The 57,671-nt window shown below is 32.0% G+C and carries 58 protein-coding genes and 1 other RNA gene (2 of these 59 cut by a window edge); 41 read left to right on the forward strand and 18 right to left on the reverse strand.

What is annotated here, in order from left to right:
- A protein-coding gene (locus Q0050_RS03335) for a fibronectin type III domain-containing protein (protein ID WP_298392590.1) crosses the window boundary here: on the forward strand, positions 1-2,979 show its final stretch. 4,923 nt of this gene lie to the left of the window's left edge; only the last 2,979 of its 7,902 coding nucleotides appear in the window; the start codon falls outside the window, past its left edge; its stop codon occupies positions 2,977-2,979.
- Positions 2,980-3,028: 49 nt separating this feature from the next.
- Here Q0050_RS03335 and Q0050_RS03340 read toward each other — a convergent pair whose 3' ends face one another.
- Positions 3,029-3,376 carry a DUF1801 domain-containing protein gene (locus Q0050_RS03340; protein WP_298392591.1) on the reverse strand — a complete coding sequence of 116 codons (348 nt, stop codon included), beginning with the start codon at positions 3,374-3,376 and terminating at the stop codon, positions 3,029-3,031.
- On the reverse strand, positions 3,377-4,747 hold the full coding sequence (locus tag Q0050_RS03345; RefSeq protein WP_298392592.1) for a M28 family peptidase: 1,371 nt from the start codon (positions 4,745-4,747) through the stop codon (positions 3,377-3,379).
- A gap of 88 nt (positions 4,748-4,835) precedes the next feature.
- On the opposite strand from Q0050_RS03345, the gene Q0050_RS03350 reads away from it, so the two are divergent.
- The 8 genes from Q0050_RS03350 to creD are packed head-to-tail and all read left to right on the forward strand — an operon-like array spanning position 4,836 to position 9,604.
- Positions 4,836-5,459 carry a hypothetical protein gene (locus tag Q0050_RS03350; RefSeq protein WP_298392593.1) on the forward strand — a complete coding sequence of 208 codons (624 nt, stop codon included), beginning with the start codon at positions 4,836-4,838 and terminating at the stop codon, positions 5,457-5,459.
- Positions 5,460-5,462: 3 nt separating this feature from the next.
- Complete coding sequence (locus tag Q0050_RS03355) at positions 5,463-5,996, forward strand: hypothetical protein (RefSeq protein WP_298392594.1); 534 nt, start codon at positions 5,463-5,465, stop codon at positions 5,994-5,996.
- A gap of 9 nt (positions 5,997-6,005) precedes the next feature.
- Entirely contained in the window at positions 6,006-6,302 is a 297-nt protein-coding gene (locus Q0050_RS03360) for a transcriptional regulator (protein WP_298392595.1), read from the forward strand.
- A gap of 53 nt (positions 6,303-6,355) precedes the next feature.
- Positions 6,356-6,721 carry a DUF2809 domain-containing protein gene (locus tag Q0050_RS03365; protein ID WP_298392596.1) on the forward strand — a complete coding sequence of 122 codons (366 nt, stop codon included), beginning with the start codon at positions 6,356-6,358 and terminating at the stop codon, positions 6,719-6,721.
- Positions 6,718-7,485, forward strand: a complete 768-nt coding sequence (locus Q0050_RS03370) for an oxygenase MpaB family protein (RefSeq protein ID WP_298392597.1) — start codon at positions 6,718-6,720, stop codon at positions 7,483-7,485. Before Q0050_RS03365 ends, Q0050_RS03370 begins: the two co-directional genes overlap by 4 nt.
- A gap of 19 nt (positions 7,486-7,504) precedes the next feature.
- Positions 7,505-7,960, forward strand: a complete 456-nt coding sequence (locus tag Q0050_RS03375; RefSeq protein ID WP_298392598.1) for a Coq4 family protein — start codon at positions 7,505-7,507, stop codon at positions 7,958-7,960.
- Position 7,961: 1 nt separating this feature from the next.
- Complete coding sequence (locus tag Q0050_RS03380) at positions 7,962-8,270, forward strand: hypothetical protein (RefSeq protein ID WP_298392599.1); 309 nt, start codon at positions 7,962-7,964, stop codon at positions 8,268-8,270.
- A gap of 41 nt (positions 8,271-8,311) precedes the next feature.
- The gene (creD, locus tag Q0050_RS03385) at positions 8,312-9,604 is read left to right on the forward strand and encodes a cell envelope integrity protein CreD (RefSeq protein WP_298392600.1); all 1,293 of its coding nucleotides are present in this window, start codon (positions 8,312-8,314) and stop codon (positions 9,602-9,604) included.
- A 242-nt stretch (positions 9,605-9,846) separates the two neighbouring features.
- Here the strand turns inward: creD and Q0050_RS03390 are convergent, their stop codons facing one another.
- The 3 genes from Q0050_RS03390 to Q0050_RS03400 form a co-directional block, all read right to left on the reverse strand.
- Complete coding sequence (locus Q0050_RS03390; RefSeq protein ID WP_298392601.1) at positions 9,847-11,625, reverse strand: MFS transporter; 1,779 nt, start codon at positions 11,623-11,625, stop codon at positions 9,847-9,849.
- 26 nt (positions 11,626-11,651) lie between these two features.
- Entirely contained in the window at positions 11,652-13,751 is a 2,100-nt protein-coding gene (locus Q0050_RS03395; protein WP_298392602.1) for a glycoside hydrolase family 97 protein, read from the reverse strand.
- A 128-nt stretch (positions 13,752-13,879) separates the two neighbouring features.
- Complete coding sequence (locus tag Q0050_RS03400; protein ID WP_298392603.1) at positions 13,880-15,082, reverse strand: NAD(P)-dependent oxidoreductase; 1,203 nt, start codon at positions 15,080-15,082, stop codon at positions 13,880-13,882.
- A 165-nt stretch (positions 15,083-15,247) separates the two neighbouring features.
- Between Q0050_RS03400 and Q0050_RS03405 the strand changes: the two genes are divergently transcribed.
- The 3 genes from Q0050_RS03405 (at position 15,248) to Q0050_RS03415 (ending at position 17,500) form a co-directional block, all read left to right on the forward strand.
- Entirely contained in the window at positions 15,248-16,489 is a 1,242-nt protein-coding gene (locus Q0050_RS03405) for a serine hydrolase (RefSeq protein WP_298392604.1), read from the forward strand.
- A 66-nt stretch (positions 16,490-16,555) separates the two neighbouring features.
- Positions 16,556-16,954, forward strand: a transfer-messenger RNA (tmRNA) gene (gene ssrA / locus Q0050_RS03410).
- 114 nt (positions 16,955-17,068) lie between these two features.
- Positions 17,069-17,500, forward strand: coding sequence for a hypothetical protein (locus Q0050_RS03415; protein WP_298392605.1), 432 nt, complete (start codon positions 17,069-17,071; stop codon positions 17,498-17,500).
- On the opposite strand, the gene Q0050_RS03420 is transcribed toward Q0050_RS03415, so the two are convergent.
- Entirely contained in the window at positions 17,501-17,821 is a 321-nt protein-coding gene (locus Q0050_RS03420; protein WP_298392606.1) for a rhodanese-like domain-containing protein, read from the reverse strand.
- 133 nt (positions 17,822-17,954) lie between these two features.
- On the opposite strand from Q0050_RS03420, the gene Q0050_RS03425 reads away from it, so the two are divergent.
- From Q0050_RS03425 to Q0050_RS03465, 9 genes are all read left to right on the forward strand, one after another.
- Positions 17,955-18,413: a MarR family transcriptional regulator gene (locus Q0050_RS03425; protein WP_298392607.1), complete on the forward strand. Its 459-nt coding sequence runs from the start codon at positions 17,955-17,957 to the stop codon at positions 18,411-18,413.
- A gap of 8 nt (positions 18,414-18,421) precedes the next feature.
- On the forward strand, positions 18,422-19,054 hold the full coding sequence (locus Q0050_RS03430) for an NAD(P)H-dependent oxidoreductase (RefSeq protein ID WP_298392608.1): 633 nt from the start codon (positions 18,422-18,424) through the stop codon (positions 19,052-19,054).
- Between the two features lie 30 nt (positions 19,055-19,084).
- Positions 19,085-19,648, forward strand: coding sequence for a YceI family protein (locus Q0050_RS03435; protein WP_298392609.1), 564 nt, complete (start codon positions 19,085-19,087; stop codon positions 19,646-19,648).
- A gap of 75 nt (positions 19,649-19,723) precedes the next feature.
- The gene (locus Q0050_RS03440) at positions 19,724-20,293 is read left to right on the forward strand and encodes an aminodeoxychorismate/anthranilate synthase component II (protein ID WP_298392610.1); all 570 of its coding nucleotides are present in this window, start codon (positions 19,724-19,726) and stop codon (positions 20,291-20,293) included.
- A 221-nt stretch (positions 20,294-20,514) separates the two neighbouring features.
- The gene (locus Q0050_RS03445; RefSeq protein ID WP_298392611.1) at positions 20,515-21,144 is read left to right on the forward strand and encodes a TetR/AcrR family transcriptional regulator; all 630 of its coding nucleotides are present in this window, start codon (positions 20,515-20,517) and stop codon (positions 21,142-21,144) included.
- Positions 21,131-22,432, forward strand: coding sequence for a TolC family protein (locus Q0050_RS03450; RefSeq protein WP_298392612.1), 1,302 nt, complete (start codon positions 21,131-21,133; stop codon positions 22,430-22,432). The genes Q0050_RS03445 and Q0050_RS03450 overlap by 14 nt, the downstream gene beginning before the upstream one ends.
- A 7-nt stretch (positions 22,433-22,439) precedes the next feature.
- A complete protein-coding gene (locus Q0050_RS03455) occupies positions 22,440-23,519 on the forward strand; it encodes an HlyD family secretion protein (RefSeq protein ID WP_298392613.1) in 1,080 nt (359 codons plus the stop codon).
- A 60-nt stretch (positions 23,520-23,579) separates the two neighbouring features.
- Positions 23,580-25,157, forward strand: a complete 1,578-nt coding sequence (locus tag Q0050_RS03460; RefSeq protein WP_298392614.1) for a DHA2 family efflux MFS transporter permease subunit — start codon at positions 23,580-23,582, stop codon at positions 25,155-25,157.
- Positions 25,158-25,321: 164 nt separating this feature from the next.
- Positions 25,322-25,669, forward strand: a complete 348-nt coding sequence (locus tag Q0050_RS03465; protein ID WP_298392615.1) for a hypothetical protein — start codon at positions 25,322-25,324, stop codon at positions 25,667-25,669.
- Here the strand turns inward: Q0050_RS03465 and yaaA are convergent, their stop codons facing one another.
- Entirely contained in the window at positions 25,670-26,431 is a 762-nt protein-coding gene (yaaA, locus tag Q0050_RS03470) for a peroxide stress protein YaaA (RefSeq protein ID WP_298392616.1), read from the reverse strand.
- Between the two features lie 155 nt (positions 26,432-26,586).
- Here yaaA and Q0050_RS03475 point away from each other — a divergent pair, with 155 nt between their 5' ends.
- The 15 genes from Q0050_RS03475 to Q0050_RS03545 all read left to right on the forward strand — a co-directional run bounded on the left by Q0050_RS03475 (position 26,587) and on the right by Q0050_RS03545 (position 42,446).
- Entirely contained in the window at positions 26,587-27,342 is a 756-nt protein-coding gene (locus Q0050_RS03475; protein WP_298392617.1) for a DUF2695 domain-containing protein, read from the forward strand.
- The gene (locus tag Q0050_RS03480; protein WP_298392618.1) at positions 27,342-27,731 is read left to right on the forward strand and encodes a VOC family protein; all 390 of its coding nucleotides are present in this window, start codon (positions 27,342-27,344) and stop codon (positions 27,729-27,731) included. Before Q0050_RS03475 ends, Q0050_RS03480 begins: the two co-directional genes overlap by 1 nt.
- Positions 27,732-27,764: 33 nt before the next feature.
- The gene (locus Q0050_RS03485) at positions 27,765-28,718 is read left to right on the forward strand and encodes a lipid A deacylase LpxR family protein (RefSeq protein ID WP_298392619.1); all 954 of its coding nucleotides are present in this window, start codon (positions 27,765-27,767) and stop codon (positions 28,716-28,718) included.
- A gap of 101 nt (positions 28,719-28,819) precedes the next feature.
- Positions 28,820-29,365 carry a hypothetical protein gene (locus Q0050_RS03490; RefSeq protein WP_298392620.1) on the forward strand — a complete coding sequence of 182 codons (546 nt, stop codon included), beginning with the start codon at positions 28,820-28,822 and terminating at the stop codon, positions 29,363-29,365.
- Between the two features lie 60 nt (positions 29,366-29,425).
- Complete coding sequence (locus Q0050_RS03495; RefSeq protein WP_298392621.1) at positions 29,426-30,484, forward strand: nucleoid-associated protein; 1,059 nt, start codon at positions 29,426-29,428, stop codon at positions 30,482-30,484.
- Between the two features lie 570 nt (positions 30,485-31,054).
- On the forward strand, positions 31,055-32,464 hold the full coding sequence (locus Q0050_RS03500; protein ID WP_298392622.1) for a hypothetical protein: 1,410 nt from the start codon (positions 31,055-31,057) through the stop codon (positions 32,462-32,464).
- Between the two features lie 75 nt (positions 32,465-32,539).
- Positions 32,540-34,297 carry a WG repeat-containing protein gene (locus tag Q0050_RS03505; RefSeq protein ID WP_298392623.1) on the forward strand — a complete coding sequence of 586 codons (1,758 nt, stop codon included), beginning with the start codon at positions 32,540-32,542 and terminating at the stop codon, positions 34,295-34,297.
- A gap of 159 nt (positions 34,298-34,456) precedes the next feature.
- Positions 34,457-34,900, forward strand: a complete 444-nt coding sequence (locus Q0050_RS03510) for a hypothetical protein (RefSeq protein ID WP_298392624.1) — start codon at positions 34,457-34,459, stop codon at positions 34,898-34,900.
- Positions 34,851-36,032 (forward strand): hypothetical protein, encoded by a 1,182-nt coding sequence (locus Q0050_RS03515; RefSeq protein WP_298392625.1) that lies wholly within the window; start codon positions 34,851-34,853, stop codon positions 36,030-36,032. Before Q0050_RS03510 ends, Q0050_RS03515 begins: the two co-directional genes overlap by 50 nt.
- Before the next feature lie 2 nt (positions 36,033-36,034).
- Complete coding sequence (locus Q0050_RS03520) at positions 36,035-36,625, forward strand: DUF6705 family protein (protein ID WP_367277150.1); 591 nt, start codon at positions 36,035-36,037, stop codon at positions 36,623-36,625.
- A gap of 90 nt (positions 36,626-36,715) precedes the next feature.
- On the forward strand, positions 36,716-38,059 hold the full coding sequence (locus tag Q0050_RS03525) for a DEAD/DEAH box helicase (protein ID WP_298392670.1): 1,344 nt from the start codon (positions 36,716-36,718) through the stop codon (positions 38,057-38,059).
- A 146-nt stretch (positions 38,060-38,205) separates the two neighbouring features.
- Positions 38,206-40,134: a BatA domain-containing protein gene (locus Q0050_RS03530; protein WP_298392627.1), complete on the forward strand. Its 1,929-nt coding sequence runs from the start codon at positions 38,206-38,208 to the stop codon at positions 40,132-40,134.
- An 81-nt stretch (positions 40,135-40,215) separates the two neighbouring features.
- Positions 40,216-41,469, forward strand: a complete 1,254-nt coding sequence (locus Q0050_RS03535) for a dihydroorotase family protein (RefSeq protein WP_298392628.1) — start codon at positions 40,216-40,218, stop codon at positions 41,467-41,469.
- The gene (locus Q0050_RS03540) at positions 41,469-41,795 is read left to right on the forward strand and encodes a hypothetical protein (RefSeq protein ID WP_298392629.1); all 327 of its coding nucleotides are present in this window, start codon (positions 41,469-41,471) and stop codon (positions 41,793-41,795) included. Before Q0050_RS03535 ends, Q0050_RS03540 begins: the two co-directional genes overlap by 1 nt.
- 9 nt (positions 41,796-41,804) lie before the next feature.
- Positions 41,805-42,446, forward strand: a complete 642-nt coding sequence (locus Q0050_RS03545; protein ID WP_298392630.1) for a dienelactone hydrolase family protein — start codon at positions 41,805-41,807, stop codon at positions 42,444-42,446.
- A 43-nt stretch (positions 42,447-42,489) separates the two neighbouring features.
- Here the strand turns inward: Q0050_RS03545 and Q0050_RS03550 are convergent, their stop codons facing one another.
- The 3 genes from Q0050_RS03550 to Q0050_RS03560 all read right to left on the reverse strand — a co-directional run bounded on the left by Q0050_RS03550 (position 42,490) and on the right by Q0050_RS03560 (position 44,341).
- A complete protein-coding gene (locus Q0050_RS03550; protein WP_298392631.1) occupies positions 42,490-42,978 on the reverse strand; it encodes a hypothetical protein in 489 nt (162 codons plus the stop codon).
- A gap of 12 nt (positions 42,979-42,990) precedes the next feature.
- Positions 42,991-43,401: a hypothetical protein gene (locus Q0050_RS03555; RefSeq protein WP_298392632.1), complete on the reverse strand. Its 411-nt coding sequence runs from the start codon at positions 43,399-43,401 to the stop codon at positions 42,991-42,993.
- Between the two features lie 175 nt (positions 43,402-43,576).
- Complete coding sequence (locus Q0050_RS03560; protein ID WP_298392633.1) at positions 43,577-44,341, reverse strand: MBL fold metallo-hydrolase; 765 nt, start codon at positions 44,339-44,341, stop codon at positions 43,577-43,579.
- A 124-nt stretch (positions 44,342-44,465) separates the two neighbouring features.
- Here Q0050_RS03560 and Q0050_RS03565 point away from each other — a divergent pair, with 124 nt between their 5' ends.
- From Q0050_RS03565 to Q0050_RS03580, 4 genes are all read left to right on the forward strand, one after another.
- On the forward strand, positions 44,466-45,929 hold the full coding sequence (locus Q0050_RS03565; protein ID WP_298392634.1) for a TonB-dependent receptor: 1,464 nt from the start codon (positions 44,466-44,468) through the stop codon (positions 45,927-45,929).
- Positions 45,930-46,145: 216 nt separating this feature from the next.
- Positions 46,146-47,480, forward strand: coding sequence for a hypothetical protein (locus Q0050_RS03570; protein ID WP_298392635.1), 1,335 nt, complete (start codon positions 46,146-46,148; stop codon positions 47,478-47,480).
- Positions 47,481-47,644: 164 nt separating this feature from the next.
- Positions 47,645-48,199, forward strand: coding sequence for a DUF2975 domain-containing protein (locus Q0050_RS03575; RefSeq protein ID WP_298392636.1), 555 nt, complete (start codon positions 47,645-47,647; stop codon positions 48,197-48,199).
- 3 nt (positions 48,200-48,202) lie between these two features.
- Entirely contained in the window at positions 48,203-48,406 is a 204-nt protein-coding gene (locus Q0050_RS03580) for a helix-turn-helix transcriptional regulator (protein ID WP_298392637.1), read from the forward strand.
- A gap of 32 nt (positions 48,407-48,438) precedes the next feature.
- On the opposite strand, the gene bcp is transcribed toward Q0050_RS03580, so the two are convergent.
- Complete coding sequence (gene bcp, locus Q0050_RS03585; RefSeq protein WP_298392638.1) at positions 48,439-48,891, reverse strand: thioredoxin-dependent thiol peroxidase; 453 nt, start codon at positions 48,889-48,891, stop codon at positions 48,439-48,441.
- 70 nt (positions 48,892-48,961) lie between these two features.
- Between bcp and nth the strand changes: the two genes are divergently transcribed.
- Complete coding sequence (gene nth, locus Q0050_RS03590) at positions 48,962-49,630, forward strand: endonuclease III (protein ID WP_298392639.1); 669 nt, start codon at positions 48,962-48,964, stop codon at positions 49,628-49,630.
- A gap of 16 nt (positions 49,631-49,646) precedes the next feature.
- Here nth and Q0050_RS03595 read toward each other — a convergent pair whose 3' ends face one another.
- From Q0050_RS03595 to Q0050_RS03625, 7 genes are all read right to left on the reverse strand, one after another.
- A complete protein-coding gene (locus tag Q0050_RS03595; RefSeq protein WP_298392640.1) occupies positions 49,647-49,790 on the reverse strand; it encodes a hypothetical protein in 144 nt (47 codons plus the stop codon).
- Between the two features lie 50 nt (positions 49,791-49,840).
- The gene (locus tag Q0050_RS03600; protein WP_298392641.1) at positions 49,841-50,425 is read right to left on the reverse strand and encodes a sigma-70 family RNA polymerase sigma factor; all 585 of its coding nucleotides are present in this window, start codon (positions 50,423-50,425) and stop codon (positions 49,841-49,843) included.
- Between the two features lie 248 nt (positions 50,426-50,673).
- On the reverse strand, positions 50,674-52,368 hold the full coding sequence (locus Q0050_RS03605; RefSeq protein WP_298392642.1) for a family 16 glycosylhydrolase: 1,695 nt from the start codon (positions 52,366-52,368) through the stop codon (positions 50,674-50,676).
- 10 nt (positions 52,369-52,378) lie between these two features.
- On the reverse strand, positions 52,379-53,311 hold the full coding sequence (locus Q0050_RS03610) for a glycosyl hydrolase family 17 protein (protein ID WP_298392643.1): 933 nt from the start codon (positions 53,309-53,311) through the stop codon (positions 52,379-52,381).
- Between the two features lie 10 nt (positions 53,312-53,321).
- Complete coding sequence (locus Q0050_RS03615) at positions 53,322-55,664, reverse strand: MFS transporter (protein WP_298392644.1); 2,343 nt, start codon at positions 55,662-55,664, stop codon at positions 53,322-53,324.
- Between the two features lie 12 nt (positions 55,665-55,676).
- A complete protein-coding gene (locus Q0050_RS03620; RefSeq protein ID WP_298392645.1) occupies positions 55,677-57,170 on the reverse strand; it encodes a glycoside hydrolase family 30 protein in 1,494 nt (497 codons plus the stop codon).
- Between the two features lie 3 nt (positions 57,171-57,173).
- A protein-coding gene (locus Q0050_RS03625) for a glycosyl hydrolase family 17 (RefSeq protein WP_298392646.1) crosses the window boundary here: on the reverse strand, positions 57,174-57,671 show its 3' portion. 783 nt of this gene lie beyond the right edge of the window; the window shows 498 of its 1,281 coding nt (coding positions 784-1,281); its start codon lies off the right edge, out of view — the gene reads right to left on this strand; it ends in the stop codon at positions 57,174-57,176.

Genomic DNA, 57,671 nt, shown 5'->3' on the forward strand with positions numbered 1-57,671 from the left:
GCAATGAACAATACAGCTACCACGACTTACACATTCACTCCAACTTCTGGATTATGTGCTACTACAACAACTATGACAATCGGTGTGGGTTCAACGACACCTACTTTTACACAAGTACCACCAATTTGTCAAGGTGCTGCATTAGCTGATTTACCAACAACTTCTAACAATGGAGTTGTCGGAACTTGGTCGCCAGCAATGAATAATAATGTTACAACAACTTATACATTTACTCCAAATGCTGGGATATGTGCTGGATCTGTTACTATGACAATTGTGGTAAATAATCCATCAATAGTTCCTACTTTTAACTCTGTTAATCCAATTTGTATTGGTGATGCTTTAGCAGCTTTACCAACAACTTCTAATAACGGAATAACAGGAAGTTGGTCGCCTGCTTTGGATAACACTGCTACAACAACTTATACGTTTACTCCCAATACAGGACAGTGTGGTTTAACAACAACTTTAACAATAATTGTAAATCCAAACTTAGTTGTTACAGTGAATAATCCAACAGTTTGTTTAGGTTCAAGTGCAACGGTTACTGCAACACCTGCAATTCCAGGAAACTATTCTTACACATGGACTGTTCCTGCTCCGTTTCCTAATCCAGGTAACGTAGCTTCTTTTAACACAACAGTTCCAGGAACTTACACTGTGGTTATTAATCAAGTTACAAATTTCTGTAACACTGATTTTGAGAATCCAACTGCTACAGGCGCATTTCCAAATTTAATTAATGAAAACTTAGTACCTTGCTGGGATACTACTTCTGCAGATGATATCATCGAGATATGGCCAGCTGGTTTTGAAGGTGTAACTGCTTACTCAGGCAATCAATTAATTGAGTTAAATGGAAATACTCCAGGAACTTTATTCCAAGATTTTAGTGTTCTTCCGGGAACAGCATTAACCATATCTTTTGCTCATAGAGGAAGACAAGGTAATGATGTCGTTGGTGTAGAAATTGGACCATTAGGCGGACCATATGTAAGCCTTGGTAACTTTACTGACAATAATACCGCATGGGTATTACATACTGTAAATTATGTTGTGCCATCAACAGGTGGAAGTGATTATACTTTAAGATTTGTTTCTGTATCAAGTACAGGTGGAAGTCCAAGTATTGGAAATTTATTAGATAGTATTTCGATATCTAGTTTAAGTTGTCCATCAGCTCCAACTTCTGGAGTGGTAACTTTTACAACACCAGATACACCTACCTTCAATCCAATACCTGATATTTGCTTGAATGCCACTCCACCTTCATTACCGACGACTTCTACCAATGGAATTGCTGGTACTTGGTCTACTAGTACAATTGATACTTCAATAGTTGGAACTTTTACTTATACATTTACACCTAATGCAGGATTATGTGCAACTCCTACAACATTAAATGTAACAATAATTAATCAAGTAGTACCTACTTTTAATAGTATACCATCAATATGTCAAAATAGTATAGCACCAAGCTTACCATCAACATCTACAAATGGTATAGTTGGTACTTGGTCACCAACAACGATCAATACGGCAATAGCTGGAAATACAACTTATACATTTACACCAGATGCAATTCCTAGTCAAAGTTGTGCATTAACTGCAACTTTAACAGTTACTGTTGATCCTCAAGTTGTAACTACATTTAATACAATTGCGAATATTTGTCAAAATGGTACAGCGCCATCACTTTCTTCAACATCTAATGAAGGAATTGCAGGAAGTTGGAATCCTAATGTGATTACTACAACAAGTGCTGGAACTACAGTTTATACATTTACTCCAAATTCAGGTATATGTGCTACAACTGCAACTTTATCTGTAACAATAGATGCTCCAACTGTTCCAACATTTACTCAAATACCTGCTATTTGTTTAAATGCAACAGCACCTAGTTTACCGGCAACATCAAATAATGGTATAGCTGGTTCTTGGAGTCCGACAGTAATTGACACATCAGTAGCTGGTGCAACAACATACACGTTTACGCCAAATACAGGACTTTGCGCTACAACAGCAACTATGACAATAACAATCAATTCACAAACAGTTCCAACGTTTACACAAATTGGTCCTCTTTGCCAAAATGCTGTTGCTGCTTTACTGCCGAATACTTCGAATAATGGTATTACCGGTACATGGAGTCCAAGTGCAATCAATACCACAAATATTGGTTCAGTAACTTATACCTTCACTCCGAACACTACATTTTGTGCAACAAGTACAACAATGAGTATTACCATTAATGCTACACCAACAGTTAATCCTATTGCCAATGTAGCTTCTTGTAACAATTATGTTTTACCTACTTTAACTACAGGTAACTACTATACTGGAACAAATGGTACAGGTACTCAAGTTAATGCTGGAACAGTGATTTCAACAAATACAACACTTTTTGTATATGCTGCTAATGGAAGTTGTTCTGATCAAGAATCATTCAATATAACTATCACTCCTGCTCCATCATTTACAATTACTGGTGGATGCGTTGGAACAAACTATGTTCTTGAAGTAATTCCTAATAATGGATTTGATCTTAGTTTGGCTAATTATGCTTGGTCTGGACCAAATGGAGCCATAATAAACAACAGTCCTTTACTACAAGTACCAGGAAATACTGCAGGCAGTTATTCTTGCACTGTAACTGTTTCTAATGGAACAACAGGAACTTGTTTTGATACTGAAGTGTTTGTTGCTAATGATGTGACTTGTTCAATTCCTAAAGGTATCTCTCCAAATAATGATACTTTTAATGACTATTTCGATTTAACAGGATTAAATGTTAGAGTTCTTAGTATTTACAATAGATACGGAACTAAAGTTTATTCCAAAACAAATTATGTTAAAGAATGGGGTGGACAGTCAGACGCTGGAAATGACCTGCCAGACGGAACTTACTATTACGTAATTGAACGTGATGGTGTAGAATCTAAATCTGGATGGGTTTATATCAACCGAGAAATAAGATAATTAATTAGTAAATAAAAAAAGAGACTGAAATTCAGTCTCTTTTTTTTTTTTAGTATAGTATCGAAAGCACTTGAATGATTTCTTTTAAAATAGTACTATTAATATCTGCAAGCGAGAAATATCGAAGTGATTTAATACTTGTTCTCTTATCCGAAATAAGAAACTCTTGATGATTATTAATTTGAAATCCTTTTACAATTCCTAAGTCAACATATTTTCTTTTACGACTTACATTTATAAAACAAAATGGTTTTCCTCTAAAGTAATAAAAAGGAACCTTCCATTTGTAATGTAATTCTAAGTTTGGAATTTCATTTTCAATTATAATTTGTAAATTATAGATAATAGATCGATAAGGTTCTGGTTGGCTTAAAATATACTCTTCTGCAAGTTTCATTTATTGCAAACCATATTGGTCAAATAAATAAATTAATGCAGTCATTGAAGCAGCACCCAATTCTAATTCTCTTTTATTAACAGCATCAAAAGTATCGTTGGCAGCGTGATGATAATCGAAGTAACGTTGTGAATCAGGTTGCAAAGCCACTTTTACAATTTTTTCTGACTTTAATGGTCCAATATCAACTCCGGTATGACCTTTTCTAAAAATATGAATTAAATAAGGTTCAAACAAATTCTTCCAAGTTGTGATTTTGTCAAAATTGGTATCATCTGCATCAATAGAAAACCCTCTTGGCGTAAAACCACCCGAATCACTTTCAAGTGCAAAAACGTGATTCTCTTTATTTTGATTAGAAAGCTCTTCATATTTTAATCCGCCTTTAACGCCATTCTCTTCATTCATAAAAAGAACGGCTCTGATGGTATGTTTTGGTTTGTAATTAAGTTTTTTGAAAATTTCTAAAACACCCATACTTTGAACACAACCAGCACCATCATCGTGCGAGCCATCACCTAAATCCCAAGAATCTAAATGTCCACCCACAACCATAATTTTGTTTGGATATTCAGAACCTGTAATTTCACCCACAACATTGTAGGATAAAACATCTTCTAAAATTTTGCAAGATTGCTTGAAATATAGCTTGTAATTAGGATTTTGCTTCAATAACTTGCTCAATTCCTCTGCTCCATTAGTTGAAATTGCAGCTGCAGGAATTCTTTTTTCAACTGCCAAATCTTTATAATTTGTAGAACCTGTATGTGGAAAATCATCCAATCTTAAATTCATTGATCTTACGATAACTGCAGCAGCGCCTAATTCTCCAGCTTCTCTAGCTCCAGATGAACGTTGGTCGACGCAACTACTATATGCGTGAAAAGTTTCAATAAATTCTGGATTCATAGGACGATTAAAGAAAATTATCTTTCCTTTTACTTTATCAGAACCTAATGCTTTTAATTCCTCTAAACTTTTAACTTCAATGATATTAGCTAATAATCCATTTTTAGGAGTTGCAACTGACATTCCTAAGGCACAAATTGGAAAAGATTTCTTTTGCTTTCCAACTTGTAAATAGGCTACTTCCTTCTCACCTCTAACCCATTGCGGAACCATAACTTCTTGAAGATAAACTTTGTCTAAACCTAATTTATCCATTTGCTCTTTCGTATAAACGACAGCTTTTGCCGCACCACTTGAACCCGATAAACGATGTCCGATTTTATTAGATAAGTCATCAAGCCAAGAATAACAGTGATTCTCTGTTAATGCAGACTTGTAAATGTCTTTTAACATTTGCTCATCCTTATTTTGAGAATACGAAATTGAAAATTGAAGAAGTAGTAAAAATGTGATTTTTTTCATTAGTTATAATTTTTCATCAAAAATAAATCAAAAAACATTTGGTTGGACAAAAAAATAGTATTTACTTTGTATTTCAAAGTACTTTAAAATGGAAAACGAAAAATATTTTAACGACATTACTGAAATCAAAAATTTGATGAACAAATCATCACGTTTTATTTCATTGAGTGGTTTATCAGGAATTTTGGCAGGCTTTTATGCGCTAATTGGTTCGTGGTTAGCTTATAAAACTATCTACTTTGACAACACAACAATGGGCGAATATCGTGATTTAATTATAACCGAAGACGCTGTTATTAGATTGTTGGTCATAGCAATAACTGTTTTAGTTCTATCAATTATTACTGGCATAGTACTAAGCATCAACAAAGCAAAAAAAAGTAATGAGAACATATGGAACGCTGCTTCCAAGAGGTTGTTGATCAATTTTATGATTCCTCTTGCAACAGGTGGTTTCTTTATTATTTTTTTGATTGAAAAAAATATGTTTGGATTAATTGCACCACTAAATTTAATCTTCTACGGATTGGCTTGTGTTAATGCCAGTAAGTATACTCTTGGTGATGTACGTTATTTAGGATTGACAATGATTGGTTTAGGCTTATTATCGACTTGGTTTTTAGGATACGGAATTCTGTTTTGGGCGTTAGGTTTTGGTGGTTGCCATATTTTGTATGGAAGTTTGATGTATTTTAAATATGATAGAAATTAAAAAATGATTTTATTTGCTCTAGCATTCCTATTTATCATTTTTTCAGCAATTTCGATAGTATTATGGATTTTGAAATTAATTTTTAAAAAGAAAATATTTAGAACACTTAACATTGGTTTGTGGATTATTTTTATCAGCTTACCATTTTTAATAATGATTCTTGATTTTTTTACTACTAAAATACAAGTAGAAAAAGATGATATCTATGGAAACTATGTAATAAATAGATACAAATGTCCAGGCAAACAATCCGATTGGCAATACAATCATTACCGATTTAAAATAACAAAAGATGATAAAATATTTTTCTACATAACTGATAAAGAAAATATAATAAAAACAATTGAAGGAACTGTTAGCTACAATATAGGCTATACAAGTCCGCATATTAAAATAAATTTTGAAGAACCTATATTTCATATTTTAGAAGAAAATCCAACTTTATACAGAGAAATTTGGACATTCTACTATGTATTTGAATCAAATAAATATGGAAATATGTTCTTTAGTAAAGGCAATTGGCAAGAAATAGATTAAAACAAAAAAATGAAATCCATCATACAAAATATTAATAAAGCCTTTGATCACCGAATTCGTTTGGGGATTATGTCGGTATTGATGGTAAACGAAAGTGCCGATTTCAATATGTTAAAAGAACTTCTTGGGGTTACTGATGGTAACCTCGCCTCTCATACCAAAGCTCTTGAAGCCGACAATTACATCGCCATCGAAAAACAATTCATCGGAAAAAAACCTAATACCAAATACATAGCAACCAAAGAAGGAAAAAAAGCTTTTCAAGATCATATTGATGCGCTTGAAAAACTACTATCAAAAAGTTAGTCCTATTTTTTTATCCATATACTTTGAAATACAAAGTACTTTTAAAAATGAAAATGAAAACAAAATATTTAATCATCAGTTGCAGCATCTTAATAGTAGAAATAATAATTGCATTGTTTGTCAACGACCAATTCATCAGACCAATATTTGGAGATTATCTCGCTTCGATTCTAGTGTTTTATTTACTAGCAACATTTCTGAAAACCGATTTGAACAAAATTGCAATCTTATCCTTATTGATTAGTTATGCGATTGAATTTTTGCAATACATCCATATTCTTGAATTACTTGATTTACATAAAATAAAAATCCTAAACGTCTTACTCGGAAACTCATTTTCATGGACTGATATGCTTGCGTATACTCTTGGAATTATGACTGTCGTATTAATCCATAATTATAAAAAATTACTAAAATGAACCACTTTGTTGACGAAAAATCAATTGTTAGAGAAATTTGGAAAAATACAGATACTGTTTTGCTAATTTTTGCAGGTTCAGCGGCAGAATTTGCCTTAAATAAAGCTGTTGATTGGTTGTACTTTACAGGAAAGATTCCTGCAAATCCACTGGAACGATTAATTTCGACAGTTGAGTTTGCACAAAAAATAGTCTTTTCAGAAGAAGAATTTGCCTTAGCAACTATTGATAAAATAACTCAGATACATCAAGGCGTTGAAAAAAGTCGCGGACAAACCATACCAGATTGGGCTTATCGCGATGTACTTTATATGTTGATTGATTATTCGATTCTTTCTTTTGAATTGTTAGAAAGAAGACTAGAAATCAATGAAAAAGAAGAAATTTTTGATGTGTTTTCTAGATTAGGAATTCGAATGGGCTTGAAAAATTTACCAATCAACTACAACAATTGGATCATTGACAGAACTATTCATCTCGAAAACAATTTACAAAAAGGAACATTCACCATTCATTTATTTGAACAATATCAAAAGCATTTAGGCAATTCTAGATACTTCATTTTACTTGAAATTCAGAAAATATTAGTTCCGAAAATAGTTTTCAAAATGCTATTTGAAACATCATATTTCCCCACAAAAACGCTTCTAATGCTTTATAAAATTAGTAAAATAGTAAAGTTAGATCATCTAGTTAAGTTGATTTTACTTCCAAAAAAACACAAAGAATCTATTAATAACATCGGAAAATACGACACATTATAAACTATCAATTATTGCACTAATGAGAGATTTACTAATTGAAAAAATGTATGAAATCACAAAGAAACCGTACCAAAAGTTCTTCAAAAAAGGCATTCCTTGGAAGGAAACTCCAAGTGATTTAATAAACTACCAACAAGATAGTCTGGGATTTCATTTGGGATGTTTTCTACTAAAATACAACTTCGAAATGCAACCCAAACTAGAAGATCACGATGTAATTCACGTTTTAACAAACACACAAGTTGCGGTAACCGACGAAATAGCAATGCAATATTTTTTGCTAGGAAACGGTAAGAAAAGTGCTTATCTATTTATGGTAATCAGTATTGGAACCATCTTCTATCCTACTCATTTTAAACATTTTGTCTCTACTTATAAACGAGGTAAAAATGCACATCAAATCTATGATTTAGATTTCCATAAAATGCTACACATTTCTGTAAAAACTATTCAAGAAACTTTTAATATTAAATAAAATGACCAAAAAACAATACGAAAATGCGACTGGCATTTTCTCCACTCAGCTAGCCATTGGCTCATTTATCATAGGAACTATTCTATTGATTTTACATTTAATTAATCCAACTGGCGCTTTATTTGGCCTTGGTGCCTACTATCTGATAATAGCTTTTGTACTTAATTTCATAATGCTAGTTCGGCTTACCTACTTCGCCTTCACCCAAAAAAATCATCAAGACTATTATACCATCAAAATACTAATTCTTTTATCCAACATTCCAATTGCTTTTGTGTACTTACGAATCGTTGGTGAAACTTGGAAGTAATTAATTTCAAAATCAATTTCAATATAAAATTCAATAACATTATGGAAAATTATCAAAATCAACCTAGACAAGGTTTCTTTCAATCAACAACTGCCAAAATGATTATGGTAGGTTTGTTAACTCTAATTCTATTAATTCCGCTTGCTTTTGTACAAGATTTAATCAGCGAACGAAGCCAACGTCAAAAAGAAGTTATTACCCAAACCACATCAAAATGGGGCGAAAGTGTCTATTTTTATGGTCCAATTCTAAAAATACCCTATAAAAACCCAATTACAAATCAAGTTGAAAATGCTTTTTTCTTTCCCGAAAAGTTAAGCAATAATTCTGATACCGAAATTAAAGCACCGTTGCAACGCAGTATTTATAAATCAAATGTTTTTACCACCAAAATGCACTTTGAAGGTTTTTATTCTAATCCGAAGTTTTATAAAAATGGAATTCCAACTGAGAATATTTATTGGGATAAGGCCACCATACTTATTAGAACCACCAATCTAAAAAGTGTTAATGATGAAGTCAAAATCAAATTCGGTACAACCAATTATACTTTTGAACCAAAATTTACAGAAGCTAATAATGATTCCATTCAAACACTTGAAACAGGTTACTTTAACTATAAAACCATCAACAATAATCCGTTTCAGCTTGACATCACCTACAACGGAAGCAAACGCATCAGCATTGTTCCAATCGGTAAAGCTACAGCTGTCAAGATGACTTCCAATTGGGCATCACCAAGTTTCAACGGAAGTTTTATTCCAACCGATAAAAAAATTACCAATAAAGGGTTTGATGCTTCTTGGAAAATCTCTCACTTTAACAGACCATTTGCTCAAGAAAACTTTCAATCACTTCCTGAACTCAGCAAATATGCTTTAACAGTTGATTTCATTACTCCAGTTGACGAATACCAACAAAACGAACGTGCCTCTAAATACGGATTTCTAGTAATCGGATTGACTTTTTTAATCTTTTTCCTTATTCAATCCATTAGCAAAATTAGTATCCATATTTTTCAATACGTGATGATTGGAATCGCACTTATTATGTTCTACACCTTATTAATATCCATCACAGAACACAGTTCGTTCAGTTTTGCATATTCCATTGCAGGAACATCAGTCGTAGCATTGATTTCACTTTATTCGATTTCCATCTTAAAAGACAAAAAATTTCCAACCTTTATTGCAATTTCGCTTTCGGTTCTTTACACATTCATTTACGTCATAATCCAACTCGAAGATTACGCACTTTTGGTAGGAAGCATCGGATTATTATTAATACTAGCCTCAGTAATGTATTTCTCAAGAAAAATTGAATGGAATAAATAAGGATTAGGAGCGAACGGTTTGCGAACTCTTGAAAACCTTATTCCTGCTTTTCGTTCCAATCTTTTTTTGTTGCCTTCGAGAGCCTCAGGCAACAAAAAAAAGATTTCCAATGCAATCAGGGCTAAACAGCCAACCATTTGAATAAAAATAAAACTCCGAAAGAAATTTTACTTTCCCTCGGAGTTTTTATATTAACAATCAGTCACAACTGAAAACAGTCAACTGACAACTGAATACAATAATTAATGACTTCCTTCTACTTCAATCGCATCAACATCAATGCTTTGTTTTTTCAAAAGACCTTTCACTAAAACAGCAAATAAAGTCAGATATCCAAAACAAACCACTGCAATGATATATGATTGATGAATTCCAATAATATCAGATAATTTACCTTGAATTGGCGGAATAATTCCTCCACCCAAAATCATCATAATCAAAAACGCTGAACCTTGAGAAGTATATTTTCCTAATCCGATAATAGACAAACTAAAAATAGATGGCCACATAATACTGCAAGCCAAACCTCCAGCAAGGAAAGCATAGATAGCAATAGTTCCTGTAGTAAACAAACCAATTAACATAGCAATCATTCCGAAACTTCCAAAAATCATTAAGGTTCTTGCAGGTTTGTCTTTACTCAAAAAGAAAGCTCCAATTTGAATTAAAACACAAACTACATAATAATAAAGTGGTTTCATATCTTTTCCTGAAAGGATATTCACACCCAAAATAATTCCAAAAGCCACCAACGGAACAATGATTAAAGCCATTGTTTTTTTACTTCCTTGAAGATTAAAAACACTGATTGCTCCAGCCCAACGACCAATCATCAAACTTCCCCAATACATAGAAATATATGGCGCAATATCTGACGATTGCAAACTTCCGAATTCTTTCAATTTTAAAAGTTCTCCAAGATTACTTCCAATCGCTACTTCTACTCCAACGTAGGTAAAAATAGCCAACATTCCCAATACCAATTGAGGATACTGCATTGCACCCCAACCTTCAGAATTCTTTCTTGCTGATGTGTATGAAAATAAAATTCCGCCAAGCACAACTAACAAAGCTCCAGAAAGCCACAACATTCTGTTTTTCTCTAAACCTTGTTTTAATTGCAATGCTTCACTTTCGTTAGCAGTAATTTTATCATTAATTTTTAAAAGTTCAGGCGAATTAGCTACATAGGTTGTTCTTGCTAATTCTTCTTTTGCAACTTCAACTTCTTTTGTTAAAGCTTCTATTTTTATAGCTTCATCACTCTTATAACTTTGAAAAACAGGAGTAAACATAACACCAAGTAAAACAGTCATAATAACCAATGTACGTAGTGCTTTGTTCGCTTTTTCCATTGGTTCGTTTGCAATGCCACTTGGCACTTTTTTAGAAAAGTAAAACAAAGCTGCAGATGCAATAAACAACAATCCAACACCCATATATAAAATTACAACTTTACTTAATTCTAAAGCTTTTATTTGCTCATCTGAAATAGATTTTGCAGTTCCAAACAAAGCCAAAGCCACCACAATTGGACCAATAGTTGTTCCGAATGAGTTGATTCCGCCTCCAAGATTTACTCGACTTGCACCAGTTTTTGGGTCACCTAGTAATATCGCAAACGGATTAGCAGCAGTTTGTTGCAATGAAAAACCTAAGGCTACAATAAATAATCCAACCAACATTCCGGCATAAATACTAGCTTCAACAGCAATAATCATTGCTCCAGCTCCAAGTGCCGAAAATAATAATCCGTACACGATACTTTTCTTGTAACCCCATTTTCCAACGATATCTTTTCCTGACATATCGCCTAAAGCAAACAATAATAATGCGCCAACGTAATAAGCGGTGTAAAAAGCAAAATCAACCAATTGCGATTGAAATTGATCTAAAGAAAAATAACTTTTACAAAACGGAATAAAAATACTGTTTCCGGCAGCAATAAATCCCCAGAAAAAAAACACTGTAATCAGCGTGTATAAAGCAGGATAGTTTGTTTTAATTTGTTCTGAACTCATAAATTTTAGTTTGTTTGGTTTGGTTTTTAGTTTATTGGTTTGAAACTTATAGCAGTTCCGCCACCGTTAGCCAAATTTAATTTAATTTTTGACTTAGAAGTAACTTCGATGGTTTTTATAGCATAAGATTTTGGATTATTTTTCCAATCTGCATCAGTACCATCTTGATAAATAATAGCTTGGTACTTTTTATTTGGCGTTAAGAAATCTAATTTAATTTCTGTTTTACGAGCATTTTCATCGGTAATTGCTCCTAAAAACCAACGTTCTCCATTTTTTTCTTTTCTAACCACAGTCAAATAATCTCCTGGTTCAGCTTCAATATATTTAGAATCTTGCCAATCAACAGCAACATCTTTTATAAACTGAAAAGCATCGGCATATCTTTCATAATTTTCAGGCAAATCGGCTGCCATTTGTAATGGTGAATACATCGTTACATAAAGTGCTAATTGTTTTGCCAAAGTAGTATGAACTTGTTCGGTTTTGGTTTTATCGTAATAACTCATTTTGATTTCAAAAATTCCCGGAGTATAATCCATTGGTCCTCCTAATAATCTTGTGAATGGCAAAATGGTTTCGTGCATTGGCGGATTTCCGACAGACCAAGCGTTAAACTCATTTCCGCGAGCTGCTTCGGCTGCAATATAATTAGGATACGTTCTTGAATATCCAGTTGGACGAGAACTTTCGTGCGAATTGACCATTAATTTATAATCGGCAAATCTTCTAGCAACGAAATTAAAATGATTTACCATTGTTTGACCATCGTGAAACTCACCACGAGGAATGATTCTTCCCACATAACCTGATTTAGCAGCAGGATAACCATAGTCTTTCATCAGATTTAATGCTCTATCCAAATGTCTTTCGTAATTAGCCACAGAACCTGAAGTTTCGTGATGCATTATCATTTTTATTCCTTTCGATTTAGCATAATCATTCACTTCTTTCAAATTGTAATCTGGATAAGGAGTCACGAAATCAAAAACATTTTCTTTCCAGTTACCAAACCAATCTTCCCAGCCTACATTCCAACCTTCTACCAAAACGCCATCAAAGCCATTTTTAGCAGCAAAATCAATATATCTTTTAGTATTTTCAGTAGTTGCACCGTGTTTTCCTGATGGTTTTAAACTTCCATCTGCAGCATTTTGAGCATTTTGACTTCCTGCGTAATCCCAAGTTGATTTTCCGACGTGCATTTCCCACCAAACGCCAACATATTTCATTGGTTTTATCCACGAAGTATCTTCAATTTTTGATGGTTCGTTTAAGTTTAAAATCATTTTTGAACTTACAATTTCACGAGCATCATCACTAATCATAACTGTTCGCCAAGGCGAAACACAAGGCGCTTGAAGATAAGCTTTATCTCCAATTGCATTTGGCACTAAATTAGAAGTTAATCCAAAGTTTTTAGTGTCAACATCCAAATGCATAATTGGATAATTTACAACAGCTGCTTCAAAAACATTGATGTAAATTCCGTCAGCCGATTTCATCATTAAAGGCGATTGCACTCTAAAAGAACTTGCGATGGTCTTTACACCTATTCCGTTATTCAAATCTAATTTAGAATTATCGATTTCAGATAATTTTGTTTCATTGTAAGCATATTCTTGACTGTCATAATCTCCTGGAATCCAAAATGCTTTGTGGTTTCCTGCCAGATTAAACTGCGATTTTTCATCGGAAATTATAAAATAATTCAGGTTTTTTTGTTTTGGAAATTCGTAGCGAAAAGCAACACCTTCATCAAAAACTCTAAAAATGATATTGACTCTTCTATCAGTTGATGGTTGCGAAAGTGCGACAATCATTTCGTTGTAGCTATTTTTAATATTGGATTGTTCGCCCAAAACTGGCTGCCAAGTTTCGTTGACACTTTTTTGATCAATATTATCAATTCGGAAATTGGCTTCTAAACTTTTTGATTCTTTTATTGCAATTCCAAGTGTGCTTTCCTTTACAATAGGTTTAGTTTTGTAACTTACAGAATAAGTTGGTTTACCATCAGATGACAATTTAAAACTTAACGCAATAGTTTTAGATGGTGAGGAAACATTCTGAGCTTCAATTGATAAAATTGAAATCAAGAACACCAATACATGTAATTTTCTCATTTTTGACTATATTTTTTTATAAAAATACATTTTATCCTAAAAATAAATCGATTTCGTAATAATTAGTTATTAACGAAATCGATTTCTTATAATTTAGTTTTGAATCTTAAAACAATAAAATTTAGGTTTTATTTTCCATCTACATAATCTTGTAAATATTGGAAACGCTCTGTTAGTTTACCATTTTCAGTCATTTTAGCTCGTTGCAAAATTCCGTCTTTATCACCATTGAAAAAAGCTGGAATAACGTGTTCCATAAACATTTCGCCAAAACCTTCACTTGCATCTTTCGGCAATTCACAAGGTAAATTATCAACCGACATTACCATAATTGAACCTGGATGTGTGTGCGAAACTTCTTTGTCTTCACTTGGTAAATAGCCAAAAAATGGTTCTGCAATGGTAGATGCTTTTATAGTACAAGCAATAGGTCCATCAACATCACACGAAATATCGGCAACAACTTGAATCTTGTTCTTTGGAGCGTTTAGCATTTCTCTTGTTAAGATATCGGGCGCACCATTTCCGTGAAAATGACCTGCCATATAAATATCTGCAACTTGTGAAAAACGTTCAAAATCAGAAACATACTCTTGAGGATTCTTATAAAAATCTTGATTATCTAAAACTTTTCCATCAATTCTTTTGTTGTAATCTAAAACGTCAATTTGAGTATAAACGGGTTGCGTATAAACTTTGTTTAAAAAATCATCTGCTGAAACTTGCTTAATTTTCATTCCATCAAGCATTTCTTTCGCTCCCATTCCCACTTTTCCGTGACCTGTTAAAACAATTTTAATGTTCGGAAGTACTGGTCTGCGTAGTCGTTCGATTAATTCTTCTTTACTTTTTAAAGTTTCAGCTTTTACTAAATTGAATAAATCATATTTAATTCCGAAAGCTCTAAATCCGTTGTAAGCACCAACAATTCCGGCATATCGTCCAAAACCAATTAAACGACGGTTTTTTGCATCTACAATAGTTTCGTGGTCAAACAGTTCAATGTTTTTCTCTATAATAGCTTGAAGTAACTTTCTATTATAAGGCTGAAATTTAATAGTATGCGAAAAGAAAAAGTACTTTTTATTAGGAATCAAGGCATCAACTGGAACTTCCTTTACACCAAATAAAACATCGCAATCGCTCATATCTGTAGCGACTTCTAATCCTAAACTACTATATTCTTCATCTGAAAAAACTCTAATATCAGAACTTTCAACTTTGATTTGCGCTTCAGTATGTTCAGCTTTTAATCTAACTAATTCTTCTGGAGTAAAAACAACTCTTCTATCAGGTGGATTTTTTCTTTCTTTTATAATTCCGAACTTCATTTTTAATCATTTTTTTGAGTTTCCAAAAGTAGTTGTAACGAAAACGTTTTCAAAACTTTTTATCAAAAATAAATACTTGTAATTCCTATTGAATTTCAAATAATTACCTAAAATTGTTGATAATTTTATAAATATTATAGTAGCACAAAAAATTTGATTCCTATTATGTTTATTATATTTGTTTTTCAACGATACCAAGAAATGACCAAGAATAGATTACTTTATATACTACTTTCTGTTACCTTACTATTAAGCACTAGTTGTGAAAATTCAGGAAAAATTAAAAACCCATTCAAGAAGAAAAAATCAGATTTAGAATATGCAATGCTTCCTCCAGAAGATTCGTTGCCAAGACTTTCTGATGCTTACAAAAATCAAAAAAAGAGAGAAATAGAGAACTTTTTCTCAAATAATTTCGGTAAAGATTTTGAAAATATGAGTTTTCTAGTGGCAAAAAACGGACAAATTATTTATGAGAAATATGATGGATTTGCCGATAAAGAAAATAATATTTTAAACTCGCCTGAAACCCCATTGCACATTGCTTCGGTAACAAAAGTACTGACGGCATCAGCCATTTTGAAACTAATTGATGCTAAAAAAATTAGTTTAGATCAAAAGTTAACTACGCTTTTTGACAAATTTCCTTATCCAGATGTTACCATCAAAAGTTTGTTAAATCATAGAAGTGGAATGAAAAAGTACAACTATTTTTGTGATGATAAAGCCAATTGGGGTAGAACAAAAACATTAACTAATAAGGATTTGTTGAACGTAATAATTACAAAAAACATCACATTAGAAACAAAGACTGATACTCATTTTAGCTACAACAACACCAATTATGCATTACTAGCTTTAATAATTGAAAAGGTAACAGGAATGAAATACAGCCAAGCCATGAAGAAGATTATTTTCGAACCCTTGGAGATGAAAAACACCTTTGTATTTGATGAAACTACTCCCAAAGAAAAAGGAACACCTTCTTACAAATACAACTATGTTAAATATCCATTTGATTTTCTTGATGCGGTTTATGGAGATAAAAATATTTATTCTACTCCAAGAGATTTATTAAAATTTGATTTGGCTAGAAATGCTCCAGGTTTTTTGAGTAAAAAACTATTAGACCAAGTTTACAAAGGATATAGCTATGAAAGTAAAGGTTCTAAAAATTATGGTTTAGGCATACGCTTGCGAGAATGGGAAACAGGTCAGAAGCTATTTTATCACAATGGTTGGTGGCACGGAAACACTGCAAGTTATATTACACTAAAAAAAGAAAATGCAGTAATTATCGCTTTGTCTAACAAATTTACGCGTAAAACCTTTCAAATGAAACGATTATCAGCTTTGTTTGGCGATTATCCTTTTACCTTGAAAGATACCGTTGCTAAAGACGAATAAAGTGTTTGTTTATTGAAAATTTCAGCAGTACCTTTGCAGTCTTCTTTTGCAAGAAAAAAACAATTTGGGGTCGACTGGTTTTGACAGCAAGTGGAATTGAATTGTAAGCACGTCGAGCATTGTATGTTTTGCTCGTAAATCCAAATGTACAAAAACATAAACGGCGAAGGAAACTACGCTCTTGCTGCATAATCTGAATCATAGTAAGATTAGCCACGCTCCTACAAGGTAGGAAAGCAGGATTCACCTCGAAAGCTTTGGTTTGTGGCGGTCGATAAAGGTGAATCGTAAATACGAACCTAAGAACAGTGTAGCTTTGGAGCTGTTACGAAAATTTAAAAAGATAAGTATTTTGTGGCTGTTTCTGGCCAAGCAGAATAACGAAAATTTAATCAGGAAATAAACGTGTAGAAAGCTCTTTGATTGCTTGTTTGGACCCGAGTTCGATTCTCGGCGACTCCACAAATAAAAAAAGGATGATTCATTACTATGAGTTATCCTTTTTTTTTGTAGAAAACTTTCTACCAAAATAAAACCAAAATTATATGCAATTTCGTAGATGTAAAAAACTAGTTAATTATGACAACTTTTCAAACCGATAGCGAGATTGTACTTTTTAGTAAAAAATTTGGATTGATTACCGAAAAACAAATCATTTTAACCAATGGAACGTCTCAAAACAAAGTTAATTTTGACTCTATAAATAGAATAAATCTTATCAAAAAAAGAGTATTCTATATCAATACAATTTTATTAGTAGCAAGTTTGATACTATATACCTATATTTATTTTTCAATAAAATACCATCCAAAAGAATTTCTGATCGGTCTTGCACTTCTTGGCACACTAATGTTGGTTTACTCTCTTATTTATAAATTTTATAATTATAAATTGATAATTAAAGAAAAAGACAATTCAATTATAGAAGTGAAAACATCGCAATTGCACAGAAAATGTATCAAGGAATTTTATAATGCGATAATTAAAAAGATTCCAAAAAACAAAAAATAGTTATAAAGTATCAGGAATACTAACTTCTCCTTGCCAATTCATAAAGCCACCTTCTAAATTATAGGTATTTTCAAAACCAATTTGATTCATAATACTGCAAGCTTGTGCGCTTCTGCTTCCGGCTTTGCAATAAACATAGTAATTTTTGGTTTTATCTAATTCCTCTAGTCTGTAAATAAATCCTTGACCTTTGAAAATGTCATTAATTAGTGCTCCAGGAATAATTCCTTCACTACACTCGTCCTCAGTTCTTACGTCTAAAATTACAGCATTACTATCCGCTTCTAGCTGTGATGTCCAATCTTGTTGAGATAAATTCATTTTAATTTTTTTCCAAATTTATTAATTTCATTTTAAACAATGCTAAAAGTATTAACAAAAATATAACAGTACATTTGTATATACAAATAAATATTGCACTACATTTGTACCTACAAATTTTGTAATTGTAACTATGAAAATTGAAGAAATAATAAAATCAAATGTAACATTGGATGACACTAAAAAAGTTATCCTTAATATTATGTATACACAAATTGTTATTTCAGAAAAATTCAATGAATTAATGAAACCATATGATTTATCTAGTGAACAATACAATGTATTAAGAATCTTGAGAGGTCAAAAAGGAAAACCTGCCAATATGAGTCTTATTCAAGAAAGAATGATTGCAAAAAACAGCAACACTACCCGATTGATTGATAAGTTATTGGTAAAAGAGTTGGTCACCAGAGAAGTTTGTCCGAATAACAGACGAAAAATGGAAATTTTGATCACCGCTAAAGGTTTAGCATTATTAACCGAATTAGATCCGAAAGTTATTGATTATGAAAATCTTTTGGCCAACAATTTATCGGAAAATGAATTACAAAATTTGAATGAATTATTAGAGAAATATAGAAATTTTAATTAAAAAAAACTATGAGTCAATTTATCCAAAACGCTAATTGGCGTTATGCAACCAAAAAATTCGATGCTACAAAAAAAGTATCTGCTGAAGATTTAGCTACACTTCAAGAAGCTATTAAACTTACTGCATCGTCTTACGGATTACAACCTTACAAAGTTATAATTGTTGAAAACTCTGACTTGAGAGCACAATTACAACCAGTATCTTGGGGTCAATCTCAAATTGTTGATGCTTCTTACTTATTTGTTTTTGCAAATAATGTAAACTTTGGTGAAGCTGATATCGACAATTATTTCGCAAATGTTGTTGCAACAAGAAATCTTGCAATGGAAGATCTTCAAGGTTATGCTGATTTTATGAAATCTAAAGTATTAACTTTACCTGAACACACTAAAAACTCTTGGACAGCTAAACAAACTTATTTAGCACTTGGAAATCTTTTAAATGCGGCAGCAGATCTAAAAATTGATGTCACTCCAATTGAAGGATTCGAACCAGAAAAATACAATGAAATTTTAGGTTTAGACAAACTAGGATTAAATGCAACTGTGGTAGCTGCTATTGGTTACAGACACGAAGAAGATGCAACACAACACTATCCTAAAGTACGTAAATCAAACGAAGACTTATTCGTAACTTTATAATTAATAATCAATAACTCAAATTTAAAAAAAATGAAAAATTTAAAAACAATTGCACTAGCATTATTTGTAGCGGTTTCAACAATTGCTACAGCACAAACTAAAAAAGTTGATGTATCTAAAAGTAAAATCAACTGGGTTGGTAAAAAAGTAACTGGTGAGCACAGTGGTACGGTAAACATCCAAAGCGGAAACTTAATTTTTAAAGGTAAAAAATTAACTGGAGGAAACTTTGTTGTAGACATGACTTCATTAACTGCTACAGATATCAAAGGAGAATATGCTGCAAAATTAGATGGTCACTTAAAAGCTGACGATTTCTTTGGAACTGACAAATACCCAACTTCAAAATTGGTTTTCAAAAAAATTGCTGATAAAGGAAATGGTGTTTACACTGTAACTGCAGATTTAACAATTAAAGATGTAACTGCTCCAGTAAAATTTGACATTACTGTTAAAGGTAACACTGCAACAACTGCATTTAAAGTTGACAGAACTAAATTCGGAATCAAATATGGTTCTGGTAGTTTCTTTGACAACTTAGGTGATAAAACTATCAACGACGAATTTGAATTATCTGTTTCTTTACAGTTCTAATTAAAAGGGAAAAATTGCTATAATTACCAAAACCTCAAGGAGAAATCTTTGAGGTTTTTTTTGTTTATTTGTCAAATGAAAGAAGTACTAATAATTGATAATTATGATAGCTTTACTTATAATTTAGTTCACTACTTAGAAGAATTAAATTGCAAAGTTATTGTTTTAAGAAACGATGAATTTGAATTAGATGAGATTGAAAAATATCAAAATATAATACTTTCTCCTGGTCCAGGAACTCCATCAGAATCAGGATTGTTGATGGATGTCATCAAAAGATATGCTTCAACTAAAAAAATACTTGGAATTTGTCTTGGTCTACAAGCAATCGGTGAAGTATTTGGCGGTTCACTTCTCAACTTAAATTCCGTTTTTCACGGAGTTTCTTCTACAGTATCAATATCGGTTGACGATGATACACTTTTCGATTCACTTCCCAAAACTTTTACCGTGGGTAGATACCATTCATGGGTTATTAATCCCGATGATTTTCCAGACGATCTAGAAGTTACTTCACTTTCGGAAGATGGTGAAATTATGTCTATTCGACACAAAATTTTTGATGTTAAAGGAGTACAATTTCATCCAGAAAGCATTCTTACACCACACGGAAAAACTATTTTATCGAATTGGATTAAAGACTAAATAGGTTGTATTCTATTTTTTCTTTAGCAGCATTCTGTTTTTTTACTTAAGTAAACTAACACTTTATATAATCTACTTTATATATCTGAATTTTATTTACTTAAACTAGTAGTATAGATATTATCTATGATTGTTTTTCAGTTAACTTTCTGTTAAATCTATATTAAACAAACGTTTAATTTAAACAATTGTTTAATTTTGTACTCGATTTAAAAAACTAGATGAAAATGGATTTTAATGACAAGCAAATAGAAATACTACAAGTAGCCGAAAAGCTTTTTGCAGAGAAAGGATTTGACGGCACTTCGGTGAGAGAAATTGCCAAAATAGCCAATGTAAATATTGCAATGATTTCATACTATTTTGGTTCAAAAGAAAAACTTCTAGAATCAATTGTGCTTCACAGAATTGGTAGTATGGGTTTGAAATTAGAAAACGTGCTTCAAGAAGACATCGCTCCTATTCAGAAAATTGATGAAATAATTAAGTACTATATTCTTCAAGTAAACGAGAACAAACACATCCATCAGATTGTACAAAACGAAATTACCAATAACAAAAGAGGTATCAACTTTGACTCTTTTACAGCCTTAAAAAAGAACAATCTAAAGTTAGTGGAAAGCATTGTTAAAGAAGGTCAAGAACAAGGAGTGTTTAAAAACAATATTAACGTTGCACTTTTCTCTCCAATGATTATTGGCTCATTGATTTATTTTAATATGAATAAAACACTTTACAGCGATTTATTTGGATTAAAATCAGAATCCGATTTTGACAATTACATTAAAAATGAATTTACACATCACATTCAAAAAACTATAAAAGCCCTACTTACCAATGAAGACAATTAAATACCTACCAATAGCTTTTCTACTTTTTGGAATAACGTTTAGTTATGCTCAAGAAAGGAAAAAAATGTCTCTTAAAGAAGCCATTGAACTTGTTATCACTAACAGTAATCAAGCCGTTCTAGCAAAAAACAAAGTTGAAACATCAAAACTGGAATTGGAAACAATGAAAAACAACCAATATCCAAGTGCTAAAATTTCAGGTCAATACATGCGTTTAACTAATGCTAATGTAGACTCTAATTTAGGCGGTTCTGGTTTGGAAGTAAGTCAATTAATGATAGGACAAGCCAATGTTTCTATGCCAATTTTTAGTGGCTTTAAACTCAAAAACAGCATTGCAGCTTCAGAAAGTTTGTATAAAGCACAAACATTTTCAGCTTCACACACTAAAGAGGAATTAGCTCAAGAAGTAGTTGAACTGTTTGCTACACTTTATAAATCACAAGAAATGGTGAAACTTTTCCAAGAAAATCTTAAAAGTGCACAACAAAGAACCAAAGATTTTACTGCAATGGTCGATAACGGATTAATGGCCAGAAATGATTTATTAAAGGCGCAATTACAAGAATCCAACATTCAACTTATGTTAGACAATAGTATTAAAAATGTCTCTGTTGTTAATTATGAATTGGTAACTTTATTACATTTATCTGAAAATACTATTATTGATATCGATATTGATACGGTAAAAAATGATATGGCTAAAAGTCAATTGACCACTGCAAATGGTCAACGTAACGACTTAGAAGCATTAACACTACAAGAAAAAGCCTCTGAAGCTGGAATTAAAATTGCTAAATCAGGCTATTTTCCTTCGCTTTCACTTTCAGGCGGTTATATTGCATTTGACTTAGAAAACGCGATTTCAGTTACCAACGCAATGAATTTTGGTGTTGGTGTGAGTTATGATATTGCTTCAATTTTTAAAAACGCTAAAGAAGTAAAATTAGCTAAAAGCAAAGCAGAGCAAACCAAAACTGCTATTGCCATTTTAAACGATAAGATCAAAGAAGAGACGCATTTGGCTCAAGAAAATTATAATCTTTCCTTAAAGCAAAACAAAGTTTATACGCTAGCCGTTGAACAATCAGACGAAAATTTCAGAATAGTAAAAGACAAATACGACAATAGTTTATCTACAACAAACGATTTGTTAGAAGCCGATGTTCAACAATTGCAAAGCAAAATCAACTTAGCCTTGTCGCAAGCCGACATAGCCTTAAAATACTACCAATTGCAATTTGCAGCTGGAAAATTAATTAACTCATTCAACTTATCTACTAAATAATAGCACTATGGAAAAGACTCAAACCAATAAAAAATTCATCCTGATTTTTGCCACCTTATTAATTGTTGGTGGTAGTTATGGAATTTACAAATACATGCATTCATTGTCTCACGAATCTACTGATGACGCACAAATAGAGAAAAATATGAATCCAATCATACCACGAGTGGCTGGATATGTTACTAAAGTCTATGTCAAAGACAATGATTTTGTAAAAAAAGGAGACACACTTTTTACAATTGACAACCGTGATTATTTAGTAAAAATTGAAGAAGCCAAAGCAGCATTAATTTCAGCTGAAGGAAGTTATGAAGCGTCAAAAGCTGATATTGGAACCGCTCAAGCAAATGTCGCAGTATCCAATTCCAATATTCAATCGGCTGGAGGAACTATTGAAACTGCAAAAATCAGATTGAATAGAGCTTCTAATGACTTTGACAGATATGCTAATTTATACAAAAACCATTCGATTACTAAACAACAATTTGAACAAGCCGAAGCCGCAAAACTGGAAGCTCAAAGCCAATTGAGAATTCTACAAGAACAACAAAAAGCGAGTGCGTTTCAAAAAAATGTAGCTGCAGCAAGAACAAATGTTTCAAGTAAACAAGCCGATGTTGCTGCTGCTAATATCAAAAGAGCACAAGCCGTTTTAGAAGCAGCGAAATTGAATTTAGACTACACTGTTGTTACAGCAGCAATCGATGGTCAAGTTTCTAAAATTTCGATACAACCTGGACAATTTTTACAACCTGGACAATCTTTGTTTTATATCATCAACAATCAAGAAGCTTGGGTTACAGCCAATTTTAAAGAAACACAATTAAACAAAATGATTGTAGGTCAGAAAGTAATAATAAAAGTAGACGCCTATCCTGATACTGATTTCAAAGGAACAGTTGCAAGTTTTTCTCCTGCTACTGGTGCACGATTTTCTATTTTGCCACCAGACAATGCTACCGGAAATTTTGTAAAAACTATACAACGTTTGCCTGTCAAAATTTCAATTGATGCTGAAAATGATGCTGAAAAAATAAAATTATTACGACCAGGAATGAATGTAGATGTTGATGTTTTATTAAATTAATTTTAAATATCTAGATAAAAAGAATATCTAAAATCTAACATCTAATATCTAATATCAAAAATGGTACAAGCAGACGATTTAGTAGAATACGGCTTTAGGAGAGTTATAATTACCATAACGGCAGTTATGTGTGCTTTACTGGAAATTGTTGATACAACGATCGTAAATGTTGCATTAACCAATATGAGAGGTAGTCTTGGCGCCACACTTACAGATGTCGCTTGGGTAATAACCGCTTACGCTATTGCTAATGTAATCGTGATTCCGATGACGAGTTGGCTGTCGCAGCAATTTGGTCGCCGCAATTATTTTGCCGTTTCTATCATAATCTTTACGGTTTCCTCGTTTCTATGCGGAAATGCAACAAATATCTGGGAATTAGTAGCCTTTCGATTTATTCAAGGACTTGGTGGTGGTGCCTTATTGGTTACGGCACAAACTATAATTACAGAAAGTTATCCTGTTGCAAAACGCGGAATGGCGCAAGCAATTTATGGAATGGGTGTAATTGTTGGTCCAACTTTAGGTCCGCCATTAGGTGGTTATATTGTGGATAATGCTTCGTGGCCCTTCATTTTTTATATCAATATTCCTATCGGTATTATTGCAACAATTTTGACTTTAACCTTTGTAAGAAGTCCAAAATATGGAGAAAAACTCAAAGCTAATCAAGTAGATTGGTTGGGGATTTTATTCTTGATTTGTTTTATTGGTTCGTTACAATTCGTATTAGAACACGGTCAACAAGACGATTGGTTCAACAATAACTTGATTATTGGTTTAAGCGTACTTTCAGTTTTTGGATTGTTAGCGTTCATTTGGAGAGAAATGACTTATGAACATCCAATCGTAAATTTAAGCGTGTTAAAAGATGGAAACTTAAGAATCGGAATTTTAATGTCGTTCATTATGGGTTTCGGTTTGTATGGTTCAACGCTTATCATTCCTATTTACACACAATCTATTTTAGGATGGACAGCAACTGATGCCGGATTACTACTAATTCCGGGTTCTATCACAACCGCAATTATGATGCCTTTTATCGGAAAAATGATTCAAAAAGGAATTCCGCAAGGATATATGGTTGCTGGTGGATTTTTAATCTTTTTCTTATTCACCTTTTGGATGCGCAATGTAATGACGCCCGACACTGGTGTAGAACATTTTTATTGGCCTTTAATTTTGAGAGGAATTGGTTTAGGATTGCTATTTGTACCTATAACTACGCTATCACTTTCAACTCTTAAAGGAAAAAATATTGGCGAAGGCGCAGCTTTCACAGGAATGATGCGTCAATTAGGTGGCTCTTTTGGAATTGCAATTATTACCACATTCATAACTCGATTAACTCAAAAACACCGTGTCGATTTAATACCTCATCTTGACGGAAGCAGAATAGAAATACAACAACGAATTATTGCACTTCAAAAAGGATTTATATCCAAAGGATTTAGTCCGAATGAAGCTTTAAATAAAGCCAATCAAGTTATTGAATATTCAGTTTTAAAACAAAGTACCGTTTTGTCTTATATGGATATATTTATGTATTTAGGGTTACTATTTCTATTTTGTATTCCGATAATTCTTTTGATTAAAAAAGGTAAAACTAAAATAAACCCAGCCGATGCGATGCATTAAATAGGTTGATTAGATCTTGACTAAAACTCTCGAATGATGTTCTGGAGTTTTTTTTTAGCTTAAAATCAAAACAAGAACTTATTAACAATTTTGCAATTGAATTAAATAATTATTTATATTTGATTGATTATGAATTAGATATTAAACTTAAAATTAATTCAATTATGGGACTTTTTGGCACTTCCGACAAAAAAATCATTGCAGAACTTTGTAAAAAAAGTGAAGATATTAGTAAGGATATTACTAATGAAATTGATGAGTTACTCAACGAGTTAAAATCTGATTATTATGAAAACAACAAAGTTGTAAATGAATTCAACGATTTTGCCAAGGAATTACAATCCAAACTTTCACCAGAAGATGCTTCTAAATTACTAGAATTCACCTCTCGCCTATCTAAAGTAAAACGTTGTGCAAAAAAAGGTGTTGAAGCAATGAGAGAATTGTCTCGCGATCAACGCAAAGCAACACGTGAAACTTTGCGTGAATATCAAGAGTATTTATATGTATAATTATCGAGTGAAAACCAGTTTATTGCCGCTACTTAAATTAGAATCAAAAGCATAACCTTCATAATTAAAACCTTTTAAATCTTCAATAGTTTCCGCATTAGTGTCGATAATGTAACGTACCATCATTCCGCGTGCTTTTTTGGCAAAAAAACTAATTATTTTAAGTTTACCATCTTTATAATCTTTGAATTCTGGCGTTATCACTGGAACTTTTAACTTCTTGACATCAACTGCATCAAAATATTCGTTACTGGCAAGATTCACAAATAATTCATCCTTTTCTAATTGGGAATTCAATTCTTTTGTGATAGTCGTTCTCCAAAACTCATATAGATTTTTATTGGTTCCAACAGCTAATTTTGTTCCCATTTCTAGACGATAAGGTTGCATTAAATCTAATGGTTTTAACAATCCGTACAATCCTGATAAGATTCTAAGCTTGTCTTGCAAAATTGCAATTTTATCTTCTGATAAGGAATACGCATCTAAACCTATATAAACATCGCCACTAAAAGCATAAATGGCTTGTCGCCCATTTTCAGCTGAAATTTCAGCCACATTTCGTTCTTGATTTCTAGTCCAATTCAATTCTGCCAACTTATCTGAAATCGTCATTAATTCCATCAATTCATTCGGCTTTTTCTTTTTCAAAACTTTCTCAATCGATAACGATTCTTTCACAAAAGGATAGTTAGTGTGCAATTGCGTCGGCAACTGACTTTCAAAGTCTAATGATTTGGCTGGTGAAATAACTATTTTCATATTACGTTTTTATACTGTTCCGAGGGCATTTTCCCTACAAATTGAATTCGGTCAAAAATACAAATTCCTAATTGAAATTAATTACGTTAAAATGATTAGTTTCGATTTAACTATCAACAGAATTTATTATTTTTACCTTCAGATAAGAGTAGCATATGGACAAAAAGAAATCATCAAATTTTCTTAATGAACTAGAAGACAAAGAACTACAAGAATTCAGAGCCAATCTGCCATTTGACGAAAAGTACTTCCCTAAATTATTCGATTTTATCGACCAAAAACTCTCTAATTCTAATTGTACAAACAATTATAAATTTGCAGAAATATTTTGTAAAAAAAACAAACTCGATTTTGAAAATCTTCTTAAATGGCTCCAAGATGAAGACCATCCCTATCATTGCGACTGTGAAATTTTAAATTTAGAAGACGCTTTTCAATATTTAACACCAAACAAAAAAATTGTAATTAAAAAAAAGGACTGGTCTACTAGAAAATTATCAAGTTTAAAAACCGATTTCGGATTTGAAATTACGAAAGTAGAAAGTCCTTGGGTTTTAAAAGAAATTACAAAAAAGAATGAGGTCAGTTATGTTTTTCAAATCGGAAATAAAGAAGGCTATATTGGTTCTTTTATAAATTCAAGTGAAATAGATGATTTTTATAACGATTCGTTTATTAAAGAAGATTTCATCACTACAACCGAAATAGAAAATGATTTAGATTTTACTGTAACAAGAGATATTTATAAAAATTTTGAGTTTTTAAGTATCAAAACCATTCGTTGGGCGCCAATTTTACTTTATTTTAAACCTTTAAAAAGCAACAATTATATTTTGAAATTGCAAACAGAACTAGCGAGACAAAAAAACGACATTAAAGAATTTTATAAAATTTTAGACCATATAATTTAATGCTACACCTCAACAAAGTACACCATATTGCTCTAATTTGCAGCAACTACGAAATATCTAAACATTTTTATACTCAAATTTTGGGTTTGCAAATCATTCAAGAAGTTTATCGTTCCGATCGTGAATCATTTAAATTAGATTTAGCGATAAACGATACTTATTGCATCGAATTGTTTTCTTTTCCTAATCCACCAAAAAGACCATCAAGACCTGAAGCAACTGGTTTAAGACACTTAGCATTTGAAGTAAATGACATTCAAAAAACAAGAGATTATATCGTTTCAAATAATCTTTTTGCAGAAGAAATTCGAATCGATGAATATACCGACAAGCGTTTTTTCTTCATCAATGATCCAGATGATTTGCCTATAGAATTTTATGAACGCTAAAACTTAAGCAACAAGGTTTTCGTATTTGATTGTATGAAAACTACTAAGACGATATTAATTTTATTGCTATTTCCGATTTTACTTTTTGCTCAAAAAATAGAAAATACGGCTTCATTTCGGGATATTAAAACAGATAATTACTTTCGCTTTAATTACGACAATGACTATTTCACGGGAGTTGACCAAAACTATACACAAGGCTACAACTTTGAATTGGTAGCACCGATTTTCGAAAAAAACCCGATTAACAAGTTGTTTTTTAAACCCAAAAATAGCGAGTTCAATTATGGATTATCCTTAGAACACATTGGTTTTACGCCCAATAATATTAAAAGCACCCAAATCCAATATGATGATAGACCATTTGCGGCAGCAATAATGCTTAAAAGTTTTGTAATTGCAACAGATACAATTCAAAAATCAAGATTTGTTTCCTCTCTTAATTTAGGGATAATTGGTCCCGGAGCTTTTGGAAAAGAAATGCAAGTTGCGATTCACGAAGCAACCGGAAACACTATTCCTGGAGGATGGCAAAATCAAATAAAAAATGATGTTGTGCTGAATTATGAACTAAATTATGAAAAACAAATACTTCGCTATTCCAATATATTTTCTTTAAACGCAAGCAGCAATGTTAGAATTGGAACCTTATATACCAATGCATCGATTGGCTTAAATACTACTATAGGTTTAATTAACAATCCGTTTTCGAGTTCAAAAGCAAAACGAAAATTTGAATTGTATTTTTTCTCACAAGTTTTGGCCTCAGCAATAGGATATGATGCCACGCTTCAAGGTGGTTTATTCAATACCAAAAGTCCGTATACAATTAATTCTATCGAACGATTTACAGCTCAAAATCATTACGGAATAATAATGCAAACCAAACGATTGTATTTTGAATACTTTCAAACACTACAAACAAGAGAGTATGAAATTGGTAAATCGTATAAATGGGGTGGAATAAAAATTGGTTTCCGATTGTAAACTCAATCTCACTACTTTAAAATCTTATCAACAATTCGCATTTCGTAATCTGTTTTTCTAATTTATATTTTACCTTTGAACCCTCAAATAAAATTAGAATTATGGTTTATAAATTTAGAGTAATTCTCGACGCTGAAGAAGATATTTTTAGAGATATTGCTATTCTTCAAGACGATACTTTAGAAGATTTACACAACGCAATCGTAAACGCATTTGGCTTTGACGGTTTAGAAGTAGCTTCGTTTTACACTTGTGATGACACTTGGAATCAAGAAGAAGAAATTCCAATGTTTGACTCGGGTGATATTCCTGGTGAAAACAAAATAATGAGCGATTATCAATTATCTGATATTTTAGATACTGAAAATACTAAAATTATTTATGTCTATGATTTCATCAATATGTGGACATTTTTAGTAGAATTAGCTGCAGTAGAAGAAACACAAGAAATAGGAATTGTGTATCCGAACTTGTTGTTTTCTCACGGTGAAATGCCTGCCGAAGCGATGGAAAAACATTTTCAAGCCGATTTTGAAGAGGAAGAAAGCTACAACGAATTTGACGATGATTTAGACGAAGACGACTTAGATGCTTTTGGTAGCGATGATAGCTTTGAAGATTACGGATTCGAGGAGAATTGGAATTAGGCTTGAAGAAAATAGAGAAAAGAAAATAGAAAATAGACTTCCTAAAATTACATAAAATAAATGATCAATCTTTTTAATACCCATATAGAATCTTTATCCATCCATAGAGTTGGAAATAAAAGCCGTAACGAAGCCATTTTTTTATCTGAAAACCAATATGGTTTAAATGACGAAATCGTGCCTTTATTGAAAGAATATTTCTTTAAGTCTTTTCGTGAAAAAGAAGAAAACTACTTTCAATTTGCACACGAAGTTGATTTGGAATACAATGATATGTTCAATCTAGCAACAGAGATTTTTACAAATCCAAGTTCAGTGCACGAGGTTTCTAAAAAAATTACAAAGCACCTTTTTGAACAATCTAATCATCCGCATATTAAAAACGGTGAAGTTTATGTAACTTATCTAACCAATGTTTCTATCGACAACAATGTAGTTGATGCCATTGGTGTTTTTAAAAGCGAATTACGTACTGATTTCCTTCAATTTGAAGAAAAAGACAGCAATTTAGAGATGATTCTGCAAGAAGGAATTAACCTTAATAAACTAGATAAAGGTTGCCTAATTTTTAATCACAAAAAAGAAGAAGGATATAAAATTTTAACCATTGACAGCAACCGATATGATGCGCGTTATTGGTTAGAACATTTCTTAGCAGTAGATGCTTTTCAAGACGAAAACTTTATGACTAAAAAATATTTAAAATTTTGTCAAGAGTTTGCTAAAGAAGTGGTTTTCCCGGCTGAAGATAAAAAGCAAGAAGTAATGTTTATGAACCGTGCTGTAAATCACTTTGCCAAAAACGATAATTTTGAAGAAACAGCTTTCTTGAATGAAGTGATGGACAATCCTGATTTGATTCCTGAATTTAAAAACTACAAAGCCGATCGAGGCGAAAAATATAGTATTGAAGATGTAACCTCGTTTCCTATTGCGAACGCTGCCGTATCGGACGCACGAAAATCAATTAAAAACGTAATCAATCTTGATACTAATATTCAAATCAAATTAGACTTTATAAATCCAGAAAGTGCAGAAAAGTTTGTTGAAAAAGGTTGGGATGAAGAAAAACAAATGTATTATTACTTAGTTTATTTCAATAAAGAACAAAAGAGCTAGTGATTAGTGTTCAGTGTTCAGTGTTCAGTGTTCAGTGAAAAATAAATTATTCCTCAATTGATTAAACAATTGGGGATTTTTTTATACTAAATTGTTAAAGATTTAGTTTGTTATTTAAATTTCGGTATCTTTCGTTAATTACCCATTATATGCGCTACTTTTTTTATTTAGTATTATTATTTTTTAGTTGTCAAATTATGACGGCTCAAAAAACAGTGCCTACTAAATCGGATAGTGTTTATAAAAAAATTGATGACTTTTCTAAGGATAAAAAGTTCTTCAAATTAATGCATAAATTAATGTTTAGGTCTAAAAAAACCGGTAGCTACTAAAATCCAAAAACAAAAAAGTGCTTCTCCAATTCAAAAGTCATTTGAAAAATACAATTGCCGAATTATTCGAAATATTTCTATTGAAACTTTAGATCCTTTTGGTTATTCTGCTGAAAACGATAAAGAACTTCCGGATAAAAAACTGGAACGATTTGGAAATTCGTTGCACATTAAAACAAAAAAATGGACCATCCTAAACCTGTTGCTTTTTAAAAAAAATCAAGAACTAGATTCCTTATTGATAAAAGAATCCGAACGTTTAATTCGAAGCCAACGCTATGTTAGAAGTGTTGTAATTAAACCTGTACCGATAGAAAACAATAAAGATTCAGTTGATATTTCTATCAGAGTTCTTGATACTTGGAGTTTAATTCCAACTGGTGCTTTTTCGAGTTCGAAAGCCAATTTAGAATTAACAGAACGAAATTTTTTCGGCCTCGGACACGAAGTTAACTTTGATTACATTAGAAGTTTTGCCAATAATACCTTTGCTTATGACTCAAGATATTTTATTAGAAATATTAAAAATTCATTTGTCAACGCAACGGTTTCATCACGAACTGACCTTGAAAATAATACTTTCAAAACAGCTCGTTTGGACCGACCATTTTATTCAACTTTAACGCATTGGGCAGGTGGTTTTTATTATGATTATAGAAATTTCAATGAAATCTTGTCCGATATCAACAATCAAACCTCTACACAAAATTTTAAAATAAAAACTTATGAATTTTGGACCGGTCATTCTACCAAAATTTTTGCTGGAAATTCCGATTTTTCGCGTGCTACCAATCTTATCACATCTATCGGATATACGAATACCACTTTTTTAAAGCAACCCGAACTGCAATATGATCCTATTCGGTTTTCAAATTCTTCAAAATTAGTTTTGGCTACAATTGGTATTTCCAGCCAGCAGTTTTATCAAGACAAGTATCTTTTTAGATTTGGTGTGATTGAAGATATTCCTTACGGAAAAGTATTTTCGTTTACTGGCGGTTTTGAAAACAAAAAAAACGTAAACAGAGCCTATTTTGGTGGAAGATTTTCTTATGGTGACTACTTAGATTTTGGCTATATAAGTGCTAATATAGAATATGGTTCCTTCTTTAATAACGGCAAAACAGAGCAAACCACAATCAAAATTGAAACCAATTACTTTACCAACTTATTTTCAATTGGAAATTGGAAATTTAGACAATTTGTAAAACCAGTTTTAGTCCTCGGAAACAATCGTTTGAATACAACCAAAGACCGTTTGAACTTAATCGACGTCAACGGAATTCCTGGTTTTAACAGTTCACCACTTGTTGGAACGCGAAAATTTCTAACTACATTTCAAACACAATCCTACAACCCAAAAAATTGGTATGGCTTTAATTTGAGTCCGTTTATGAATTTTACTTTAGGTTTTCTTGACAACGGAAATAATAAATTCTTCAATAACAAAATGTATTCTCAAATAGGTTTGGGCGTACTAATCAACAATAACTATTTGGTTTTCAATAGTTTTCAATTCTCATTTTCTTATTATCCGTCGCTTCCAATTGATGGTAGTAACATCATTAAAACCAATACGTTTCAAAACTCCGATATTAACCTCAATAATTTTCAAATCGGACAACCTTATGTTGTTCCGTATCAATAAACACATTAATTTCTTGTTAAATGGAATTGATTTAAGGAACATTATTCATAATTTCACAAGGTTAAATGTTTGTCAATGCATCTAAAAACGTACCTATTTACATTTTTATCGCTTCTAATTTTTTATAATTCAAATGGTCAAATTAGAATAGCCTCTTTTGAATTTGATAAAGAAAAAAAAGGACCTACAATTGTCTACTATAATTTTTATAATGACATTCAAATGATTGAAATCGAATATAATAATTATGAAAAAGCACGAGTTGACCACGAAGATGCCATCAAACCAATAAGCAGTATCAGACCAAGAAATTACGGACATAATGCTATTATTTTTAGAACTAAAAATGGTGAACTTTTACACCAATACAATTTAAAAGGAAACGCATTTAAACCAACCGACTTTCTTCCTGCTGAAAAATGCATTACAGTAACACATTCCTCAAGATTGAATTCAAAATATGTTGCCAAAACCAATTATCCTTCTTACGGAAAATATAATTTTTTTGTAACAGAAAACAACAAAGCCGGCTTGATTGACACTTTAGGAACTCCAATTTTAGAGGTAGTTTATGATGGCCTTCTTAGTTATAATCACAATTTTAATCTTAATTCTTTTGTGATGTTTGATACTAGAAACGATCAAGAACAAGAAAAATGTTTTTATACGATGAAAAGTAACGGAAAATGGGGATTTAAAAGTGATAAAATTACCATCGAACCAAAATATGATGATTTGATTCCGATAAAACAGAATGTTTTAAAGATTAAAAAAAATAATAAATATGGTTTGATTAACGAAAAAGAAGAAAGCTTAATCGAACCAATTTACACCGATTTAATTTATAAGAATGATTTTTATCTTTATACCACAGAAGGCATCGAAAATATTGATAAATACGCAACACTTTACGGAATTATTGATTTCAATTTCAAAATAAAAACACAACCTATTTATAATAATATTGACGATATTATTGAAAATTATTATCCGTCAGGAAAGTATTGGGCTTGCAAAACTGATGGTTGTGGCGCCATAGACAAAAACGGAAATGAAATTTCGAAGTTTAAATATGGTTCGATGCCTCAAAATCCGTACAATACCTTTTATCGAACAACAGGATATCGAGACAGCAACAAATACTACATTTTGAATTTAGATTTTGAAGAAATCGGTAAAAATTATGATGCAATTTATGATTGGAAAAATCAACTGTTTACTGTCAAAAAAGGATCAAAATTAGGATTAATTGACCTTAATAATAAAGTAGTTTTACCTTGTGAATATGATTCATTCTGGCAAGAATCCAGAAGCGAATTGGGTACACTAATAAAAAACAAAAAATATGGCGTCATTACTAGTAAAGGAGTTGTAGTAATTCCTTGTAAATATGATGATTTATACTTTACAGTTGATAATACCATTGTAGCAACACTCATTGATGCAAATGACAAAACTAACCGAAACAGAAAAGTAGGTTTGTTAAGCGCCAATGGCAACCAAATGACTTCTTTTGTATATGATGAAATTGAAACGATTGATTACGGATTTTATCGTGTTAGAATCGACACAAAATATGGTGTTCTCAACAAAGATGGTAAAGAAATCACGCCGGTAAAATATGATGAAATTTACCGCTACCGAAATGGTTTTTGCATTGCCAAACTTGACTTTGGATACGGCTTTATAGATACTTCTGGAAAAGAAATAACCCATTTCTATTATGAAAAACCAAGCGATTTCAACTACAACGCTGCCAAAAAACTAAGAGCCAAAGCTTATTTAAGAGGAAAAGAAGTTATTATTGATGAGAATGGTAAGGTTATATACTAAAAGATAAAATATATGAAAAACACGTAAAACTACGTATAAATATGAATATTTATACAGCTATTTTTGTTTAATAATTTAAAGATTTATTTTAATAAAACACATTTGACTTCCAACCAAATGTCATTTTTCACACTCTATTAACTTAAAACCATTACTTTTATGAAACAACGATTAAAACAGATTACAAAATTTATAGCGATATGTGCTCTTGTAGTACTCAGTAGCTGCGAAAAAGACCTTTATGAAGAAGGCATTAAACAAAATAGCAATCTTAAAATTGAACAAAAATCATTTCAAGAGTTATTATTAAACAAGAAATTTAGTTCTGCTTATCAAAAAGTAGAAAAAAGTAGAATCTCAAAAAGAGAAGGATTACAAGGTAGGACTGCACTCGAAGATGAGTACAATTTTACAATAGTAGAAAAGTCACCAGTAAAAATTTTAACAAATGATAGTGATGGCTCAACAACTTATGTAATGCTTATTGAAAGACCAATTTCTGAAAATTTAAAATTTGAAAACTTAATTTTAAATGACAAAAATGGTATTTTAGATGGACGTATTATTAAATATACATTATCAAAAGAGCCTCAAAAAAGATGAGAATCATGGTGGTGAAATTTTAGACATTACAAATACTGAAATGACTACTTTAGAAATTGATGGTAGATATGGTATTCCGTGCGTAATGACCTATACAATTATGTGTGGTACTTTAGGAACAACACCGTATAATACTTATACAGGTATTCATATCGCTAATTGGGAATGTTATACTCTTAGTGACAACCTTTATATGGTTACATCTTTAGAATGTTCAGGCGGCGGTAACATTGAAGGAACTGGAACTATTGGTACTGGTACTGGTACAGGTGGTAACTCTAATACTGGTCCAAATGGCGGTAGCGGTGCAGGAACAACTCCATCAATACCAACATCACCAATATCGCCTTTTGGAAGTCATGAAATAATACAAAAAACACCTTGCGAATCTCTAAATAAAATATTACAAACACCATCATCATTACCTGCTGGTACTATATCTATTAAAGATGCGCTCACACAACTAAGCGATAATGCGGATGATGGTCTAGACCATGAAGAAGGTTTTAATTTTGCTTTTAACCCTACAACTGGTCAGGTGTATGCAATACCGGCTTCAACACCGATAAATGATAATAATAAAATAGTGTATAGTAAAAATCAGTTAGTTTTTGGTGGAGCTCATTTTCACCAATTTGGATTAGAGCCGCAATTCTCGCACGATGATTTATATGTACTAAATACGTTTAATACACAATTTAGTAACCCGAACATCGTAAATAATTTACAAGCTCCACTCCCTATGCACCTATTGGTCACTACTGATGGAGACGTATATGCAATTATGGCTGAAGATATGCTGGAGTTTTCTACATTAATTAATGACATATATAATAACGAAGATAAAAGAACAAAATTTAGAGATAAACTTGAATCAAGATATGCAAAGTTCTTTAGAGCTCTAACAAATTCTTATACAGGTGATGCCGAAGATTATCAAGAAACCTTACTAAAATTTATAAATAATGTAAATCCTGCAGCCGGAAATGAAAATGGAAACTTAAGTTTAAAGTTGTATAAGGCTTCAAAAGTTAATGATGTATTGACTGGCGAGTGGAAAGAACTGAAACTACATCAAACAAATGAATTAAATTTTAATAATTTTACCGTAGAAAAAATAAACTGTAACTAGATATGAAAAAAATACTTATCACCTTGACGATACTAATTGCTTTTTCTTGTAAATCGCAGATTATCCCACAGAACAATGCTTATGTAGATATACCTAATAATGCTTACATTAAAGATACTGAAAATTTTCTAGACAATTTTGTTGGTACATGGCACTACCAAAATGGAAATGAACAATTCACTATTACATTAGTAAAAGTGTTGCATCATGATTTTGGTAGTTTTTATAAGGACATCATTATTGGTGAATATAAATATATTGACAATAATGGTAATACTTTGGTAAATACACTTGCTGATATAAATAATCCAAGTTTTCCTGGTCCTTTATACCATAAAATAGCAGGAGCTAGGTCTTTAATTAGATTAGAATATCCTAAATGCCTAGAGTGTAATCTGGACGAATACCGCATAAAGTCTTATTTTACAGATCCCGACAGAAAATATCAAAATCTTGCTATTGTTTTTCGTTCAATAAGTGCAACTCAAATAAAGATAAAACTTTACAGAGAAGGGATGTCTACTACAACCGATCCTAACGCACCTGACGAAATGAGAATTCCTGCTGGAGAGTACTTAATGAATAAAATTTAGATAATGCCAAAAGCCTCAGATTTTCTGAGGCTTTTTATTACTTTTCCTTCCCAAAAAAGAATTCCCTACCTTTGCAAAAAATACTACGCAATGAATACTTTTGAGCAATTTAATCTTCCTAAATCTTTACAAAAAGCAATTGACGAAATGGGGTTGACTACTCCTACTCCAATTCAGGAAAAATCGTTTTCTGTTATTATGTCGGGACGCGATGTAATGGGAATTGCACAAACAGGTACAGGAAAAACCTTAGCCTATTTATTACCGCTTTTAAAACAGTGGAAATTTGTTAATACCGACTCAGCTCGTGTGGTGATTTTAGTTCCTACTCGTGAATTGGTGGTTCAAATTGTAGAAGTTATTGAAAACTTGACCAAATATATGTCGGTGCGAACGCTCGGTATTTATGGTGGTGTAAACATCAACACACAGAAAAAAGCCGTTTACGAAGGAATAGATATTCTAGTAGGAACTCCAGGAAGAACTATGGATTTGGCACTTGATAACGTAATTCGTTTTGATTCACTTCAAAAATTAGTTATCGATGAGTTTGATGAAATCTTGAATTTAGGGTTTCGCTTTCAAGTGACTTCGTTGTTAACGATGATGAAAAACAAACGTCAAAACATTTTATTTTCGGCTACAATGACCGATGAAGTAGATGCAATGCTTGACGAATATTTTGAATTGCCCGAAGAAGTTTCTCTTGCCGCTTCTGGAACGCCACTCGAAAAAATTGAACAATTAGGCTATTACGCTCCAAATTTTTTGACCAAGCTAAATTTATTAAATCATCTTTTAGATACTGACGAAAGTACTTCAAGAGTATTAATTTTTGCTAACAATAAAAAAACAGTTGACTTAATCGCAAACAGTATTGAAGAAAATTATCCAGAGCAATTTGGAGTAATTCACTCCAATAAATCACAGAATTATCGTTTGAACACCATGGCTTCGTTTCAAGCTGGTGAACTTCGCGGAATCATTACTACTGATGTAATGGCTCGTGGTTTGGATATTTCTGATGTTACGCACGTTATTAACTTTGAATTTACCGATATTCCTGAACAATACATTCACAGAATTGGTAGAACAGGTCGTGCTGATAAATCGGGAATCGCCATAAGTTTCATAAGTCCGATTGAGGAAGAAATTCAAATTCAAGCGGAAATTTTGATGGAAAAAGAAATCACATTTTTAGATTTTCCAGAATCAGTGGTTGTTGCAGAACGATTATTAGAATTTGAAAAAGATCGAAAAAAGGTAAAACAACTTTTAAAAAGACCTAAAATTGAAGGTGGCGATGCTTTTCACGAAAAATCTAAGAAAAATCAAAAAGTAAATCTTGGTGGACCAGCAAAAACAAAACCGAGAAAAACCGAACCGAGAAATCGTGGCGTTGAACGTAAAAGAGCTGCAAAGAAGAAGAAATAGTTATAAGTAATCAGTCAAGGTTGACAGCTTTGTGAAATTTTTAAACTTTTATACTTTTAAAGCTTTAAACTTTTTGTTACTTTTGACAACCAAGTTTTAATGAACTCCGCAATATAAAAACGTTGTGAAGTAAACTATAATTAAAAATGCAATTCAAACATCCAGAAATTCTTTATTTCCTTTTTTTATTGGTAATTCCGATCCTGGTGCATCTTTTTCAATTGCGTAAATTCAAAACGGAGTATTTTACGAACGTAAAATTCCTAAAAGAACTTTCGGTTCAAACAAGAAAAAGTTCAAAAATTAAAAAATACTTACTGTTAGCTTCAAGATTGTTGCTGTTAACCTTCTTGATTATCGCTTTTGCACAACCTTTTTTTAAAGCCAAAGACAGTAAAAATGCTACAAATGAATTGTATATTGTTTTAGACAATTCGTTCAGTATGCAAGCTAAAGGTCAAAAAGGAGAATTGCTAAAACGTGCCGTTCAAGATTTACTTGAAAACACTCCGGAAAACGCCAACTTTTCACTGATTACGTGCTCTGATAATTTTTGGAATACCGACATAAAATCGATTCAAAAAGAAGTTCAAAATCTAAAATATAGCGCAACTCCATTTCAACTTGATAATTTGTTAGCCAAAATAAAATCACACAAATCAGCTTTTAATAAAGACATTGTGGTTATTACTGATGGTGTCGGTTTGCAGCCCAATCAAGTAAAAAACATCAAAGACGACGAAAATCTTTACTTCATACTTCCAGAAGCTGAAAAAACCGATAACATAGCTATCGATAGCGTTTACATCAACCAAACGGTGAATAACTTTTATGAAATTGGCGTGAAATTAACTGCGTTTGGCGATGATTTTAAAGATATATCCATTGCGTTGTACAACAAAAATAAATTGACGGCCAAAACTTTAGTCAATTTTGAGTCCAAAATCAAAACCATCAATTTTACTATTCCAAAAGAAGACTTTCACGGTTATGTGACAATAGCTGACAATAGTTTGGAATATGATAACACTTATTTTTTCAGCATTTCAAAACCTGAAAAAAGCAATGTTATCAGTATAGGTGAACCTGAAAAAAGTAACTTTCTTTCAAGAATTTATACTTCAAATGAGTTCAATTATTCGAACTATCCGATTCAATCGTTGGATTATAATTTATTAGACAAACAAGATGCAATTATCTTGAATGAATTAAAAGATATTCCACAAGCGTTGCAAACTACATTAAAATCATTTGTAGAAAAAGGCGGTAATTTAGTTGTGATTCCAAGTGCCGAAAGTTCTATTAGTAATCTGAATACCTTTTTAAATCTTTTTGGCGGAATGCAATTCAAATCACTTGGATCAACCGAAAAAATGGTTACTAAAATTAACTTTAGTCATCCGTTGTTTAGCAGTGTTTTTGAGAAAAAAGTAGATAACTTTCAGTATCCAAATACTAAAACTTCGTTTGAAATTACTAATTCCGCACCAATGGTTTTAGGTTACAGTGACCAATCTTCGTTTTTGAGCGCTATTCAAAATAGTGTGAGTTCGGTTTATGTTTTTGCGGCACCAATTAATAAAGTTAATAGTAATTTTCAAAATTCTCCAATCATTGTTCCTACATTTTATAATATGGGACAAAATGCACAAAAAGCAGGAATAACCGCTTTAATTATTGGAGAAAACAAACCATTTATAGCACAAACAACATTGACCAAAGACGAAATTGTGACTATAAAAAACACGACTGAAAGTTTTATTCCTGTGCAACAAATTCTAAACAATAAAGTAAAGTTGACTTTCAATGAAAATCCGAAAGAAGCTGGGAATTTTTACATATACAATACCAACCAATCTATTGAGAACATAAGTTTTAATTACAATCGAACAGAAAGTAATTTAGAAAACGTCAATACAAGTAGCATCAGTGATTTTAAAGAAATCAGTAATGTTGATGCCCTATTTGATACTTTACAATCCAATCGTGCTGACAATCAACTCTGGAAATGGTTTGTTGTTCTTGCCTTACTATTTATTGCTATAGAAGTTTTAATTCAAAAATTTGTAAAATGAGTTTAAACCATCTGCAGCTAAAGAACAATTAGAATAGTGTTTAAACTTTATTTTTAAAAAGGTTCAAAAAAACAATTTATTATGAAAATCATAATCAAAGAAGCTAAAATTATCGACCCAAAAAGTCCTTTTAACAAGCAAATTGTTGATGTAAAAATCAACGATGGAATCATTGAAAAAATCGGTACTAATTTAACTTCCGATGCTGATTATGAAGAAATAAAACATTCTAATCTTCATTTGTCTCAAGGTTGGTTTGACAGTAGCGTTTCGTTGGGTGAACCAGGATTTGAAGACCGTGAAACAATTGCAAACGGATTAAATGTTGCTGCAAAAAGTGGTTTTACAGCAATAGCATTGCAACCCAATTCTTATCCGGTAATCGATAACCAATCACAAATACAATTTGTAAAACAAAAAGCTGCTACAACTGCAACCGATTTATTTCCGATTGGTGCTTTGACAAAGAATAGCGACGGAACCGATTTGGCAGAATTGTTGGATATGAAAAACTCAGGCGCCATTGCTTTTGGAGATTATAATAAGAATTTATCAAATGCCAATTTACTTAAAATTGCTTTGCAATATGTTCAAGATTTTGACGGATTAGTGATTACTTATTGTCAAGACGAGAAAATAAAAGGAAGTGGTGTCGTAAATGAAGGTATCATCTCAACGCAATTAGGATTAAAGGGAATTCCAAATCTTGCCGAAGAATTAATAGTTGCCAGAAACTTATTTTTATTAGAATATACTGGAGGTAAACTACACATACCGACAATTTCGACAGCAAAATCGGTAGAACTTATTCGCGACGCAAAAACAAGAGGTTTACAGGTTACTTGTAGTGTTGCTGTTCACAATTTAGTTTTAACAGATGCCACTTTAACCGGATTTGATACACGTTTTAAAGTAACGCCGCCATTGCGAACCGATAACGATAGAATTGCTTTAATATCAGGTATTTTAGACAATACAATTGATGTGATTACATCGGACCACAATCCGATTGATATTGAACATAAAAAAATGGAATTTGATTTAGCAAAAAATGGAACTACAGGACTTGAAAGTGCGTTTAGTGCATTATTAACAGTACTTCCGCTAGAAAAAATTGTAGAAAAATTGACAGCATCTAGAAGTCTATTTCAAGTAAATACAGCTGAAATTAATGAACGTTCAAAAGCCAATATAACTTTGTTTACGACCGATTCTGAATGGGTTTTTGCTAAAGAACATAGTTTATCGAAATCTAAAAATACGGCTTTTTTAGGATGCAAAATGAAAGGAAAAGTCTTAGGAATTTACAACAACTCTAAATTAGTTTTAGCATAATGGACAAAAAAACAATCGACGAAGGAAAATCGGCTGCAATTACCAGCTATATTTTAATTGTTGGAGTTTTGATTGCAATATCTATGAACTCTGAAAATAAAAATCCGTTCGCATCATTTCACATTCGACAAGGATTAGGATTAACATTAACTTTTATTACGCTAGGAGTTTCCATAAGTTATTTTGAAAGTATTATGGTAGCCGCACCAATGTGGATTTTCATTTCAGTGCTAACCATTTACGGAATATTTACTGCTGCTAAAGGCGAAACAATAAAATTACCCTTACTTGGTGGTTTGTTTCAAAAATGGTTTAAAAACATTTAATTAAATACAATGACATTACAACACTTAGTTCGTGAACCCAAAGTAAAAAAAGATAAAAATCCTTTATTATTATTGCTTCACGGATACGGTAGCAACGAAGAAGACTTGTTTTCTTTTGCTTCTGAATTGCCTGAAGAATATTACGTAATTTCTGCACGCGCACCTTATGATATGATGTACGGAAGTTATGCTTGGTATGCCATAAACTTTGATGCCGATGAAAATAAATTTTCAGATATCGAACAAGCGCAACAATCTCGAGATGTTATTGCAAATTTTATTGGTGAATTAGTAGAAAACTATGCTATCGATGCTGAAGATGTTACCTTAATCGGTTTTAGCCAAGGTTGTATTTTGAGTTACGCAATTGCAGTTTCTTATCCTAGCAAAGTGCAACGCGTTGTGGCAATGAGTGGTTATTTTAACGAAGAAATTGCAACAGCTAATTTCAAACAAAACAACTTATCTAAATTAAAAATATTTGCTTCTCACGGCAGTGTTGACCAAGTAGTTCCAGTAGATTGGGCAAGAAATTCTATTCCTAAGCTTAAAGATTTGGGAATTGACATCACTTATAAAGAATATCCTGTTGGTCACGGTGTGGCACCACAAAATTTCTATGATTTCAAAAATTGGTTGGAAAACAAATAAAAAAATGGCTCATTAAAAGTAATGAGCCATTTTTATATACTATTTATTCACCTTCTTCTGGATTATCGCTTCCGGTTACTTTATTTCCTATTTCGCCATCGCCGGAATAAATTACTACACCAGCTTTTTTAAGTACGTAGCCTTTCCAAGGAACTAATTGATAGTCTTCAAAAATCCACGGTTTACCTTCGGCACTTCTTGTTAAAATGAACGATTTTTCATCGGGCATAAAAACTTCGGCTTTGTCTCCATTTTCATTAAACAAGACATAAGCACATAATGTTACATCTTCGGTAGCAATATTATCCGATGGATTTAATTGAATTCCTGTGAAAGCTCGCACACATTCTTTATTCAATTTCGACCAAGTATATCCAGCAGAAGCCAAACATCCGTTTTCATCTTGATCTGCTCCTAAAATTGTTGAATCCTTTGCTTCGGGTTTTATTTCTTCTTCTTCCTTAACATCTTGTTGTTTACAAGAAACTAAAGCGGTCATTATAAAGAAAACTATAGCTATTTTTTTAATCATAATCAAATGGTATTAATATTCCTCTTTAGGATAAATAAATGTATCCATTAATTGAAACGAAATTTTTCCTTTGTCATCAATAAAATATTTCAATAAAACATCACCCCAATAAGTTCCGTCACTATAATTTGCAACAATCCAGCGGTGGTTCAGTATTTTTATTTTATTGATAATAAATTTTTGAGTACCCAACTTTTCTTGACCTGTATAACTATTTCCTTCTGGACTATCATTATAGGCTAGCAAAGCTTCTTTTATTTGTGGTACTAATTTAGTAACGTCTTTTCCTTCAAAATAGTTTTGAGCATACTCATTTTTTTCTAAAGAAAAACTATCGGCATCACTTAATTGATTTACTAGCAATGCAATAGTATCTTTTGCGCTTTTTTCATTTGACAAACTAATACTTTTTTCGTGTGCCATTTTCCTGTTATAATACATATAAGTAAAAGAACCAATCAAGGAAGAACAAATAAATAAGTACAAATACAATTGTCTTTTCATCTCTTTAAAATTTTAATTTTTAACGGTCAAATCCAAGCCGTTTTCTTATAACTAATGCTAATTGAATCTATTTCTACAGATTTGATTTCGATTATTAAATAGAAATTTCTAAATTATCGTAGGCCAAAAAAACATTTTCTGGCAACTTTTGTTGAACCTCTTCGTGAAAACCCAATAAATGACTTATGTGCGTTAAATAGGTTTTTTCAGGCTGTACCAAAGTTACAAAATCTAAAGCATCTTGCAAACTAAAATGTGAATGATGTGCTTCTTCACGCAAGGCATTAATAACCAATACCTTTACGCCTTTTATCTTTTCAATTTCTGCAGATTCTATTGTTTTTACATCGGTTAAATAGGCAAAATCATTAATTCTATAGCCAAAAACTTGAAGGTTTCCGTGCATTGCATCAATAGGAATAATATTAAAACTACCAATTTCAAAATTAGTATTGTTAAACACCTCGATTGGTTGAACCGATGGCGCACCTGGATATTTATTCTCGGTTTCAAAAACATAATCAAATCGCTTTTTCAAATTTTGAATAACGCGTTGGTGTGCATAAATTGGAATTTCGCCTTGACGAAAATTAAAAGGTCTGATATCATCTATTCCTGCAGTGTGATCAGAATGTTCGTGGGTGAAAAGAAGTGCATCTATTTGCGAACATTTGGCGGTTAACATTTGCTGTCTAAAATCGGGACCACAATCAATAACAATAGAATTTTCTTCATTGTGAATCCATACAGAAACTCGTAAACGCTTGTCTTTTAAATCATCACTTAAACAAACCGGATGATTGCTGCCAATAACCGGAATACCTTGAGAAGTGCCTGTACCTAAAAAATAAATTTTCATTTAGCACGATTTTTGTTATACCAATTCTAAAAAAATAGTAGATGTTAATTTTGTACAAAAATAGCACTATTTATCTTTTAATACCGCAATCGTTTTAGTAACTTTGCAATGTATATTAATGATTATGGGAAATAACGGACTAGATATTAAGTTAAAAGGAGACAAAGTAATTGAGCAAATTCCGTCTTTAAAAGACAAGGCGCTTCGAATTAATTTGAACGAAAATATTTATGGAACTTTTGCAGAAATTGGTGCCGGACAAGAAACTGTGCGTCACTTTTTTAGATCTGGAGGTTCTTCTGGAACAATAGCTAAGGCAATGTCTGCTTATGACAAAGATTTTAGCGACGCCATTTATGGTATTGAAAGCGACGGACGTTATGTTACAGAAAGTCGTCTTAAAAAAATGCTTACGCACGAGGTTGATTTGATAGAAAAACGTTTGGACCGAGAAAAACATCCCAACAAAATGTTTTTTAGTTATGCCAATACTGTAGCAACTATTGATTTTGCTAAGCAATTTAAAGGTCACGGTTGGGTCGGAATTAAATACCAAATCGAACCAGACGAAGACTACAACGAAATTATACTTCACATTCGTTTTAAAGAAACTGATGCTCGTTTGCAACAAGAAACTTTGGGAATTCTTGGAGTAAATTTAATTTATGGTGCCTATTATAAATACAATGATCCGAAAAAGTTGTTGCGCTATTTATATGACCATTTAGATAAAGATCAATTAGAAATTGATACCATCAACTTTTCAGGACCACGTTTTGCAAATGTGGACAACCGATTGATGAGTTTGCAGTTAGTTAAAAATGGAATGACTGATGCCGTAATGTTTGGTCCTGATGGAAAAAACATACTTCCAGCGGCTGTACTTTACAAAAAAAATATCTTAGCATTAAGAGGAAGTTTCCGTCCGGTTACGAAAGTAAATATGGATATGTATCAGAAATCACTCGAAATGTTTGTTCAAGAAAATAAGGTTGATAGAGAAAATACGTTTGTTATCTTTGAAATTACACTTTCGAACTTACGTTCTGAAGGAGAAATTGATGAACGTGATTTTATGGACAGAGCTGAGTTATTGTGCTCACTCGGACAAACAGTGATGATTTCTAATTTCCAAGAATATTATAAAGTGGTTGAGTATTTTTCAAGTTATACCAAAGCTCGTATGGGATTAGTTATGGGTGTAAATAACTTAATTGATATTTTTGACGAAAAATACTACCGTCACTTAAGCGGTGGAATACTTGAAGCATTTGGAAAATTATTCTATCGAGATTTAAAGGTTTACTTATATCCGATGGAAGATGATGATCAAATCATTACATCACAAAACTTGAAAGTACACCCACGAATGAAAGAGTTGTATAAATTCTTCGCCTACAATGGAAAAGTAGTTGATGTACCAGTAAATGATAAAGAAAATTTAAAAATATTCTCAAGAGAAGTTTTAAAAATGATCAATAGCGGCACACCAGGATGGGAAAAAATGTTGCCTTACGGAACAGCCGATTTAATTAAACACCATCAATTGTTTGGTTATGATCCAAACAAAGTACTTGAAGAAGCTTAATAAATGAAATCCTTGGTTTAGTTACTAAGGATTTTTTTTATATTTTTGATAATAAGTTTTTATTAACAATTTCGCTGGAATATTATGAAAATTCTGCTAAACTTTATAACTCTATTTTTTTATATTTTTTCATATGGACAACTAACTTATCAGAGGAATTTAATTTCAAATAGAACCAATAAAGTAGTAAATAAAATTGTCCAGATTAATGAATTAATGGATTCAGCTGTTTATTCAAGCGGTACAAGACCAAAACAATGGGATAATTTTGAAGAACTAATAAATATTGCAACAAAAAGTGAATTGTTAGAGTTAACTAATCACCCTAACGGAGTAGTAAGATGCTACGCATTTTGGGCATTAAGTAACAGAACTGACGTAGATTTATTTGCAATATTAAAAAATCACTTAAATGATTATGAATTAGTTAATACACAATTTGGTTGCATTGGAAATCAAGAAATGGTTGGAGATTTTTACATTCAAATGTCTGAGCCAAACGAATATGAACCAGAAGCAAGAAAAATAACATATAAGGAATTGTCTAAGTTAGACAGTCTACTTATTTACAAACCAAATAAACTTAATTCTAGATATAGTGCTATAGCTCGTTCTGAACCAACTGAAAAACTTTATCTAAAAATAAAAGAACTAGTCGTTAATGAGAAGAATGCAAGCGCATTAGTTACATTAGCAAAATATAAAAATGTCCAAGACATTGAAATTATCAAAAATTTTAAAGAAGCAACAAAAGATGAAGAAGATGGCTACTTTTATACATACATTGCAATCAGTGAGTTTCCAAGATTAGAATTTATACCTTTATTAGAACATAACTTAAGAAAAACTTTAGATAAAACGCATTTTAGTGGAGAATGGAGTGAGCTTTACAAAGCAATAGCAAGCTACAAAAATGAAAAAGCTATAGAATTACTTGAAATTCCATTTACAAAAGTTCAACATCAGGACATAAAAAAATATCATATAGATTTTGTTTTTGATGCAATTTTAGAATTTCAAGACCCATTATATGATAAATTATTATGGAAAATTTGGGAAGAGGAAAATCAAAGAACATTGCAATCTTATAAATATCTTTTCTCTTTAAATCCTGCAAAAGCATATGAATTGACAAAAAGAGAGTTAATTGAAAACTATCAAATTCAAAAATCTGATTTCATTCCAAATATAAGCAACATTGAAGATTCAGAAAATTTTGATGAATATATGCTAAATATTATTATCGCTAATGATAAACAATTGTCAGATAAAATTATTTATTATCAAATTGAAACCGCTAATGTGCATAATTTACCAATATATACTTCAAAAGTTAATAAGCAAAATATATTTGTAAAAGCTTTATTCAATAGGTTAGAAAATGCTGATAATCCACATATTTATCTAAATCTTGTAAAAACATTAATTGATTTTAAAAGCTCAGACATCAATAATAATATTTTGGAAGTAAGAAAGCATAATAAAAGTATGAATGAAAATTGGGGTGGTGAAGCATTAGATGAGCTGTTGAAAAAAAATGAAATTCATTAGAACTACATATTCTATAGAGTTTTGCAAAAACCGGTTTTGTTAAATTATATTTATAAACTAAAAACACTTCGAATCAATAAAAATAAAACGTTAAAAAATAAATATTTATTGTTTTTCAATAAATAGTTCTATATTTGTACCATAATTAATAAAATCAAACAATTATGGAAATCAAAATTACTACCAAGCAAATACTAAATGTTTTATACATTTTATCGTGGCTTATCTTTGTTGGCATTTGTATCGATACTGGAGGCATTTTATCTAATGCGATTTATGCCTTCTTTTTTAACCCAGTTATTGCAAAAAATTTTTGGAGTGGGTTAGATTTGTCATCACTTTATGAATTTGATAAAGGTTACTTTTTGGTACAAACTTCTTTAATGTCTATTGTTGGTATAATGAAAGCAATTATGTTTTATCTAATTATAAAATTAATACACGATAAAAAATTAAATCTTTTACAACCTTTTAGTAATGAAGTTAGAAAATTCATCTTCACTTTGACTTTTTTGACTTTTGGTATTGGATTATTCTCAAGTTGGGCAATGAACTATTCGGAATGGTTTAAAAGTAAAGGTGTAATAATGCCTGAGATTCATCTGCAAAAAATTGATGGCGCTGGCGTGTGGTTGTTTATGAGTGTTGTCTTATTAATAATAGCGCAAATATTTAAAAGAGGAATAGAAATTCAAGAAGAAAACGAACTAACTGTATAAGCTATGCCCATAATTGTAAACCTCGACGTAATGATGGCTAAAAGAAAAATGTCATTGAATGAACTTTCTGAAAAAGTTGATTTGACTTTAGCCAATCTTTCTATACTCAAAACAGGAAAGGCGAAGGCAGTTCGTTTTAGCACGCTAGAAGCGATTTGTAAAGCATTAGAATGTCAACCAGCCGATTTATTAGAATATAAAGAATAAAAAAAAGCCTCGAAATTATCGAGGCTTTTTTGCTATTTTAATATTTGTGACGCGTGCACTTTGGTTTTTACATCGGAAATAACATCTGCAATGATACCATTTTCATCAATTACGAAAGTTGTTCTGTGAATACCGTCATATTCTTTTCCCATAAACTTTTTTGGGCCCCAAACACCAAAAGCTTGAATGACTGATTTGTCTTCATCTGCCAAAAGTGGAAATGGAAAATCAAATTTTTCTTTGAATTTGAATTGGGCTTTTTCGCTGTCTGCGCTAACACCAAGAAGTGCATAATTATTGGCTTGAAAACGCTCGAAATTATCTCTTAAATCACACGCTTCGGCGGTACATCCTGGTGTGTTCGCCTTTGGATAAAAGAAAACTACAAGTTTTTTACCTTGATAATCTGCTAATGAATGAAGATTTCCGTCTTGATCTTTTCCTGAAAAGTTGGGAGCTTTATCGCCTATTTTTAAATTTGTCATTTTTTATCGGTATTGAATTTTGCAATTGAAATTGAAATTGATTTACTTTACATTTCAAATTTAGTTAAAAATGACCAAAAAAGAGCGTGTAACGTTTGTTATAAATACGTTAAAAGAACTATATCCTTCTATTCCAATTCCGCTAGACCACAAAGATCCTTATACTTTATTGATTGCAGTATTGCTTTCTGCACAGTGCACTGACGTTCGTGTAAATCAAATTACGCCGCTGTTATTTGCGAAAGCTGATAATCCGTTTGATATGATAAAAATGAGTGTTGATGAGATTAAAGAAATCATTCGTCCGTGTGGTTTATCGCCAATGAAATCAAAAGGAATTCACGGATTATCGCATATTTTAATTGATAAATATAACGGTGAAGTTCCGCAAAGTTTTGAAGCTCTTGAAGCGCTTCCAGCTGTTGGTCACAAAACTGCTAGCGTTGTAATGAGCCAAGCTTTTGGTGTTCCAGCATTTCCTGTTGATACGCACATCCATAGATTAATGTACCGATGGAATTTAACTTCGGGTAAAAATGTGGTTCAAACCGAAAAAGATGCAAAAGCAATCTTTCCTAAAGAAGTTTGGAATGATTTACACTTACAAATCATTTGGTACGGACGAGAATATTCACCAGCAAGAGGTTGGGATTTAGAAAAAGACATCATCACCAAAACTGTTGGAAGAAAAGATATTCTAAAAGAATTTGATAAAAAAATATCGCGCCAAGTTAAATAAAACTTGACGCGATATGTTAATTAGCAAGGAGTTCGAAGTTCATATTACCTGCTTTAACTATTTTTAAAGCTTTAGAATAATTAAGTATGAAATTAATTGTTTCTTTTTTAGGTAACATTTTAGTATTTGCTAATGGTTTTTTAGAGTAAAGTTTTGCCATAGAGTAATTTAAATTATACTACTATAACGTTATAACTTTATCTTTATTGTTTAATTAGTCAAAATAATTTGATTTTTTTCAATTAATTTTCTCAAATTCATTAGTGCGTAGCGCATTCTACCCAGTGCTGTGTTAATGCTTACGCCTGTTAACTCGGCAATTTCATTAAAACTCAAATCTTGATAGATTCTCATAGTCAACACTTCTTTTTGATCTTCAGGAAGTTGTTTTATAATTTTCTGCAAATCTTTTTCGATACTTTCTGTAATGATTCTACCTTCAACGTTCATTGAATTATCGGTTAGAATTGAAAAAATTGAAAAATCTTCGGTTTCGCGAAGCATTGGCATTTTTTTATTTTTTCTATAGTGATCTACAACTAAATTATGTGAAATACGCATAACCCACGGTAGAAATTTACCTTCTTCGTTATAAGAATTAGATTTTAAGGTTTTTATTACCTTAATAAAGGTATCTTGAAAAATGTCGTCAGCTACATCGCGATCTGCCATTTTGGAATAAATAAATCCATAAATTTTAGACTGATGTCTGTTGATTAATACAGCCAATGCGCTTTCGTCGCCGGCTATATAATTCTTTACCAATAAAGCGTCTGGAATTTGAATAGTAGCCATAAAATTACCTTTTAGTTTTGGGTTAAAAAATCGTAATGTTTTTTCTAAAAGTAATTTTTTGCGATAGGCGACTGTTAAGATTTAATTAATTTATAGCCAAATGTAACATAAACTTTTCTTAATATGCAAATAAAATTTGAAAATTTAACATAAAAAATACAATAAATTCTGAAAAGCACCGTAAAAACGGCAAAAAGCCTCACAAGAAAAATGTTCATATGAGGCTTTAGAAAAACTAAAAATGACTTTTATCTTACAATCAATTTTCTAGTACTTTTTTTGTTTCCAGAATAAACTTCTAACAAATAGATTCCTTGTGAAAGTGTTTTTACATCAACTTTATTTGTATCATTATTGGTATCAATAATTAAATTACCAAGCAAATTGTACACTTTTACTTGATCAATTGGTGTTGAAGCTGTAATTTCTATAAAATCATCAACTGGATTTAGAATCGAAAAATCTTCAATTTCAGAGGCATCTAATTGTAATGCACAATTATTTCCTACTACATAAGAATAATAAGATGTCACCGATAAACCACCTGAACAAGCAAATTTTACTGCGTAATTAATTGTAGAACCCAGAGTTTGACCTGTTATAGTCTTAGTAAAAATATTTCCGGAAACATTTGTCATTTGAGTTTCAGAAAACGGCGACTGCTTCCAAAGAAAAGCAACCACGCCTACTCTATTAGTGTCTAACAGTTCAAAAGTTATTTTTACATCGGTTCCTAATGTTTCAAAAGCATAATTATATCCAGCAGAAAATGAACCGGATTGTGCCACTGTACTAGAACCCGAACATCCAATCACGCCTGTAGTTGTTGCGTTAAGATTTATAGGATTTGATACAAAGTTATTTCCAGCCACATCACTTGCTGACACTGAAAAATTGTAAGTAGTATTAGAATTCAAATTTGGAACAACAACCGATTTTTGAATACCAGATTGATTTGCAACGGTTATAGTTCCGCCCGAATAATTTATTGTATAAGTTACATTACCTGAATTGTCATCAGCATTTAACAATAATTCAATCGAAGAACTAGTTACTGCGCCAACCGATGCTGTAAAGTTAGATGGCGCTTGTGTATCAACTAAAGTATTTTGATATACTCTCACATAGTCAATTTCCATACTTGTTTGAGTAAAATTACTAGGAATAGTTCCTGCAATTCCTCCCATAGCAATATTTAACAATAGATACTGTTCTGCATTGAATGGCCAATTATTTGGTGTTTTTACTGCAGGATTATAAGTGTAAAAAGCTACACCATCTAATAAAAAAGTAATTTGATAAGGTGACCAATTCATAGAATACACGTGAAAATCTGAACCTAAATTATTAGCAATTGTTCCACCAATATTCATCGTGTTACCAAAGGAAGAAGGCGTGTGAAGAGCACTTTGAACGTAATTTGTTGGTTGCGATGGTGTAATTCCGTGTTCCATAATATCAATTTCACCACACGCTGGCCAACTTACAGTGCCATTTGTTGCATCAAAAAAGCCTCCGTCTTCATTTACGTTTTTACCCAACATCCACAAAGCCGGCCAAGTACCTTGGTTTGTTGGAACTTTAGCTCTAATATCCACTCTTCCATAAAGAAAAGCAAATTTAGAATTCAATCTAGCCGATGTATATTGCTTTGTGACTCCTTGATTGGTATAAGGTTCTTTTTTAGCTGTGATACTTAAAAATCCGTTGTTTACAGAAGAATTGGTTAGTTGATCGGTATAATGTTGAACTTCGCCATTAAACCAACTTCCGCCAGCTGGCAACTGCGTTTGATGGTGCCACTTTGTTGGATTAACAACACCGTTGGTATCAAATTCATCGGACCACACTAAATTGTTGTAAACTACATCTACTTGAGATAAAGCAACTTGTGTCGTCAGAAAAAAGACTAGTATTTTTAATAAATTTGAGACTTTTCTCATTTTATTTTATTTAATATTTTAATTTTTCGTTTTTATCCCAAATACCCCAATGCGCCCCAACTTCACCTTCTGGTCCAGTTTTCCAAGATTCATCAAAAGAAGAAAAGTAGAAAATATCTATATTATTATGTTTGGACCAATGTTGCGTATTGAGAAAATACTTTAATGCATTAGTTCTCGACGGATGAGATTCTTTAAGACTTTCACCGTGACTAGGCCAACCTGTTTCCGTAATAATTACTTTTTTGCCTTGCGCGGCATGTAATGCTTGATGATACATTTGTTTCATATGATCTAACGAATAATCGCTAGGACAGCCTTCCCAAAAAGGATAACAATTTGATAAAATAACATCGCAAGCCTCAGTAATTCTTGGTTTTATTGTGAACTCATAGTAAGCATCAACATACCCTACAGGAATATGTTTCGGAATGGCAACTTTTACTTTTTCGATAAAAACAAGTAATTCTTCTTCTGATAAATCTTTTCGGTACATCACTTCATTTCCAACGGCAGCGATGTCTACATAACCTTGATTGGCTAATTCAATTAGACCTTCGATTTCTTTTTGATTTACTTCATCATCATTACCTAACCAAGCACCAACAAGAGTTTTAATTCCTAATTCACGTGCAATTTTTGGTATGAACTCGTTTCCCTCTGTACACGAAAAAGAGCGAACCCATTTGGTGTAAGGAGCAATAATTTGCATTCTACGTCTAACTTGCTCTTCTGAAATAATATCACCCGGTTTTTGTCCGTCTTCGTATAAACTAAAACACAAGCCGTGCATACCTTCCTTTAAAGTATCTGAAAATAGAGTAACCAAATTAGATTCTGATTGTGATGAAAAATCCAATCCTTTAAAATCATCTTTTGCTGCAAGTCCATCTTCATTTTTAAAATCAGAAAGATGAAAACTATATTCTGTTCTATTTGACATTGTTTCCTAACTATTTTAGATTTTCATTTTTATCCCATAATCCCCAAGAAGTTCCTACTTCACCTTCTTGAGTCGATTTCCAAGATTCGTCAAATGATGAAAAATGGAATAAATCAATAGTATTATTTTTTGCCCATTTTTGAGAAGATATAAAATATTTCTTCGCATTGATTTCAGAAGGAATTGCTCTTTCAACTTTCTCACCTTTACTAGGCCAACCTGTTTCAGAAATTATTATTTTCTTTCCTTGGGCTACATTTTGAGTTACTTCCATCATATTTTGCAAATAAGATGTTGTATAGTCAATAGATGCACCTTCCCAAAACGGATAAAAATTAACTAGGAGTAAATCACAATTTGAAATTAAATTAGGTCGGTCTAAAAATTGATAATAGGCATCAACATAACCAACTTGTATATTTGGTAATGCTTCTTTGACTCTTTTTATGTAGATAATAAGTTCTTGTTCTGAAATTTCGTTACGATGTAATACCTCATTTCCAACAACCGCAATATCCACTGAACCTGCATTAGCTAATTGAATTAAATTTTCAATTTCTTTATCATTTCTTGCTTTATCATCACTAATCCAAGCACCAACTATAGTTTTCAATCCATTTTGTTTTGCAAGATTTGGAATTAGTTCATTACCTTCTGTACATGAAAATGTTCGAATCCATTTGGTGTAAGGCGCGATAATATCTAATCTTCTTTTTATTTGATCGGAAGAAATACTATCGCCAGCTTTTTGAATTTCAGTATATGGACTAAAACAAAGTCCGTGTATACCAGCATTTAAAACTTCGGAATGCAGAGTATTTATTTCGCTTGCACTTTGGGTGTTTAATTCATTATCAATAGCCGTATTTAAAGAACCATTTTTTAATAAGGAAACTAACTTTCCTGGAAGATAGGCAGAAGATTGTGCACTTGTTTTTCCTTTTCGTTTGTCTAAAAGATCTCGAACTGCTCTGGCTTTGGCTTCGTCAATATCATAATTTCTCATTACCCAAATTGCACTCAATGTACCAAGAATTGGAACTCCTACAAAGAATATTCGTAGCCAAAACATAGTTTCATCGGTTTGTGTAGCAGCATTGGACTGAAATGCAACTAAAGAAAGAATTAATCCACTTAACAAACCTGCAACAGCAGTTCCAAATTTCACCATCCACCAATAAATAGCGCCTAAACTTCCTTCTCTTCTTTTTCCCGTGTTGAGTTCATCAATATCTATTACATCGGAAGTCATCGACATCATTAAGGTAAACAAGCTTCCAATTCCGAAGGAGAAAAATGGCAATGCAAATAAAAACAGATATGGTTTTCCTGGAACAAATAAGACAAAAAGCAATATATAACCGATTACAGAAATACCTTGAGATAATAAGAAAGCTTTCTTTTTTCCCATCGTTTTTGACATTCTTGCAACGATAGGAATAACCACAACGGTAGTAATAATTGCTCCTACACATCCAAATAAAGTTGGCCATAATCCGAAACCATCTTCGTTTCCTTTAAACAAATAATATTTGATGATAAAATACGAAAATGCTGCTGTAGTTTGAAAAGCATTAAAAATTAAGAAAGTAGCAATACAAATTTTCCTAAATGGTTTAATTTCGATGGAAGCTTTCAATCCTTCTTTAATTTCGCCAAAACTTCCGAGGATTCCTTTTAAATCAATTGGACTATAATCTTCGTTGAGTGTAGATTTACTTGGAATAAAAAATGCTGGAATTGCTGCTAAAATGGCGCAACCTATTGCCACATATACAGCTAAGGTTCTTACAGCCACATCACCAGATGGAAACAATGATTTATCTGCCATTATAACCCAAAACCATGGTGCAACAACCCAAGCCAACTGACCTATAAGTTGCGAAGTAGCCATAATATTGGTTCGTTCGTGAAAATCATCACTCATTTCGTAACCCATTGCAACATAAGGAATACTGAATATGGTCAAACCTGAATAAAAAATCAATGAAATCACCAAAAAGTACCAAAAATTGTATGTTACACCGTTTTCAGCATATAATTGCCACATTAATGCAAATGAAATTCCTAGAATAATTGCTCCAGCTAGTACATATTGTCTTCTTCTTCCCCATTTTGACTTGGTATTATCACTCACATAACCCATTATCAAATCAAACAAAGCATCATAAAACTTTGGAATAAAATAAGTTAAACCTAACAATAATCCACTAAACCCCAATTGTTCGACTAATACAACTGTAAAAATTCCTAAAGCAGCAGGAAACATTTGGTTGGCAAGCATACCTAATCCAAAGGCAATTTTTTGACCCATTGGAACTTTTCCAGAAGAACTTGAAGTAGTGTTTGACATAAAAATTATAGTTTAGTTTGGTTTGATTATTATAGTTTGTAATGCATTTTTTTGAATTGAAACAAGTTTTGATTGCTTGTTCAAATTTATTTCGATGGTATATTGATTATCCGATGGATTAAAAACTACTAAAGCTATGCTTCCATCAGGGTTTTTTACAGCTGTGGCTACAACATCTTTTGTATCTATTTTACAACCAATTTTAACAGCACCAGGACGCATAAACTTGCTAAAATGAGCCATTGTATAATATAAAGGTGTAAAATAAATTTCATCTTTTTCAGGATCAACTATCACTGGAGCGACGCACCAATTCTTGAACCAATTTGGTCCGCCTTGTTTATCTAGAACCATATTCCAATCAATCCAACCGTCGACCCAATTATTAAGACATCCGATAATGTCGTTAGCATATCGATGAACAGGTGCATATTTTGGATGTAAATATTTTTCTTTTTCACTTGCCCAATCCCAACCCCAATCCGTGGCTTCTTTTTTCCAATACCAAGCATCGTCGCGCCAATGTGGAATTTCAGAATCGACACAACCTTCGGTTTCAATTAGGAATTTATTAGGTGCTTTTTTGTGAGCATATTGTAAATCGTCTGGGAAAACTTCATAGGTACTTTCATACCAATGGATAGCCATTCCGTCAAAATATTTAGAGGTGCTTTCATCTTTATACATTTCGTTTGCCCATTCTTTGATTCCTGCTCGATTTTGGTCATATCCAAGTATCTTGACATTTCCCCAACCGTCTTTTTCTAATTTTGGTCCCATTTGCTTCATTACAAAATCAGTCATTTCTTTTGGAGAGAAAAGAGTACTTTCCCAATTATTTCCATTTCCGTGCGGTTCGTTTATAACGGTTACACCCCAAATATCAATACCTTCTTTTTTGTACGCATCTAAATATTTAGAAAAATACAAAGCAAAAACATCATTGTATCTTGGTAACAATTTCCCACCGATATAACTGTTGTTATCTTTCATCCAAGGCGGACAAGACCAAGGTGACGCAACGATTTTAAAACCATCTTTAGAAATAGCTTTTGCCTCAAGAATCATCGGAATCAAATCAGCTTTATCATCTTCTATTGTAAAATGCTCTAAAGTCATATCATCAACAACCTTGGCATACGTATAATTATTCAATGAAAAATCGCAAGACGCAATGTGTGTACGTGTTAACGAATAATTTGCTCCACTTTCACTAAAATATGCATCTAATATTTTCTTACGGTTTTCTTTACCTAATTTGTTTAATAAATAAGCCGATGCTTCTGTAAAAGAACCACCAATACCGGTAATAGTTTGAAACTTTTCCTCCTCATTTAATTGTACGGTAACTTTCTTTTCATTTGTAGAAAATTCATCAATTTTGGTTAAAGAATTACCAGACTCAGAAGTTTCATAAACCTTAATATCTAAGGCAGTTTGACCACTTTTACAATTGTACATTGTGCCAATTATTAGAATGAAAAATAGGTATTTAAATAGTTTCATAGGTTAATGACTTGGTGGAATTTGAACCGTTTTCATCAACAGTTCTTCACTTCCGTTAAAAGTTTTTACAATACTATTTCCATTACGTTTTAATGATTTCAAAGAAAAACTGTTTTCCCACAAAGCGAATTTTACTTTGCCATCTACTGTAATAAGTCCGAAATGATTTTCAGAACCCTTTGGATTGCCGCTATCTTTCCAAGGTTCGTCAAAGGCTTCAAAGAAAAAACAAGAAATTCCTTCTTTATCGGTCCAATTTCGCATTGCCTTATAATATGAAGCTTGTTTATATTCATCAGATGCTTTAGATCCTTCATTGCCATAAAAACCATCGGAGTTTGAAGCCCATCCTGTTTCTCCAATGTGAATTGGTTTACTTGGATTGATGCTTCGAACATAATTTTTTACCGTATTATATTGATTTTTAGCAAACTCTACAGAACGATTCATTGCGGCGTTCACCTTTTCAATTTCAGAAAATGAAGCTTCGTTTGCCGGTAC

This window comes from Flavobacterium sp., from assembly GCF_027483985.1.
In the GTDB taxonomy this organism is placed as follows: domain Bacteria; phylum Bacteroidota; class Bacteroidia; order Flavobacteriales; family Flavobacteriaceae; genus Flavobacterium.

Coding starts and splice junctions, on each gene's coding strand:
- Q0050_RS03340 (WP_298392591.1), bottom strand. CDS start 3,376: ATGAAACTTGCAGAAGAGTATATTTTAAGCCAACCAGAACCTTATCGA.
- Q0050_RS03345 (WP_298392592.1), bottom strand. CDS start 4,747: ATGAAAAAAATCACATTTTTACTACTTCTTCAATTTTCAATTTCGTAT.
- Q0050_RS03350 (WP_298392593.1), top strand. CDS start 4,836: ATGGAAAACGAAAAATATTTTAACGACATTACTGAAATCAAAAATTTG.
- Q0050_RS03355 (WP_298392594.1), top strand. CDS start 5,463: ATGATTTTATTTGCTCTAGCATTCCTATTTATCATTTTTTCAGCAATT.
- Q0050_RS03360 (WP_298392595.1), top strand. CDS start 6,006: ATGAAATCCATCATACAAAATATTAATAAAGCCTTTGATCACCGAATT.
- Q0050_RS03365 (WP_298392596.1), top strand. CDS start 6,356: ATGAAAACAAAATATTTAATCATCAGTTGCAGCATCTTAATAGTAGAA.
- Q0050_RS03370 (WP_298392597.1), top strand. CDS start 6,718: ATGAACCACTTTGTTGACGAAAAATCAATTGTTAGAGAAATTTGGAAA.
- Q0050_RS03375 (WP_298392598.1), top strand. CDS start 7,505: ATGAGAGATTTACTAATTGAAAAAATGTATGAAATCACAAAGAAACCG.
- Q0050_RS03380 (WP_298392599.1), top strand. CDS start 7,962: ATGACCAAAAAACAATACGAAAATGCGACTGGCATTTTCTCCACTCAG.
- creD (WP_298392600.1), top strand. CDS start 8,312: ATGGAAAATTATCAAAATCAACCTAGACAAGGTTTCTTTCAATCAACA.
- Q0050_RS03390 (WP_298392601.1), bottom strand. CDS start 11,625: ATGAGTTCAGAACAAATTAAAACAAACTATCCTGCTTTATACACGCTG.
- Q0050_RS03395 (WP_298392602.1), bottom strand. CDS start 13,751: ATGAGAAAATTACATGTATTGGTGTTCTTGATTTCAATTTTATCAATT.
- Q0050_RS03400 (WP_298392603.1), bottom strand. CDS start 15,082: ATGAAGTTCGGAATTATAAAAGAAAGAAAAAATCCACCTGATAGAAGA.
- Q0050_RS03405 (WP_298392604.1), top strand. CDS start 15,248: ATGTTTATTATATTTGTTTTTCAACGATACCAAGAAATGACCAAGAAT.
- Q0050_RS03415 (WP_298392605.1), top strand. CDS start 17,069: ATGACAACTTTTCAAACCGATAGCGAGATTGTACTTTTTAGTAAAAAA.
- Q0050_RS03420 (WP_298392606.1), bottom strand. CDS start 17,821: ATGAATTTATCTCAACAAGATTGGACATCACAGCTAGAAGCGGATAGT.
- Q0050_RS03425 (WP_298392607.1), top strand. CDS start 17,955: ATGAAAATTGAAGAAATAATAAAATCAAATGTAACATTGGATGACACT.
- Q0050_RS03430 (WP_298392608.1), top strand. CDS start 18,422: ATGAGTCAATTTATCCAAAACGCTAATTGGCGTTATGCAACCAAAAAA.
- Q0050_RS03435 (WP_298392609.1), top strand. CDS start 19,085: ATGAAAAATTTAAAAACAATTGCACTAGCATTATTTGTAGCGGTTTCA.
- Q0050_RS03440 (WP_298392610.1), top strand. CDS start 19,724: ATGAAAGAAGTACTAATAATTGATAATTATGATAGCTTTACTTATAAT.
- Q0050_RS03445 (WP_298392611.1), top strand. CDS start 20,515: ATGAAAATGGATTTTAATGACAAGCAAATAGAAATACTACAAGTAGCC.
- Q0050_RS03450 (WP_298392612.1), top strand. CDS start 21,131: ATGAAGACAATTAAATACCTACCAATAGCTTTTCTACTTTTTGGAATA.
- Q0050_RS03455 (WP_298392613.1), top strand. CDS start 22,440: ATGGAAAAGACTCAAACCAATAAAAAATTCATCCTGATTTTTGCCACC.
- Q0050_RS03460 (WP_298392614.1), top strand. CDS start 23,580: ATGGTACAAGCAGACGATTTAGTAGAATACGGCTTTAGGAGAGTTATA.
- Q0050_RS03465 (WP_298392615.1), top strand. CDS start 25,322: ATGGGACTTTTTGGCACTTCCGACAAAAAAATCATTGCAGAACTTTGT.
- yaaA (WP_298392616.1), bottom strand. CDS start 26,431: ATGAAAATAGTTATTTCACCAGCCAAATCATTAGACTTTGAAAGTCAG.
- Q0050_RS03475 (WP_298392617.1), top strand. CDS start 26,587: ATGGACAAAAAGAAATCATCAAATTTTCTTAATGAACTAGAAGACAAA.
- Q0050_RS03480 (WP_298392618.1), top strand. CDS start 27,342: ATGCTACACCTCAACAAAGTACACCATATTGCTCTAATTTGCAGCAAC.
- Q0050_RS03485 (WP_298392619.1), top strand. CDS start 27,765: ATGAAAACTACTAAGACGATATTAATTTTATTGCTATTTCCGATTTTA.
- Q0050_RS03490 (WP_298392620.1), top strand. CDS start 28,820: ATGGTTTATAAATTTAGAGTAATTCTCGACGCTGAAGAAGATATTTTT.
- Q0050_RS03495 (WP_298392621.1), top strand. CDS start 29,426: ATGATCAATCTTTTTAATACCCATATAGAATCTTTATCCATCCATAGA.
- Q0050_RS03505 (WP_298392623.1), top strand. CDS start 32,540: ATGCATCTAAAAACGTACCTATTTACATTTTTATCGCTTCTAATTTTT.
- Q0050_RS03510 (WP_298392624.1), top strand. CDS start 34,457: ATGAAACAACGATTAAAACAGATTACAAAATTTATAGCGATATGTGCT.
- Q0050_RS03515 (WP_298392625.1), top strand. CDS start 34,851: ATGGACGTATTATTAAATATACATTATCAAAAGAGCCTCAAAAAAGAT.
- Q0050_RS03520 (WP_367277150.1), top strand. CDS start 36,035: ATGAAAAAAATACTTATCACCTTGACGATACTAATTGCTTTTTCTTGT.
- Q0050_RS03525 (WP_298392670.1), top strand. CDS start 36,716: ATGAATACTTTTGAGCAATTTAATCTTCCTAAATCTTTACAAAAAGCA.
- Q0050_RS03530 (WP_298392627.1), top strand. CDS start 38,206: ATGCAATTCAAACATCCAGAAATTCTTTATTTCCTTTTTTTATTGGTA.
- Q0050_RS03535 (WP_298392628.1), top strand. CDS start 40,216: ATGAAAATCATAATCAAAGAAGCTAAAATTATCGACCCAAAAAGTCCT.
- Q0050_RS03540 (WP_298392629.1), top strand. CDS start 41,469: ATGGACAAAAAAACAATCGACGAAGGAAAATCGGCTGCAATTACCAGC.
- Q0050_RS03545 (WP_298392630.1), top strand. CDS start 41,805: ATGACATTACAACACTTAGTTCGTGAACCCAAAGTAAAAAAAGATAAA.
- Q0050_RS03550 (WP_298392631.1), bottom strand. CDS start 42,978: ATGATTAAAAAAATAGCTATAGTTTTCTTTATAATGACCGCTTTAGTT.
- Q0050_RS03555 (WP_298392632.1), bottom strand. CDS start 43,401: ATGGCACACGAAAAAAGTATTAGTTTGTCAAATGAAAAAAGCGCAAAA.
- Q0050_RS03560 (WP_298392633.1), bottom strand. CDS start 44,341: ATGAAAATTTATTTTTTAGGTACAGGCACTTCTCAAGGTATTCCGGTT.
- Q0050_RS03565 (WP_298392634.1), top strand. CDS start 44,466: ATGGGAAATAACGGACTAGATATTAAGTTAAAAGGAGACAAAGTAATT.
- Q0050_RS03570 (WP_298392635.1), top strand. CDS start 46,146: ATGGATTCAGCTGTTTATTCAAGCGGTACAAGACCAAAACAATGGGAT.
- Q0050_RS03575 (WP_298392636.1), top strand. CDS start 47,645: ATGGAAATCAAAATTACTACCAAGCAAATACTAAATGTTTTATACATT.
- Q0050_RS03580 (WP_298392637.1), top strand. CDS start 48,203: ATGCCCATAATTGTAAACCTCGACGTAATGATGGCTAAAAGAAAAATG.
- bcp (WP_298392638.1), bottom strand. CDS start 48,891: ATGACAAATTTAAAAATAGGCGATAAAGCTCCCAACTTTTCAGGAAAA.
- nth (WP_298392639.1), top strand. CDS start 48,962: ATGACCAAAAAAGAGCGTGTAACGTTTGTTATAAATACGTTAAAAGAA.
- Q0050_RS03595 (WP_298392640.1), bottom strand. CDS start 49,790: ATGGCAAAACTTTACTCTAAAAAACCATTAGCAAATACTAAAATGTTA.
- Q0050_RS03600 (WP_298392641.1), bottom strand. CDS start 50,425: ATGGCTACTATTCAAATTCCAGACGCTTTATTGGTAAAGAATTATATA.
- Q0050_RS03605 (WP_298392642.1), bottom strand. CDS start 52,368: ATGAGAAAAGTCTCAAATTTATTAAAAATACTAGTCTTTTTTCTGACG.
- Q0050_RS03610 (WP_298392643.1), bottom strand. CDS start 53,311: ATGTCAAATAGAACAGAATATAGTTTTCATCTTTCTGATTTTAAAAAT.
- Q0050_RS03615 (WP_298392644.1), bottom strand. CDS start 55,664: ATGTCAAACACTACTTCAAGTTCTTCTGGAAAAGTTCCAATGGGTCAA.
- Q0050_RS03620 (WP_298392645.1), bottom strand. CDS start 57,170: ATGAAACTATTTAAATACCTATTTTTCATTCTAATAATTGGCACAATG.